Here is a 57,671-nt window from a genome sequence, read left to right as displayed (position 1 = left end):
AAACTAACCTGTGTTCAGCAGTGCGCGAAACACAAGGTAAAGGCCTAATGCCAGATGGCACTACACGCTTTTTTAAAGACGGCCAACCAATTTATCACTACATGGGTACGTCTACTTTTTCTGAGTACACAGTACTTCCAGAAATTTCACTCGCAAAAGTAAACAAAGAAGCGTCGCTTGAAGAAATTTGTTTATTAGGCTGTGGCGTAACCACAGGTATGGGCGCGGTAACAAACACTGCAAACGTAAAACCTGGCGATACCGTGGCTATTTTTGGCTTAGGTGGCATTGGTTTATCGGCTATTATTGGTGCAAAAATGGCAGGCGCGGGTCGCATTATTGGTGTTGATATTAATACCAGCAAATTTGACCTTGCAACAAAACTTGGCGCAACAGATTTAGTAAACCCTAAAGACTTCGACAAGCCTATCCAAGAAGTGATTGTTGATATGACCGATGGCGGTGTTGATTACTCGTTTGAGTGTATTGGTAACGTTGATGTAATGCGCTCAGCACTTGAGTGTTGTCATAAAGGTTGGGGTGAGTCGGTAATTATTGGTGTAGCCGGTGCTGGCCAAGAAATTTCAACCCGTCCTTTCCAACTAGTAACAGGGCGTGTATGGCGTGGTAGCGCATTTGGTGGCGTTAAAGGCCGTTCACAATTACCTGAAATAGTTGAGCGTTACATGGCAGGCGAATTTGCTCTTAACGACTTTATTACGCATACCATGAGCCTTGAAGAAATTAACGATGCGTTTGATTTAATGCACGAAGGTAAAAGTATTCGTACAGTAATTCACTACTAATACGCTATTGGTAACCTATGTATTAAAAAGCCGTAATACTTAATTGTTTGCGGCTTTTAAGGATTTTTATGTTAGAAAATATCTCAAGTACAAAAGTAGCAGGTGGTTGGCACAAACAATATACCCACACTGCAACAAGTACCCATTGCACAATGCGTTTTGCGGTATTTTTACCCCCAGGCGCAAGCGAAACAAATAAAGTGCCAGTGCTTTATTGGCTATCGGGTTTAACCTGTACAGACGAAAACTTTATGCAAAAAGCCGGCGCATTTAAAAAAGCGGCTGAGCTGGGTATTGCAATTGTAGCGCCTGATACAAGCCCTCGTGGTGATAATGTCCCTGATGATGACAGCTACGACTTTGGCCAAGGCGCAGGCTTTTACGTAAACGCAACACAAGCACCGTTCAATACACATTTTAATATGTATGACTATGTAGTTGATGAACTACCTATGCTTATTGAACAACACTTCCCAGTAACCAGTACTAAAGCAATTAGTGGTCACTCTATGGGCGGGCACGGCGCTTTAATGGTGGCACTTAAAAACCCTAAAGCGTTTGTTAGCGCTTCGGCCTTTAGCCCTATTGTTAACCCAATTGACTGCCCATGGGGCGTGAAAGCATTTACGGGTTACTTAGGCACTGACAAAGAGCTCTGGGCTCAATACGATTCGTGCGAGTTGATGAAAAAAGCGCAGCAGACTGATTTTCTCCCTATGCTTGTTACACAGGGCGATGCCGATGGGTTTTTAGAGGAGCAACTTAAGCCACAAAATTTAGCGGCTGTTGCTAAAAATAAAGGCTATCCGCTTAGCATTGAAATGCAAGCTGGCTACGATCATAGTTACTTTTTTATAAGCAGCTTTATTGACCAACACTTATCATTTCATAGTCAGTTTTTAACTGCGTAATCTCATTAGTGTGTAGATCAGACTTATCTACTTCTACACACTCTTTCAATACTTTACTCACTTGCCTACACACTTGTACCGTATTGCCCTCACCTTTTACTAAATTGAACAGCAATGAATCTATTTTTAACCCTATATCGGTAAAACTAAACCCATTTTCGTCTTTCGGTACAGGTTCGAGTGGATTTTTATAAGGCTCAGAGCGAGCTGGGCTATTACTATATTTATTGGCGCGTGCATTTGACTGTGCCTGCCCATCAATTATAACCCCAGCGACTGTGCAGCCACTTAGGTAAATAACACATAAACATAAAGTTAGCGCTCTCATGACTCATCCCGATCAAAAATATTACCTAAATTATAAACATCTTTAAAAATAGTATTGTAAAAATATGTATACCGGTTCTATATACTTAATTTTGAACGGCCTAAGCGTACAATTTAATACAGTGCGTCATCCTTTTATTAATAAAATGGGTTTAAGCCCTAATACTTAAATTCACTTATACACTCTTTTATAAAGCCCACCAGCTGCAAAATAAAAATAACTAAAAACGGTAAAGCGCCAATAATAGCAATGGTTCTGTTTAGTGGCTCATTATTTTGTACCAGTAATATAAAGGCACAAAGCCCAAGCGCGAGTGACCAACCATAAATACTCCATGCTTTTGCCTTTTTGCTATTTGTTAAATCACGTATTACTAATATGGCCGAGTCGGCTGAGGTAACCACAAAAATAAGTAACAGTAACAAGCTTGACCAAATAAGTACGGCGCCTTGCCAGCCTAACTGCTGAAAAAATATAAATAGCCCTTGAGTATAGTCGGCTTTAATGGCATCTAAAATACCGGCATGGTAGGTTTTATCCCATGCGATAGCCGAGCCCGAAAACACGCTAAACCACACAATAGTCACAAGCGTAGGTAGAAAAACTACGCCCAATATATATTGCCACACTGGCCGGCCTTGGCTAATTTTAGCTAAAAACGCGCCAACAAAAGGTCCCCACGCTAACCACCAAAAATAATAATTGTAGGTCCAGCCATTTGCCCACTCGGGGTTATTAAGTTGGCTTTGTAATTGCCATGCCCCTGTAAAAATAAGCCGTAAGTAATCCCTTGTGCCATCAATGGCAATAGCCATTATAGGCTGTATGGGCATTAACAAAAGCAGCCACAATAAAAGTAAAAAAGCTAGCCAAACATTAAACTTACTCAGCGTTTGAATACCTTTTTTAAGCCCAAGCTTGGCCGATATTGTATACAGCAATACAATTAAGCTGATTATGATAAAACCAGATACAAGCGCGGACTCTATCCCTAAGTTTATTTCAATTCCTTTGCGTAGCAATAACGTAGAGTTTGCAATTGTCCCAACCACACCAAAAAAAATGGCGAGCACGGCCACTAATTTAACAATAAAGGTAAGCCTGTTTTGGTATTTTATATTTATTGCGCCTTTTAATGCACTGATTACCGGTGCGCTAATATCACCACTGCAATGACTGTTTTTTGTTAAGCCACCTAACACAAGCCCAAATACAGCATAAAGAGCCCACGCATGCGCCCCCCAGTTAACCAACGTCAGCGCTAAAGCACTACTTACTTTGTCAGGGTAAAGTGTATGTTTTAAAGGAGAGTTGACTACATTCAACGCAGGCTCTGCAACTCCCCAAAAAATTAAACCCGACCCCATCCCTGCGGCAAAAAGCATAGAAAGCCAACCAAATAAGCCAAATTCAATATGGGCATTGTCACCGCCTACTTTTCGCCTACCAAGCGGGCTTATGGCAATAACGATAACTGCAACTAATAAAAAATTTACTAATAAAAAAAATGGCGCCCCTAAAAAACTTAAAGCGTTATTTATAAGCGGTTGCAAATGATTGGTGAGTAATTGAGGCGCCAAAAATGCAATAGCACAAAGAGTAAGGCAAAGTAATAACGCTGTTTTTTCAAGCTTGGTTGTATGTAAAGGCAAGTGAAATACTGTTTATTTATGTTTAATAATAAAATAATACGCACTTTGCATAATTAATTAAACGAATAGGCAGCGTTTATCTGTAAAAGCGTAAATTAACTATGTAAATGTTACCAATTAATTAATGAATGCATCTCACATTTAAATTTAAAACATTGATTTTAAATAATAAAATAAGCTGGCCTGTAGGTTGCTATTAGTTTACACCCTTAACCAATAGAGACCATTATGGAAATTGATTTACAGTGGAACGAAATCATCGATAATTTAGTACACCTTGGCATTGCCTACATACTCGCACTGCCTATGGCTTACGACAGGGAGCGAAGCCACCATGGTGCAGGGTTAAGGACTTTTCCGCTTGTGGCAGTTGCCTCATGTGGCTATGCGGTAATTGCTATGTCAGTGCTAGAAGGTGCAGAAGCGCAATCTAAAATGCTACAAGGAATTATTACCGGCATAGGCTTTATTGGCGGTGGTGCAATTTTAAAAAATAATAAATCTACATCAGGTACCGCAACAGCAGCAAGCATATGGAATATGGGTTTAATTGGTATAGCGGTTGCCTACAGCCGTTACGAAATTGCTATTTTATTAGCTATCATTAATTTTATAACACTGAGGTACATTAAAAAGTTTAAGTAATGCTAAGGTGTACCATTATGTAATTACTAAAAAGAAGATAAATTGTGAGTAACTACTGCAACCTAAATTAATGTAATAAATCAAGGCGCTTAAAAGCGCTCAAGCTCGCATGGCGATACTATATAACATATAATATCGCCAAATTTATACAACGTATTTGAGCTTAATGATGTCGTCTCACTCTACAGCCCCTCGGTTGCATCATATTGATTTATTGCGTGGCATTATCATTATATTTATGGTGATTGACCATGGTATGTATTATTGCCTTAATTACTCAGTAACCGATCCTATGGTGGTTCCGGGTACCAGCCCTGTTACTTTTTTCACCCGCTTTATTTCGCACTTTTGCGCCCCTTTATTTGTTTTTTTAGCAGGCCTTTCAACAGCTGTTACTGAGCATAAATACGCTTCAACTAAGGCATTTTCTTACAATTTAATTGTCCGTGGTTTGGTGCTAATCATTTTTGAATTTACCATTGTTTCCTGGTCATGGAGCTTTAACCCCGCTTTTCCAATGTTATACGCACAGGTCATTTGGGCGATAGGCTGGGGATTTGTCATATTAGGCTTATTACGTTTATTAGGCATTTACGGCGTACTAATAAGTGCTTTATTGTTGGTGTTTGGCCATAACCTATTTGATGGCGTAAGCTTTGAGCCAAATACGCTTGCACATACACTTTGGTCTATTGCACATCAAAAAAATGTACTTGAACTACCTTTGGGCTTAAAAATGAGAACAACTTACCCAGTTGCGCCCATTGTAGGTTTAATGGCTTTAGCCTACTGCGCGGGGGTATATTATAAAAAACACCAGTACAAAGCTCAGGTGATGAATTATGCAGCTATATTAGGTGCAAGCTGCCTTGCTTTATACACTGTGCTGCGCGGTTTTAATTTATACGGCGACACTTCAGTATTTACTATTCATACCAATACTATTAATACTGTTATGTCGTTTTTAAATCCGACTAAATACCCACTCTCATTACAATTTATGTTGCTAACCGTGGGCCTTGGGCTAATTGCGCTTAAACTTTTAAGCCATGTTAAAGCCGACTTTTCTCGCAACTTTTTACAAGTGCTTGGTAAAACCAGTATGTTCTCATACCTTGCACATTTGTATTTATTGCACGCTGTCGCTTGGTTGCTTATTCCTGTTTTAGGGCTTAGTTTTAGCGATATGACTTACGGCGACACATTAGTAGGCCTTCCACCGGGGTACGGTATGAGTTATGGCGCAACTTTGTTATTTATAGCTGTTGTTATAGGCTTAACCACTTTACTTGCAAAACGCTATTTAGACTGGAAGCGCAATAATAAACACACTCTAATTGCTAAATATATATAACAAAAACCCCACATAATAATGTGGGGTTTTTATTTAAGTGTTTATTACCAATAAAATACTTTTTATAAAAAGCTTTCACCAGTTTGTTTTAAAGTAACCGTTTGCGCCTGTGCACTTTTAATTAATAGCCCACAACGAATATCATTTTTTGAAATTAATATTTTATCAATCTCGTTGGTATTATAATCAACGACTTTGTTTTCACAGCGAAGTTGTACTTTAGATAACGGTTTACTCGCACTAAGTTCAACCGTACCTTTAGAAAGTAAAGGTAAAACCGCTTTTTCAGACTCAAGCGTTATTTGCTGATTTATAGCGCCAGAATTTTTATAAATGTCATTCACTTGTGCAAGTAATTGCGCTCTATTTTCCTCGCTAAACGTTATTGATTCAATATCGCCTAATGCATCAATTGCATCGTAAGCACGTACGTAGTCTTGTTTTGAAATAAACCACTGTAAGGCATTTTTAATAACACGTTTTTTTATTTGATCCGGTAAGTTATCTCTAAACAAAAAGGCTTCATAAATAGACTTATCGAAGCTTTTCCAATCTTGCACAAAGTAGCTATGTTGGCTTTTAAGCCAAGCCAGTAAAACTATTTCGACTGTGTTTTTAGTGTGTTCGTTTTCAAGTTCAGTAATATACGTTTTAGCTTCATCGTACTTTTTATCATCAATAAGCTGACTGGCTTTCTCATAATCGTCAAAAAACGCCGGGGATGCCTGATCGTTCGAAAAACTAGCATGTACATTTTGCGAGCTTACCGTAATAGTTTTCGCCGTAGGCACGGCGCTGCCATTTATCTGTGCACTTTTATAATTAAGCTTAGAAACATAATCGAGAACTTCTCGTTGATATTTTTTTTGACCAAGCGAAGCCACAATTTCGATATCACTCACCTGGCCGTTTTCATCAACCACGTAGCTACTTAAATTAATCCCTTCTAACCTTGATGCACGCGGCGAGGTATTAGTAAGTTGGTCGTAATTTTTATTAATAATTTCAGCAGCTACAAAATCATCTGCTGATACTGATAGGTGAGTAAAGGTTGAAGCGAGAGAAAGTGCTAGTAAAAGTTTTTTCATCGATATATCCATCCTAGATTATGTTTCTATTATAAAAACAAAGGTACTCCATAAATGCAAGTTAATCCATAAAAAACACGTCATTTTTTAATCAACTTTATACCAATCCGCTTCATTAAGTGAGCTATTATGAGGCTGGAAAAACGTGTTTGTAGCTAGGAAAAAATTCGCTATTTAATTAATCTAATTGAGAATTTTAACGCTTGTAGCGACATGTTTAGCCGCGCAAAATGATTGAGTATTACGGATTGGTATTATTATGGCTTTTATAATAAAAAATCATAGGCATAAAAAAAGGCGCTTTAAACAGCGCCTTTGGATTCAAGTATGTGTGCTTAAAACATATCTTTTTAGGAGTAGATTCGCTAGATATTTGAAATCATTGAGTTTTTAACAATTTCAATTTTAGTGGGGTCATCAAGGGTCCAAACTGGTTTAGCATCTGGAATGAATTTCCCGTACACCTTACGAATCATTGCGGTATCAGTATGCCCTAAATGGGCTGCCACTGTCGACTCCGGTTCACCAGCTTTTAGCATCCAACTGGCAAAGCTATGTCGAGTTGTGTAAGGCGCAAGATAAGCTAAACCTGCCTTATCAAGTATTCCCTTCCAATGTTTGGTCGTGAACAGTCTTGACGACGTGTAAGGTTTCCCCATGCTCGTCACCCAAGCCCTGTCTGAATCGTGAGTCAGCAATTCTTGTTCTAAGGCCAATCTCGCGGAGGACGGAAGGTATATCTTTCTCGCTCGGCCACTCTTCGGCGATTGTTCTTCGCCGTATTGGGTTAAAGTGCGTTTCACAATTATATAGGGTAGACATATGTCCTCTCTCCTTAATGCTGCTGCCTCCCCTGGCCTCAAACCAGACCAGAAAAGAAATGTAACTAAGCGTTTTCGGCTCTCGCTGGTGCAAGCTTTCACAATTCGCTCTGCTTCTTCAATCGTGAACACCTCATTGGAATCTATACCTTTATGCAGACCTTCAAGCGTTAGCGCTTTTGACTTTGACTCAACGGAATCTAGCATAGGACCAAATCTGTCCTCCTCAAGAACAAGTGCTCTCACGGCACGAGTCACAGCAAAACGTATAAGCCAAAGTCTAAAAGATGCCAACTCTGCCGAGGGTGACTGACTAATAATGCCCTCCCTGAGCTCCATAGCTTCTTTAGGCGTAACGTTAGCCGCATCTATATGGCCATAGTATTCTATGACCCATTCAGCACGAATTGTGTAGGTATTGTGGGTAGAGCCTTTGACCCTACCTTTTTTAGCTTTGATGAAGTGCTCTTGTATAACGGCACCCAGCAATCGCTCATCTTTTTTCAAACTTGGATCATTAGGGAAATACTGCGCCAAATCAAACTGGCCTAAGCTAATATCTCGCCTTATAGCATTTAGCATTTGCTCTGCGGCCTTGATATTTGCCTTGGTCGGTGGTATTCCTAATGATCGTTTCCACTGGTGCTTCTCATTCGGTGGGCGAAAAGCAATACGCAGCTTGTCTCTGTGTATTGTTATACCCTTGGGTAATTCTAAATCACTCATATGGCTATACTCCTGACAGTGATTACCCCCCGCTAATTAGATTAAAGTACGGGGATCTGTGTGTCTACGTTTTTGGCATAAAAAAGCCCCGCCTAGTATTCTAGGCGGGGTTATCATCTTCTTGCGCTACTCGGCTTCTAGCGCTTCTTTGACAATTTTGTGTAGCTTGTCGTCCCACTTAACCTTTGTCTTTTTGACTAGGATTCCTGACAGCGTTAGGAACAGCTTAGTTAGGAACTTGGTGGTTAATAGACGCGCTACGAGAAATGCGAAAAATTTAGGCACTTTCAACCTCACTCGTTTGCTCGACAACAGGCACAGCGTCAATCAATTCGGTTAAGCTCTGTCCTGTAAACCCGACACGCTTTGCGATTGCGCCTAGAACTTCAGACAGCCCACGCTGCTCGTCCTGCGCATCAAGAACACGTGCCTTTAGTTGAATAATCTCAGCTCGCAGTTTTTGTACTTCGTCCATTATTCAACCCCGATCACTTCTGTCTTACAGTGAAGCTCAGCCGCTTCTTCTGCGCTCAGGCCACTGTACTGCTCAGCAGGTAACGAGTAGCTAGCGAAATCCGCATTGTACGTTTCGGTGTCGATAAGGATATACGGCGCTGCACCATTGTTTTTCGATGTTTGCGTCGGCCAGTAGCCAATGCGGTAGTTAAGTGAGAAATTAGCCGTCTCAGCCTCAACGTCACCGCTACCCTCACGAATGTCGTATGCATATGTTTCGCTTTTGTTAGCGGTGAAACCTGAGCGTAGTACTTGAAACACGGCTGCCTCGAACTCAGTACCCTGTGGGTCTGTAAATGCTGCTGTAAACATTTTTAAGCCTCTTATTATTAGTGAGCCACGATTATAACGCGCTACTACTCATTAAAAAAGTAGTATCACTGTTAAAATAAAATATAGCTACGTGCCTACTGCGCGTACCGTAACACTGGCCGTAGTGCTTAGTGTCTTATCTGGGTAGTCCTTGTGCCTAGCGTACATTCTCACTGTGCAAGTCACCCTAAATTCTTCACGTTTTTGTGCTGTAACCGTGACACTCACCGACTTATTCGATGATGACCAAGTGCCTGGGCTGCCAGTATTTGACGATAACTTGGGTTTTACAGCGGGGTTAGTCGTTCCATAGCCACTGCCGAACTGATAGCTCAGTGTGTACCGAAACTCCGCGTTGTCTTTGATGAACTTACTATACCCTAAGTCCCAATCGTCAACTTCACCGCTCCATATGTTCCAGCCTACGCCCACACTTCTTGTGCCATAAGAAGTACTCAGCTGACGGAAAGGTTTCTCGGATGGGTGGAAAGCAATAAAAAACGCTGTAGCCGAGCCCCTAAAGTCTGTGATTCTCAGGGTTCCCGATGTAGGTATGCCAGAATTAGCCGCCATATCAGGGACATTACGCCCCTTCCTGAAATAGTCCCTAAGATTGCTGCCGCCCCCGAAGAAGTTTTTAATATTAAGTAGAGATATATTACCCGATGTGTGTCCAAGGCTTATAGCATGATGGCTAGCAGGAACAAGCTCTCGGTCGGTGCTTAAGCTGACAGAGTAAGTACGACTACCTATTCGAACCGTTACTGTCTTGGTTGCCAAAGCTTCGGTGGGCGCTCTGTATGCAATCTGGAAGTCACGCCGATAAACCGAGTTCATGAACAAATCCGTCACCCAATTACCCTCGAAGTCGCCGTCTATGAGCCTAAAACGCACTTCGGGGTTATCGCTGCGCAAGTGCACCACTGTCCGACCCTCTGTCGCAAGCCTATACGTTTGGCTCACAACGAATTCATTTGCGTTAAGCCCTGAGTAAGAAGTATCTATAGTGCTTGGCGACATCCAATAGGGGTTAGGTTTATCTATTGACGAGACGACCTGTATTGTGAAACTCCGTGTCGACTTGTTCGACGGGTCATACACCTCTAGCTGGTCAGTGCTAATGGGGGCGTTACTTTTGATCTGATACGTCTTAGGCGCACCATTCTCCACTACGGCCGTGGACGTGCTTGTCCAATAGCTGCTAGAAAACCCACGAACATGCAGCGCCGTTAGGGCGCTAATATTCGCAAACCTGACGTAAGTGCCGCGCTCAACGTAGATGGTGTAAGGGACGTCGTTCAGACGCCCTCTATCAATCTCAATTTCAATGGTATCAGCCATTGTTAACCTCCTTTAGATCCTCTATCGCCGTTAAGGCCGTACCGAGCTGCTTTTTGAGCTCCTTTACGGCCTCAACGAGAAGACCAATCACACCATTATGTGCGACCTGCAATCGCCCCTCTGTCTCCGTCACTGCCTCTGGTAGCACTTCCTGCACTTCCTGCGCAATGATACCCGCAGACGGTTTATCTTCTAGGTCATTACGAGTGTACGTGTTACCTGTCAACTTGCAGACTTTCTCTAGGGCGTCAGGGATAACTTTGATGTTGTCCTTAACACGTCTGTCAGAAGTCGCTACGAAGTCAGGTGCATACATCTTACCGCTCGCTGTGCAGTTACCTTTATAATCCATGCGGAAATAGCCATCAGTACCATTGCTAGTCCGCGAATTGGTGTACGAAAAGAAACCGAAATAACGGTTGCCCAACCCGCCTACTGACCATGTATAGCTAGCGTGCCTCTGTCTTATCGCGGCAGCATACGAGTCCGTTTTTACCGCGTCAGAGTTGTAGACAGCCACTTGGGTACTGTCACGCTGAGAGATCCATGAGCTACCGTTGTTATCCCTACGGAATCCTTGGTTGGCATGGACTCCACCTGTGGTGCGGATAGACGATGTGCTGCCATTAGTGATGTACAGCATTTTATTGCCGTATGCGCGTATCCAGTTAGTGTCCGTCATGCGCCAGCCACCACCGTAGGAACTAAAGTAGATACCTTGATCACCTTTAGTGCGCACCCAAGTATCGCTACCATTTAGTATGGTATGGCCGTCCTGTTTCAGCCCTCCTTGGGCGTCCACAGCGCCTGAGAACTTAACAGTTTGACCACTTACGTCCACGTTCACGTAATCAGAACCATCGTACCAAGCATGTTTGAATGCCCTTGTCCCTCCCGATGTAGTTTGGCCGTACCAATGCGCTCTACCTTCGTCCCCCTCGTCCCGTGTGTCTACTCGCTGATTAGCGCCATTGCTAGAAAATATACGTATGATGTTTCTAACGTACATAGACCCAAGGAACACAATAGATGAATTAAAGGTTGTGGTGCTGTACAGGGTTGTTGAACCGTCCTGCTTTGCGCTAAATATACTCTTAGGTGCGCCCTGATTAGTCGACTGTATGAGTAGCGCATTATCGTTTCCGCCCTTAGAGCCTTGGTACACGAAGTAGAACCCGTAGTCACCTATGGAGTTACCTATGTACATGCTAACGTCGGCGCTATTTTGCTTAGTAGAACCGCCAAGCGTAAGAACCGTACCTGTTGCGTCTATTTTTTGCCCTGTGGTGAACACGTTTGCGCTAGACTTTTTAGCAACCGAGCCTGTGTTGCCGTTATGCCAAACACGATTGCCGTTAACGTCCAAGTCCTTATTGAAGTAGAAACTTGGGCGGTCTGTGTAGATATGCGCATACGACTCGTTTGCGGGGCCGAAATCGATATAACCATATTGGTTGATTGAACGTATACCTCCCCACGTGTTAGCCCCTAGCCCAGTATGACCATGATTACTACGCGAGAATGAGGAGGCGTGAAGGCCATCTAGCTTATCAGCATTACTCGCGTTGACTGCGGTAGCCGTCTTACCAAGATATTTAGACGACAATGTTGTACCGCCTTCAGTGATACTAGGCGCAGACACGTTGTGGTTAAACACAGCTTCCCCTGTTCTATTCAGTTGGAAAGCTATAGAACCACCATCATATCTAAACCCTAGTACACCGTTTTGGTGGTCAAACTGCCAGTAGTGATCGCTGTAAGTAGTATCTACAAGATTTAACTGAACATTAGTGTGCCTAATACTCAGCGGCCCCTCAATTGCCCCCCCTTGGTCACTCCGCAGGAACTGACTTGAGTTAAGTCCATCTAGCTTATCAGCATTACTCGCGTTGACTGCTCTAGCGCTCTTACCTAAGTACTTAGATGACAACGCTACGCCATTCTCGTAGAAGTTAACCGAGTGCATTTCTTTGAACTTCCATGCGCTCGTCCCCAGCCTACTATTGCCATTGCTGTAGGGCAGCAATCCACCGCTTGACGTTGGCACTCGCAGCCAAGCATTAGAACTCGCAGGATTGTTCCCAGCCAGCATGCGGGGGTAATCAGAATCGCCCGACGTATCAAGCGCAACAAAACTAGGCTGATCTTTAACCTCAGACCACCGAACATCAGTTATGAAGCCACCGCTAGATACCGTAGGCTCCGAGACAGAGATTGAGAATTTAAGTTTGTCCGCATAGTTATACGTTGACGTACTAGCTGGGCTAAAGCTCATGTTGGTAATGATGAACTCATAGGTGTACTGATTGCCCTTCGTTGGCGCAGGTAGAATAACCTCGTCCTCGAAGTTGAACGATGTTCGATATATTCTAAACCCTTCATCTTCTTCTGAGTACGAAATAGTCGACGCTAGCCTTATCTTGGCCGTGCCCGAGCTAAAGTTGTGCGCCGCGCCGTTTACCTTCATTTCTAGGTCGAATCGCACGTCCTTGCGGTTTGACGCATTCGGACCTACCACGCTAATAGTCATCTTTTGCGCGCTACCACCGGACTTCAACGCAGGCACGGTGATTTTCTTGCCTTGGCCTATACCAGTTGACGACACCGACTTAGTACCGCCCAAGACCTCAGCATCAGGGTTAACTCGAACAATACCGTCTGAAAACGCCGGGTCAATCATATGCTCACGAACCGAACCCGCTGGTAGAGACAGATTATCTGTTAGTAGCGTTAGGCCATCAACAGCTAAGCTACCACTGTCAATCGTTTCCGCTGACAAACGTTGGATAGTCGCTTCGTCCAAGTACATGTAGTTTCTATCTTCTGAGAAGTAGAAAGGGAACTTACGCTTATTAAGCTCCGAGCTACCGTTCCAGTTAGGCGGTACTATCGCTATTTCGTCGGCTTGGAAGTACAGCTTGCCGCCTGCCTCCGCGCCGCTGCCATTGGCTAGAAGGTGGACACCCGAAACCTTACCGTTAGCGTCGGCCTTGATCACACGTTCAGCCTTTAGCTCACCTGTTTGTTGGTCAACATAGGCTTTAGACTCATCAGTGACAGCAGCTAGCGCACCACTATGGCTACTACGACTGTAAACAATGTCGCTAATATATACCGGTGGCATAGTACCGCTACCACCAAGTTGCAAGAACGGAGCTAGACCATTGTAGCCACTGGCTGTATGCGTGTACGTTCCTTCTACGTATACCCACTTACCTGAGCGGTCAGACGTGCGGATAATCGTAGGCCAACTTGACTGCTCCACGCCGTCAAGAACTTGCCTAAAACCAATGTTAAACGAAACATTAGTGTCCGTAGTATATACCCATGCTGATATATACACCTTGTCTCCGACACTTATCGGGAACTTAGCGTTGTAGTCGTAGCAATCACGAGACGTAAGTTTTAGGACGTACGGGCGACCCGACAATGTAGGGATACCAACGGCCTGCGTTGAAACAACACTACCAGAAGTCCAACCACCACGGCTTAGGTTAGAGCCGAACACGCCACGGGTTACAAGGTTCGCACGGCTAAAGCTAACCTCATCGACTTTTGTTGCCATTGTCTCCGTTGTGCTTTCAAGGGTGCTGACACGCGACGTAACCGCAGTAACTTTGCTGTAAGCCGAATCAGCTTTAGCCTGTGCAGCATTTGCTTTGCTCACCCCACTATTCGCGGTGTTTTGCGCGTTGTTAGCCTTAGTAGTTGCAGAGTTCGCCGTAGACTGCGCTACATTTGCTTTATTAACACCGCTACTAGCTGTGGTTTCTACTGTACTTAGGCGTGACGCATGGCCTTCGCTAGTTTCTTCTAGTGTAGAGACACGGTTAGTGACAGACGTGATCTTCGTATTGGCCTCGTTTGCAGACGACTGCGCTGCGTCCGCCTTGCTAACGCCGCTGTTTGCAGTGCTCTGTGCATTATTGGCCTTAGTGACCGCTGACGTCGCTTTAGTTTCAACATTCGTTAAACGTGACGCATGTCCTTCGCTAGTTTCTTCTAAAGTAGAGACACGGTTAGTTACCGCTGTAACCTTTGTATTCGCGCTGTCCGCCGAGTCCTGAGCATTATCCGCCGAAGTTTGCGCAGCATTCGCTTTTGATACACCACTATTTGCTGTACTTTGCGCTGCATCTGCTTTTGATACAGCAGTCGTGGCCTTCGTCTCAACATTATTTAAACGTGACGCATGGCCTTCGCTTGTTTCTTCCAGCGTAGAAACACGGTTAGCTACTTCGCTAACGCTTTCATTCGCCACATCAGCAGACGCTTGGGCGGCGTTAGCTTTATTAACACCCGTTGTAGCTTTGGTTTCAACGTTTGTTAAGCGCGTCGCATGACCTTCGCTCGTCTGCTCTAACGTAGATACCTTAGACTCGGTATCGTCCGCTTTCGTTTCAACGTTCGTAAGCCGAGTAGCGTGAGTTCGCGTCGTCTCCTCAAGAGCAGCCGCACGGTTCTGAGCATTGGTAGACCTCGTTTCTACAGTAGATAGCCTTGAAGCATGGCTTGACGACGTAGACTCAAGTGACGCTATCTTAGAATCCGCTTCTTCACCTCGTGCTTCAAGTGTTCGGATCAAGCTAGCATTCTCAGCATCGGCTTCTTCCAGCGTTTTAATAGAAGCGAACGATTCACCGTCCCAAACACCAAGACTAGACAAGCGTGTAGCCTGTTCGTCCGACGTTGACTCTAACGAAGCTACACGTGAACGAGTGCTGCCATCATTAGTCTCAAGCACAGCGATTTTTTGCGCTTGTTCATCAGTAGTATTTTCAAGCTGCGTGATAGACGAACCTTGCTCACCACTTAGGCTAACTAGATTTAGCAGGTCATTCTCGACCTCGCCAATAGACTCATTTAACGAATCCACTGAGCTTGAGAAGTCTACTTGTGCGGTTTGGAGGGCTTGGCTGAGCGCCACATCAGCAGCTTTTAAGCGAGAATCAGCGTCCGCCAAAGCTTGCTCGACTGTAGACAGGCCATCATTAACATTAAATAACGAACTATTGTACCCGTCCTGTTTCTCTAGTATTTCTGCTAAGACTTCGGGGTCTACGTCTTTACCGTCTGCACCTTTGATTAGAGACCAATCATAAAGCGACGGGTCTGATAGGTCAGGTTCTTCCGTTCGTTGACCTACAGCAAAGCCTATGTATTCTTTGCCTTCTGGGGAAAGGCTAATACCATTGCCGAGTGCATCATCAGCGTATGCCTTCCAGACATGGTAGGCTGGACCTTGAGCCTCAGCAGCTAGGTCTATCAGGTGCCAAGCACCGTCTAACCTCGCATACAACGCGATGTGGTCGTTCCACACCCCGTTTTGTTTTATTTTTATTGACGAGACTCGTTGCCAAGTCCCGTTTATTTTTATAGCCGACATTGCGGTTTTCCATTAGGGGGCTGCGACAATCCAAATGTCACCATCTTTACCCTGCCCCGCGCTAGGGGCTGTAGTAGAGACAGTAACGCGATTACCTAGCTTCTCTAATGTATCACTGACTTGCGCTGCAAGTCGTGTGTTTGTGGTTGCTGAAACACTGCGCATAATACCATATAGCACGTTGCTTTTTGTAGCTAAGTTATATGGTTTATCAATGCGAATTGTCGAGTCATCAATAACCTCCATTACCTCATAAACACGGGTATCAAGGACGAACATATCACCCTCAGAAGGCTTGTTTGCAGCCGACGCCCAATATGTGCCGATACCCTCAATAATATCGCTATCTTTGGTTAGGTTAACAACACCTGTTCTGTACCATTTACTCATAAAATTTTACCTCTAGTAGTGAAGGCCGGACACGTCCTTAAACGTGCTACCCGTCTTAAATACGTCCGCAACAATCGCTGATTGCTGCACTAAAATGTGATCGTTTACGTCTGGCCTAAGCTCCACGGCAAACGTATGCTCCGCAGTGCCTTTAGGGATATGGCAGCCCAATTGCACTGTCACTGAGCCCTCTTCCTCAACATTGTGCGAATGGAACTTCTGGACAACTGAGCCGTCGAGCCGTAGATAAACGTCAAAGTTACTCGTAGAGCCACCGCCGCCTTGGTGGTCTAGCGCTATGCCACTGACAACAAGCACGCGTTCTTCGGTTGCGCCTAAAAGACCTGGGGCGATTGTTCCCTCGATTAAAACAAACACCTCGCTCGGTCCAACTTCAATCTCACGGTCAACAACAATTACCGTACGGTCAACAATGTCGCCCTCGATGTTCTGCGCGTATAGCGTGCCCTCTATCTTGCAAGACTCATCAATACGCACATTTTCAAGGTATCCGCTTTTGGCCGCTAAGTTACCCTCGAAAAACCCGTCGCGTGTTCGCATGATCCCATCTTGGCTAACAGAGAAGTTGTCACCAATCGTCAACGTAGCCCCATCAATCGAACCACCCGTAATGCTGGGCGACGAGAACGAAAGGCCGACCTTTACGCGCTCTGCAACGATGTTTGAAGCAAGAAGGCTGTATATCTCTGCGTCTTGGATGAACGCCTTGTCGATAACCGTCTTGCCATCTTTGACGATGAACGGGAACACGTTTTCATTACCGCCCGTTACCGCAAAGGTCTGCGAATCAACAACAAAACTTGTCTTAGTGCCATCATTGAGGAAGCCCACGCCACCTTGTAGGCCAGCAACATTTGTTTTCACACCCCATTGTGCTTCATAAGCTCCGCTTTGCGACGCTGTAGTGCTCGCCAATTGCTGTAGGCTTACGTTTGTGCCGTTGTAGTCAACAGTGAAGTTTCTAATCGCCTGTGCGATAGCACCCTCCGAGCTACTTAGCACCGTATCGAACTCACTGATTTTTGAGTCGACTATGTTGCCAAGGTCATTCTCCCACTTAGACTCAAGCTCTTGGATACGCAGTACATAAGCCTCGTCAGCGTTTACCGCTGCATGAATGCCGCCCGACAAACGCGCGTAATTCTTTGCGAACTGCTGTTGGATGCTCTCTGTCTGCGTGTGTTTAGACAGCGCCTCGCTCATGGCTTGTTCGGCAAGCATATCGCTAAGTGAAGCGCTCCCGTTGATCAAATCTGCAAGACCTGAATCACCTAAACCACTGCCTTGCAACGTTCGGTTGATCGTGTCCATTATGCTTAGGTCGCTGCGCAGCCACTTGAAGTTATTGCTATCCGCAATCTCTTCACTGAACTTGACCAACACTTGCTCTGGGCTTTCTGACGTACTCGCCCGTGTACCTTCTGGCGAGCTTACGTCACCCGCTTGGTAATCACGGTTTAAGTGCCTAGCCCAATAAACAAAAGACCTAGCAGGCTCAGCCAAATCTGAAAAGAATCCAGTTGCCGACGCGCCAACGTACTCAGCCTCACTGAATACAGGCGTGGCCGTTGGGTCATCCGTTACGTCAACACGGTATATTTCGGTGGCCGCGTACCAATCGGCTTTTGGCCTATCCCACTCAAGACCCACCATATTGAACATACCGAACGCCGCGAAGTTTGTCGGCTTCGTCGGCATAGGGTCATTAAACGCCGTAACAACGCCTGTAGCCGACTTTGTAGCGATAGACGATAAATCATCAGTCCCTATCGACTTTTTTAAGTCTCTGAACGTAACAGCTCGGTCTAGCGCGTTACCACGGCCCATACCCGCTTGCACTTGGACAGTCTCACGCAGCGAGTTAAGGAACTGCGAAACAGAGCGGGATACGTCTTTAGGTACAGGTGGTAAAGCTCGACTCATACAAGCTCCTCCGGTGATTGCGCAAGCTGAATGTCGCGAACCTCTAACTTGGCCGCTTGGCTAATCGGCTCAACGACTGTACGCCAACGAAAAGCACGGCTATTGAACGGCAAGTAGAAGAACGAAGGGCTTTCAACAAGCTTTGTGTAGCCAACCGTTTCACCTGTTGAGGCATGGTCATATTCCACACGAACTTTAACGGGGTAAGTGTTAGCACGCACCTTAGCGATATTGAAGCAAACAGGGTCATTGAACAGATATGTTTTTGACTCCCAGCCTAACTCCATGAACCCGTCCTCTGACGAATCGAAAAGCATCAACTCGCGGGTATCACTGTCAACGTAAGCTAGGTCATTCGTCTCTTCTAACTCAACAAACGACTCAGCTCTTAGGTCAACCGTTCTGATGCCTGCATTTGGGTCTAACGCATCAAACACGAGCGTTTTATCCACCGTAGGGCAACGAACAAAGACTTTATTGTCATAGTTACCAAGTATCATCGTGCTAGGGTCAAGCTTGCGCCACGCATCATTGTCAATGAAACCGGTGCTCACGTTAGCTATTGAATAGCCCTCGATACGGTGTAGCCCCGTTTCGCTGGTGAAGTAGACAGCGCCCGCAACTTCGGTCGACCCCTGCGGACTTGAGCAGGGAACTGGGTCTGCCAGCCTCGCTGCGTCCATCGACTCAGGGTGAACACCTTGCACCACGTAAGGTACGCCAGTTGTCAGCACAACAAGGTTTGAACCCGAAGTCTCAATCGTCACAATGTCCTCTTGGAACACCTTGTAGTATTTGACAGGCCACGCGTAGAACGCATCTGGTTCAGCAAAGCACAAGATTCGTTTGTTGTGGCCTACGAGAATATCTGAACCCATAACAACGACCTTTTGCATCGGTCCATTCGGGTAAAGTTCCGCATTCAAGTCTGGTGCGCCAACCCAATCCTCGTTGATAGGCGAGTCCAACAAGTCACCGCTGTATGTGGTGTCTGTGTATGTGCTCTGCGTCGCTGGTATCTCTGCAACGAACTGGTATACAGCCGTACCCGAGCTAGCTAAGTTGGTTCTGAATACACGGATTTTGGCATCTGTCCCACGCAACGGGTCAGTTAGCAACAGCGTATCTGGCGGTGTTGGGAAAGTAAGCGTAACCGCAGTCGTATTGACGTACTCCCATTCACGGATTTTCACTATATCCGTAGGGTCGGCCAACGCGCTTAAACGCCCCCAAGCATCAACATAGCAGTACGAGTACGCAACTTCTGAGTAGTCATACTCACTGTCCTCTGGGTCTTGGGACGGCTTTAGGCCAACGATGCCGTCACCATCAGTGTCACCCGTTGAGTCTACGCCTTCCTCTTGTGGCTCGTAGTACCAATGTTCCGCGTCACCGGTGATCACAGAATCTATTTTCTCTGGCACAGGCACATTAAGCGGGTACGTTACCGCAGGATAAGGACCGACTCCCTCCTCCGCGTTCAGGTTGTAAACCACTCTAGGCTCGCTATTTGCCGACGCGAACAGTGCGTAATCGTACGCATCATTCTTGAGCGGTGCATTAACCGCGTAGGTGATCTCAGGCCACGTAAACCATTGGTCGCGGTACTTGTGCATAGACTTCGTGTCGCTACGGCCAAAGCTGCCCAACGACGTAGGGAGCGCCCACGGTTCAAGAATGCCTCTTTCTGACTTGGTGTTATTCGACACCACAGAGTAACCATCTGGTAGTTGTTCCTCGTCAAACTTAGGCGCAGTGCCTAGAAAAGCATTAAACAAGATTTTCATTAATGGTACGTCCAACTAACAGGTTCACTCGACACGCGCCAGTCGATATGCAGGAACGAGTTGGCAAAGCCGAAGCCTTTAGCCCCAAGCTTTAGAGCAAGCTCGACAATCTGCATTCGTTTTACGCCCCACGGCACACGAATATCAAAAGCGACACCTTTGAAGTGTTGACCAGGACTCGCCTTTTTTGCCTCTTCTGGGTGTCTTGCGCAACGGTACGCACTACTTAGGCCAAGTGGTCCAACTTCATCACGTATTCTCTGCAACATGCGCAAAGCAAACGGATCACATTCATTTGGCACCTCACCCTTACAAAAGTCACATTTACAGCGTAGCTCCGAAGGCTTGAAGTTTTTTGTTCTTGGTTCTGCCATGAAAAAGCCCCATAAATATTAGTATTACTTATGTGGCATTATAACAGTATTACTGTTTTATTTAATTAAATTCTTGACCGACTCATTGATAGGCTTAGCCATCCAAGGTATCTGGTTTGCCAGCGGGACAACACGACTCGGTTGCATTTCCAGCGTAGCCACATCGACAGCGAACTGTGCAGTCGGACCCAAAGCCGCCACTACGGGGTGATTACCATACGTTGTACCCGCGTAGATAGACTCGGCCATCGTTGCGGGGCCAAGTAAGCCAGTAGCAGCGAGGACACTGCCTCCCCAATCAGCTATATCGCGCTCACCCTGCCACTTAGGGCGACCAAACGGGTATCTGATTTGCTCGCGTGTAAGCTCCGCAACAAGTGCTAATGGGAGCGCAACCGCCGCCGTAACAGCGACCGCTTTCCAAGGGTCGACACTTGAACTCTTGTCCTTGAAGCCTTTAGCCAACGACTTGTGTACGTTGTCGTAGAAGCCGTAGAAGAACTTTTTAAGCGTAGTAACAAGCAAGAAACGCGGGTCGTTCGCCACAAGCGGTAACTGCGTAGAACGTGGGTTAGTCACGGCCTCATTAACGAACTTGTGAACTGCATCACGGTAGCGTTTGCCAGCAGGACTTGTTATGTCCGCATCCGATGCGAACGCTTTAACATCCGCCGCAGTAACACCTAGCTCTTTTAATCGTTTTTCACCGTCTGCCCCGTCCTCTACAGCACGCACAAGGTAGCGCTCAGCAGCCTTAGTCGCTATTGCACGCGTCATTTTGGTTACGTAATTCTGGCCGTTGTATTTGAACACGAACGCTTGCACACTCTGCGACACACGCCCCATTGTTAAGTCGTTCATATTATACATTTCTTGTAGCGAGTGCTCGATTGCATCATCAGTGATAATGTCAAAGTCTCGTGCGACCTTAAACATTTTCTCACGGCCAACGCTAGTCAACACGCTCTTTGCATCGTCCAGCATACCATTAGTATCACCGCGCATACGTGCATAAGTCGCTGCAACCTCTGGCACACTCGCTAGGCCAGTGAACCACAATACCGTAGCCGACTGGAATGCCAACGCCGCAGAGTTTAAGCTACGTAAAACAGGCGACATATTCATACCTAAACGCCCCGTTACGCCTTGGTACAACTTAGCGAACTCCTGACGATTGCCTGAATGCACCTCGCCCTGAATGCGCTCAAATTCAGCATTTGAATCCCACTTGCCATTTTTAGTGCCGCCATGCGTTTGATTCCACGCAGCCCAGCTAGTCGACGAGTTAACAAGGCGCAGTAGGTGTCTAGGCGCATCAGTATCCGCGAACCCCCCTTCCTTCAACTTATGGTAAAGTGGCTCTAGCACCTTGCGGCCTGACCTTGGCGGGTTAGACAGCTCTGGCCTAATGGCGAACTCTGGATAGCCTCGACCATCAAGTATTGAGTCAAGCACCGACTCTGGGTTCTTAACGTCCGCCTCCCGTAGTATCGACAAGAAGCCTTCCCTATTCCGCTCAACAGCATGCAAGTCTAAATGAACCTTAGACGATACCGGTTTAAAGTTTTTGTCGTGTTTCTTAACGTAAGTATTTAGTTTTGAGATAAAAGCTTCGTACTTGTCGCGCTCTGGGCTTTTAACCTTTTTCAGTGAGTCCTCATAGCCCTTTTGGATAGCCTTGTTATTGCCGACCTCTTTGCCAATACGTGAAGCAAAATACTCCGTATCATTTCTCTGAATCGACGTGAAGCTATCCGCCCTCGCTGCGGCCTCTGGGTGAATACGGTTTAGCCTAGTACGCGTCATTTCAAAGAAACGGAACATAGACTTTTTCGCTAGCCCTCGATTACGCTGCACGACTTTTTTCAGCTTGCGGTTAAGTTGGATTTTACGGCCTTTGCTCATATCCGTGCCTTTTCCAACCTCTGTAGCCTTATAACTTTTAAGTGCAATCTCAGCTACTTCCAACTTGCGGCGTGCCTCATCAACTAAAGCTGCGCGAACCTCTGCCTCTCTACCTGAGTCGACAGCACGGGCCTTAATGGCCTTAGCCTCGTTGACTCGCATTTTTGCGTTTTGCAGCGCTGCATACGCGCTTTGAGACTCACCAAAGTCACCCTTATTAACAAACATACGCTTAGACTCACGAACCTCTCGGTCTGCCACAGCCTTTAGCAGCGCAGGGCTTGCGCTATCAATGTCACCGTGCGCGTTACGCATTTCGGCTACAGACACCCCTTTCACGCCACCTTCTTTGATAGCTTGGCGTATGGCATCAAGCGAGCGGCCATTAACAACGAGGGGGCCATTTTTTACAGGCTGTCGCTCGCCCGTATTCTCAGCCTTTTGCTTCGTAGTGCCCTTAGTTGAGGGTTCACCCTTTACGGTAGGCGACTCAAGAAGGCTAAGTAGCTTTTTCTCATCTTCCTTAAGCTGCGCGACTGTAACGCCCTCAATTTCGCCTCTGCGGATAGCGGACACAAGTGTTTTACTCATGCGTTTACGCGCACTATTCAGCTCCGACTGCGCATCAGCAACAAGCTTGTCCATATCGCCTTTAGCCCATTTCTCAGCCCGTTCCAACTGCTCTTTGGCCGTACTAACATCTTGCTCTAGCCCTTTGCGCGTTATAGATTTATTATCGGCCTTCTTGTTGCTTTTGTCCTTACGCTTAGTTTTATGCAAAACACCGCGAGTGCTGCTCACCGTAGACACGTCATCACGGTTAGCCAATTCGTCATCAATGCGCTGGGTTTTGATCGTCAACTCACCACCGTCTTTCGCCGCTTGTTCGTATTCTTTGTCGAACACACGGTTTTTAGCGTCAAGCAACAACTCATCACCGCGCTCCTCAGTGATTTTCCCCTCATTAACTGAGTCGGCAATCAATGAAGCAATATCATCGTAAGACACTTCATCACGGTACACATTGCCTATATCTTCTGGCATCAAGTCAGACAGCGTACGGTTAGCTCTTAGGTTATGCTCTATTGACGAAGTAAGGGCAACCAGCTCTTTAGGCAACAAATCACCGACCGCTACGGCATTCTCAGCCGCTGCAATGATAGAATTGAACTCTGGCTTATCTGATAGCTTAATACCTATTCTACGAAGCGTAGAGCGCTGTTCTCTGTCAACGTGCTTAGGCTGCACAACATCAACTTTCTCGCTGCGTTTTTTCCCCTTGTAGTTTATACCGTTTCGGATAGACCCCATCGTAACCGACGCCAACTTATCGCCATCGACACGGTACACAACAGCGCTATCGCGGATAGTGTCTAGGTTAAAGCTGAACATAGGGCGACCATCGTTAAGGCGTAGCTCGGCCAACGCTGAGATACCACTTAACACCGCAGTTGCAAGCTCCTCGTTCACTTTTGCGTCGCTGTCATTTAAGTCGATTTTATCTTCTCGTAATGCCCAGCGTGTAACTGCGTCTAGGTCGACATTCAACGGTTTGCCCGATTCGTTGTCACGGACTACAAGACCCCGATCACTTCGTTTATCACCCGAACGTGCGCGAGCTGCCCTGTATAGCTTATTGCTGGCGAACGAGTTACGAGCCACCGATGCTAGGCGCTCGCTAGGTGTCATCTTGGCCTCACCAATAGTGGCCTCTTTAGGCATAATACCCGTCTTTTCGAGTAGCTTACCGAACGCCTCAAAATCTTCATTCTCAAGGTGCTCCTTAAGTCGGTTCACCGTGCCTTTCGACAAGTGGCGGGTATCTGGTCGCTTTTCTTGGTCGCCATAGGTAAACAACGGCTTGCTTGTATCGAACTGATCGAACTGGCTGTCCTTCGTCGTTTTTTGGTTATCAATAGGCTTACGCTTACGTGTTCGCTTAGGTAGACGGTCGCCAAGTGCTGCCTCGCGCTCTGTAGGCTTAACCGTTTCACGCATGAACTTAACAAGTGCAGCGTTATTCATGCCCTTGATTTTCTTTAGCTCTTTGTAGACACGCTCGGCCATTTGCGTTCTACGGGTGTAGTTGGCCGCAACTTCTAGGTCGTTATCACCGGTGTCCACAACACTTTGAACGTCACCTACATTTCGCTCATCACCATTTTCATCACGCTCAGCGTAGGCGACTTGCTGGTCTGTTCTTTCGCCTAACTCACGCTGCGACTTAGTTGCTGCGGTTTCGTCATACATAGAGTCAACGGCTTTACGGAATGATTGAATGAACTCAAACTTATCAACACGCGCCTGTAGCTCGTCGATCTGCTTAGTTATCGCTTCATTATCAGCGAACTTCTCACGTTGTTTTAGCGTGTTGAGCGCAGTATCGGACAATTTAGCTGGGTCGACCGCATCACCATCTTTGACGAATTTAACGTACTGCTCATGTGATTCAAGCAGCTTGCCCATATCCCCGTCACTCGCTGTACGTGTACCAAGCTCTCGCTTAAGGTATTCCACCTTGCCCTCAGTGGTAGTGGGCTTCTGCGCCTTTTTCTTAGGCTTAGCCGCATCGGGTTTTGTGCCAGCGATACTGCTATCAACAATCTTGTTAAGTAGCGTGAGCTTGTCGGCCTCAATAGAGCCCGTCGATTCAAAGTCATAGTGCTGGCCTACCTCGGCTAACTGCTTAGCGTTCTTAGCCACCTCGACTGCGAAAATGTCTCGCGCGGCCTGAGTATTTTTGCCCTTGCCCTCTATGACACTTCTGATTCTAACCTTGAGCTTGTCCTTTGCATTATCAAGCATAGACATAGCCTCATCGACTTCCTCTTTACTCGGCTTACGGCCTTCTTTAATCCAATCTGGTGCGCTTTTTACGACACCTTTTGGTTTTTCTTTTGGTGCTTCACCTTTTGGGATCTGAACAGTCGGCGCGTTCTCGATTGATTTCTCAACTTGCGCCTCTTTTTTGATACGTTCACGGTTCTTAACTCGGTCGCGTTTGATTTTGGCGTAGTCACGGAACATAGCGCGACCATCGAACTGATTAGCATTGCGGTACACAATGTTGTTGAACTCTGGGTTAATAGCGCCAAGTGCCGCTCTTAACGCGGTGTCTGTGCTTTCTTCCTCAGCCTCGGTTAAACGGTTACGTTCCTGCTCAGTTAGCTTAAGTTTGCCATCACGAGACAGGCGAACAACCTGTTTGAACACACGAGCAAGCGCCTCATCACCACGCGTTTTATCGTAACCGCCACTTAGCGGTGTACTTGCGCCATAGTGACTATCAGCTGCGTAACGCGCCAATTCTTCGTCAGTAAGTGTCCCATTATCCACAAGCGCACCTATTTCAGCCTCCGATAATGGCTTGCCCTTCGGCTCAAGTATTTCGCGCAATTCGTCGTAACGGTCGCTACTTAGGTTAGGTACATCGCGTGCGGTGAGGGAATCAAATTGGCCTTGGCCTACAACGCTTGGCTCATCATCACCTTCCTTCGCATTGGGCTTACTCTTAGGGCGTTTCTTAGCTGCTCGTTCAACACTCTGCTCAAGTGCATCATCACCTGAGAACGGTACGCCGTCGTCCTCAACTTCTTCCACTGTGTCAGCCTTCCAGCCCTCGGCATCTACTGTTTCACCCTCGGCATCAGCGCCTTTACGTGCTTGGTTGTACTCGCGCATAAAGCCAACGGTATTACCCGCTGTAGACGCGATACCACCCATAGCACCACCGCCGATAACAGCTCGGATACCTGCTTCAACAGCATCACGCGTTTCTAGTCGCCACTCATCATCACCCACTTCCGTAGCAATGATTTCGTCTGTAATCACTTGTGCTGTTTCAGTTACACCCTCAGCCGCAGCACCGATTGCTGTAGTGCCTAGAACGTCTTTAAGGCGCTTAGCGACAGACGGTTTAGCAAGGGCATCCAGAACTGGTTTCGCCGCCTCATCAGATAGGCCAGTAGCTTTTAGCGATTTGCCAAAAACAGCAACAAAAGGCAGTGCATTTAGCGCAGCGCCAGTGACACCTGACAACGTTGAAGCTGCTGAATGTTCACCTTCGCCAGTGCTATCTAAGCGGTTTTCCATAGCACCCGCAGACTGTACGAAACCCGATAACGCAGGGCCAGCGTATAGGCCAGCTTTCGCACCTTTCATGAGCGCCCGACCAGCGGTAGCTCGCATAGCTCCCATTAGCCCGACACCCGCAGCAGCACCTGTACCACCTGTCGCTGCACCGATTGCCACAGTACCCGCAGTAGCTAACGCATCGACTATAAGACCAGGGGCGGCTTCGCCAAGAGTTTCCACCACATAGTCTAAAGCGTCACCAAAACCCTCAACTTGGTCAACAGACTCAAATTTACGCTTGTTTAAGGCCGCATCTACACCATGCCTACGAGCAATTTGTCGGCCTTCCTCGACCCATTCGTCGTTACCCACCATTTCGCCAATGTAGTTAAGCGCACCACCTAGCGCAGCCTTAGTCTCGTCAGTACCACGCTCGAACGCGCGTTCAAACGTTGAGCGACGGTCATACACCTTTGACTCAAGGATAGCGTTTTCCCACGGCTTGAACTCATCGTTGCTCTCACGAACCTTCTGGCCTACTTCATTCATCTTCTCGTCGCTTGACGGAGCATAGCCCAACGCTCGACGGGCGATACCAAGCATTTCAGCCTGCGTACCGTCAACACTTCTGTCTGGCGCTGCTGCACCCGACTCAACCATACGCGACGCGATGTCATGACCATTCTTGTCATACACATACGACAAGGGACGACCGTAAACACCTCGCTTCTCACCTCTTACAACGTAGCCACCTTCATCAAGCACGCCCTGCGTTAAGGCCTGAGCGTCATCTGCGTTCGGGTGCTTGTCGCTACGCCAATCATGCGGTTTTTCAACGGTGTTGAAGCCCTCAAAACGCGCGTCTTTTTGCTCCCCAATACCACCGCTGTCACCATCCCGCAGCTCAACATCATCAATCGCACCCTCTGGTTTGTTCTTGGCAAAGTCACCCCTGCCCTCGCCCCTTCGGATTAACTCATCTAGGAAATTACTCATACTTATAAAAAAATCCCTAACACTCTTTAGTGCTAGGGATTTTAACATTAATACTGTTGGCTTTTTTAGTAGTGTTACTACTTTTTATAAAGATACTCTTCCTTGAACAGCTCGTCGAAATCGCGCTGAGTTTCAGCATTCCACTCACCACCTTTACTCTCGTACTCCATACGATTTTCATTGTATTTGCTGTTGTACGCGTCTCTCACCTCACTAATCCCACGGCCTGAGTACGCGCTAACAGCTTTGATCGTATTAGCCGTTTCTGGCTTATACTTAGCCTCAACCGCCGTTATGTAAGGCGTGACACTCATCACCGTTAAGTCAGCGTTAGGTTCAGCACGAAGGTAAGACTCAATGCCATGCGACCACATTGCAGCAAATTCTGGCGTACTCATAGCCTCAACACTGTAGCGGCCATTAGCCATAAAGCGGTCGGCAAGGATATTAATTTGTGCCTCAAGCCCTTTGATTTGCGCAGGTTTGTAGCCTCGAATGCTACCAATATAACCAGCGACCGACGCGCCAACATCACCGAGGTACTTACGTGTGTCTTTAAGCGCTTTTTGCTGTGACTCTACATTGGTGGTTGTAGCTTTTGCCGCCGCCACTTGAGCGTTAAGTAACTCTTTACGCGCTTTTATCACCTTAGCCTTAGCACTAGCCTGCGCCTCATAAATATCAGCTCTATGCTTTTCAATATCATGCGTGCTAAAACGCATATCACCCGTATCCATGTAGTTACGCATTTGCTTTTCGTTGATATTGCCCGTCAAGTAAAGCTCACCAACAACAGCGGCACGCTTGCGTTTAGCCGCGTACTTGTCCTTAATGGCCTGCATCTTTTGCTCAACGTCCTCAACCTGTGCTATTGGCTCTAGGGCACGATTCACCTTCGGCGGCTCTTCACCTGATTGATCAATCGCAGCCTTAGTCTTGGCTAAGTCATCAGCGCCCTCTGGCGTGCTTACCTTGTTGCTTGGCGTAACCGTTGCAACATCACCCTTGAACGATGATCTAGCAGACTCACCATGGGCCTTTTTACCGAAAGCCTTTTCCAGCGCAGCGACACGACCACTAACACCCGCTAAACGACGAGTGCCCTCTCGCTTAGACTCATTAGCGGCCTCTTGTCCCGCAGCTGAACGGTCAAGGTTCTCTTGCGTAGGCACATCGCTATCAGTCCCAACCTGTTTGCCTCGCATAACATCAAGCAAACCTTGTTTTTTGAGGTTGTTCATGAACTCATTTCCCGAAGCCTCGCGCACGATACCGTTCTCATCAGCTGTAAAACCCGCACGTACATACGCTGCATGATGTTCAGGGTCTACACCGTTTTGCTCCGCTACACGAATACTGTTCGCCGCATGAGCCTGTAGGCGTTCTAAGTCCTCTTCTCTTGCACGAAGGGGCGTACTCGAATTGTCATTCGGGTTCACAGTCAATGGCGCTCGTTGGCCGTCAGACTTGAGTACACCAAATGACACAGTGCCATCCCCATTACTAGCGATTTCAACGTTGCCACCATCACGCGTTAGCGCTCGATTAAACCTACTAAGCTCAGCCTGCTCCTGCTCGTCCACCGAAGATACAACATCATCAACATAGCCCTGTCGCGCGTCCTGTAAACGCTTGCGCTCATCAGCTATTCTTTGGCGCTCAGCATCTTTATAGTCGTACTCGCTCATCTGGCGCTTAAACAAAGCACTACTGCGCTCATCTGCCAAACGCTGGCGGCGCATGTTCTCCGCGTCTAAGCGCTCTTGCCGATCACGTTGGTACTCTCGTTCCTCGCGTCGCTCCGCATATTGCGCGTACTGGCCTATCGCATTGATAATGGCCGAGCCATCACGCATTCCATAACCTGCCATTTTAACCTCCTATCATTCCGCCTGCCGCGCCACCAATTGACGCACCAGCCGCCGCACCCGCTGGGCCACCGAACACACCACCGATAACACCACCGGCCACTGCACCAACTTGTGACATAAAGCCACCTTTAGCCGCCTTGTAAGCCGCGTCGCGCTGCTCTTTAGCTTGGTACGCCTGTGACATTGAAGCTGTACCCGATGACTGTAACTGTTCGCTAATAGACATAAGCTGCGTACGTGCCGCTTGTTGTTTAACACGTTGATCTTCGTAAGCCTGAGTCATAGTAGCCGAACGTGAAGCCGCTACCGTTCTGTTTTGGCTACGTGCCAGCGCGTTCTGCTGCGAGGCCAACTGTCCGCCCATGCTGTACCCTAGTTGACGGCTAGCCACCTCAGACGTTTTAGCGTTAAGGCCAGCGCTTAGTTGCCTAGACCTATCTACAATCGACGTGCTTTCAGACTCGTCCAGCAAGTCATTAATAATCGGGAGAGTGTTCTGCTCATAATCAGTGATTTGGTTCTGGTACATGCGCTCCAACTCCGCCTCATAATCGAGTTCAGAAGAAGCCTGAGCCTTAGCCTTGTTGATCATATTATTGACCACCGAAGCAGTAGACGACTGAGATATGCTGCTCATACTGTTCGCATTCCAAGGCAACTTAGAATACTGGGTATCGTTTGTGCTAGTTTCGCTTGTAGTCGTAGCCATTAGTTAAGCGCTCCTAAAATATCCGCGACACTTGCGTTAGCATCATTTCCTGACGTTTTACCCGTGTCACCTTTACCACTCTCGCCTGAATCTTTGCTATACGCGTATGCGCTCACACCCGCGCCGATCAGGTCAAAGACTGCTTGTTTTTTCTTGTTGTCCTCAACGAAGTCGCTCATTGAACGCTGTTGGCCTTCTGCACCCATGCTGCGAGCCACACGTTCTGTGCTTGACGTATCACGACGAACAATATCGCCCTCCGTATCGTACGAACGGCCACCTTTGCCCGTTGCCGCAATACCAGCCGATTTAACATCGACTCCGCCGTCTACGGTCTTGTATGACCCTTGTCGACGGGACTCTTGCAACCGCTCTTTACTCACTTTCGCGGACTCCGCGCCAACACGAGCCATAAGCTGTGAACGATTGTCGCGTCTGTTCGAGGCCATGAACGAGTCACGCGTTGCCTCTTTTACTTTTGAGCCTTCATCAAACATTTTTGACGCAAGCTCGACCTGTAGTTTTTCACCTTCCGATGTTTTAGGTTTATCAGGACTAGACATTAAAGCTCCTTCACATACGTTACAGATTCAACACTAAAACCAACCTGTTCCGCTACCTTCGACCACCCTTTACGTGGGCTTGTAAAGGTGAACTTCTTACACCCCAGCTTTCTAAGGTAGTCGGACACACTTGCCATTATTTCAGGCCAATTACCAGCGTGGCCGTTCATTGCTGCGGCACACAATACATGCGCCTTGTCGTCAATCCACTGTGCTATAAAAAACGCGTTATCACCGACTAGATGAAGCGTTGCAGCTCGAACAGTAAGAAGGCGTTTAACCTCCTCCACAGGGTATCCGCCAAAACAACGATAGAGCCGTTCGATATACGGCTCTATCACAGGGAACACCATTTCAATATCATCTACTGCAAATGGGTCAGTTACCATGCGAAGCCCTTATTGAACCTAACAGAACGCTTTGGCCTACTGCGGTCGTCTCGCGCCTCACGCTTGGCTTTTGCGATACCTTCGCGGAAGTGCGCTTCATAGGTGGCCGCAGCACGTGGGTTTGACCACTCCTTTTCAGGCATAGACAGCAGACGAGCAACAGCGCCACGTCGGATAACGTCGAACCACTTATCACCTAGCGAGTCAGGTACGCTCTCGATATTACGGTTGGGCTGCACAACAACCGACACCTCAAGCGTACCCTTCTCAAAAGCGTCTAAAAGGATTCTATTGCCACTGTGCGCAAAGCACCCTACGCGTGTTGCGGGTGTTAACCGATGGGGTAGCTCACTCACAAGCTTGTAACGCCCATCTCTGTCCTCTGGCTCGAAGTAGGCATACTTGGTAGCAGCGACATACGTTTTATCAGGCATGTTCTCAAGTGGCGCATTGTCCTCTACAAGCTCGATGCGCTCCGTGTGTAGCCATGCCTCTGATGCCCTGAAAAACTCTTGAATAGCGTACCTAACTTGGCGAGCCACCGTTGTATCTAGTGGCTCAGGCACGTCCATTCTGATGCTATCAACCCATTCTTGAACGTTCGCCATGCTACGCCCCTATTGGGTCACGGGTCTTGGCATTGTCATTCTCCATGCTTGCTTGAGTATCACCAATCTGCGCCATAAATACGTTGTAGTAGTTTTGTGCCCGAGCCTGCATAGACTCCGACTCAGTGAACTTAGCAAACGCACGGTGCAGAATGTAGTTAGCCACACAAGCCGCATACATCGACGGTAGCGGAAACGCGTCGGTTAGTGACTCAACCTCATCTGGCGTAGTACCTGTAACCATCAACAAGCTACCTGTGCCGTCAGCCGGGGGGTAAACGTAGAACGAACGTGGGTCAGTTAAGCTCACACTGTAACGAAATACGGTGTCAGTCTTGCTCCCCGCCATCCAATTAGGGTCTTCGTTATCTAGCGTAGAGCGCTCAACGTGACGAACAGCGCGACCTTCCGCACCATCTTTCATGTTACAAATAACCTCAAGCACACGTGACGCACCTAGCGTTGCCACACTCTGCTTTGAGCCAGCCTGTAGTTGGAATGGGCCTGTAGTGCTACACGCCTCTGGGCGAACTCTTGCGACCTCAGCACATGCCTCGTTGAACCATTGGATCAACTCTGGGTCACGCCACTGTACGCCGCCTTCGTCAATGTCTCGTAGAAGGACACGGACGCGATTTGTTAGTATTGTTCCTACGGTTAACATGACAATATGCCTCTATTACTTACGAGCCGCTTTATTCGCTGCGCGTGTTGCAGCTGCCTTCTTCGCAGCTTCACTAGCTTTCGCCTTACGAGCCGCTTCTTCTAGCGCCGCAGCTTGCTCCTCAGCAGCTTTCGCCTCTTCTTTGGCTTGTGCCTCAGCTTTAGCTTTTTCTTCCGCTAGAATCGCTGCCTCGCGCTCCGATTGCAGCTCAATATCTTCTAATGGAACTAGGCCAGCACGGATAGCCGCATCTTCAAGATGTGCTGGAACATCACGAGTTTCACCTGAACGAACGAGTAATACATGACCCCCGATTGGTGCTGTCACTCGGATTGTTTGGCGTGTAAAATTTCTAACTTTCATTTATAAATCTCTTGCATTTGAAAGGGAGTGGTCGACTCACTCCCTTGGCCTAACTTAGATAGCGAAGTCGATACGTAAAACACCGTAGTCTTGCTTAACGTTGCGGTCTAAAGACTTCTTAGCGTCCTTAAACTGCATTTTCTTCATACCGAAGATTTTGCCGTAAGCAATACCGTAGTTGTTACCGTAGTCGAAGTGATCGCGCTCATCCCAAGACGCAGTGTCTAGGTCAATGAAGCCTAATGCTTGCGCACCACATAACAGACCCATACAACCATCTACGCTGCCGTCAGCACCCCATTTAGAGCCGCTAGCTGCACCTAAAGTAGTCGGTACATGGCGGAACTCATGGATGTGTAGGCCATCAACAATGTATGACTCACCGCCAGCGAATAGCGTGTTGCTATCACCACGAACACCAGCGTGACGCGCGTTCTCTTTGAAGTCTGGGTCTAGCTTCAACGTTGCTAACGCCATTGGGTGTAGGAACAGGTGGTACACTTCTGAACCGCCGTTACCACGGATACCACGAATATAGCGAGTCTTAGCAATTGCTTGCAGGCGCACAATGTGGTCGTAGCCCAGCTTGTCGTCAGCGGTGATCGCAGTCGTATCAGCATCAACAACTTGACCGCCTTTAAGACACATTAAGTGACGCTCAGAAGTCGGTGCTAAACCACCCGCAGTGTTGAACGCTAAGTCTGAAAGGTTGTCGTCATTCGCACCCTGACCAGGACGTACTCGACCATCGTTGGTTTGCGCGAAATCTAGGCCAGCTAATTGTAGGAACGTCATTTGGTCCATACGGTCTGATAGCCAGTAAGCCAGCTGGTCACGAGCTTGTTCACGGAAGTTAACAACTGTTTTTTGGTCGTTTAATTTACCAGTGTTTTTAACCGCGTTACGAAGTTGGTCAACCTCAACCTTATCTTGGTGAGCTGTTAGCGTCGCCTCGTTACCAGTTAATTCGTTGTCACCAACGATACCGTCACCGTGCATATCCGGTACTAATGTCACAATCGCTTCTGTACCGCGCTCTGACTTAGTTAGCTCGGTAATGCGTTGGATCATTGCGTTCTGGCCTGAGCCCATGAACTTCGACACGAACATTTTTTCGCGTGCTTGGTGCCACGTATCACGTGACCATACTTTTTTAGCGTCGTCGTCTAACGCTGAGAAATTAGTCTTTGCCATTTAAAGCATACCCTTCGTTAGTCCCTGAGCCGTTGGCTTTGTCGCGAAACGACTAACAGTGGACTTATTAAATCCAAATGTTTTGAGTCGTCCCGTAACGTGGGTCTATCGAAATGAATGCACGGCATAACTGAGCTGTGGGGCAGGATTGATTGACAAGGCATCACCTTGAATATTAGTGATTATAGCAATTACTAATATACATTGTAAACAGTAACACTGTTAAAACGAGGTACGACTAATGCTTGCACCTGCTAACATGATTTAGGGGAGTGACATTAAATTACAAGGGGGTACTGACAGTGCCACAGGACGAAGGTAAAACAATACCCTCCGACATAGACGCACTTGCTCGCAACTTTAACACCTTAGAGCAATCGAGGGCGAAACGACAAGCGAGAAAAAAGCGTTTGGAGGAGGACAAAAAAGCCGACAATTAAGTCGGCTTTTTTAGTTAGGCCACTAGGCCAATGAAGATGACCACTAAGGACAGAATGAACATCACGACGGCCAAACAGCCCGTGAGTATCCCACCTATAGCGACTCGCTTTACGTAACTATCGACCGATGGGTCTAAATAGCGAACAACCATCGGCGCTACTGCAAATAACCACACGTATATCGGCAGTAGCCACTGATTAAACTCTATCATTACTCTACGTAGTCCCCTCTTGCACGCGCTTTAGCCTCAGCACTAAGACCCGCAAACTCGTCGTCTGACATACGCGAAATATCAATATCAGGTCGGCTATTGCCACCACCTGTACCCGACAACTTGCCACGCTCTTTCTTAGCCGCAGCTAGCTTAGCCTTGGTATTGGTTTTCTTAGTAGGCTTAGCCATATCCGCTTTAGGTTTAGCTGTACGGTCAACTAAATCATTTTCAAGAGCAACTAAGCGAACCGACTTCTTAAGGGCTTCGGCTGGCGTAAGGCCACGCTCAACATACAGGTCACGCATTTCGACCACTTCTTCGATCAGACCTTCGTCAGCCTCGTCACCCGCACTATCAAGCTCTGGGTACTTTTCAGCTAGTGACTGTGCCGCTTGTTGCAGCTCAGACATTGCACGGTCTTGGTTAAGCTCATTGCGCACACGTTCTGACACCTCTTGCTCAGCCTTAGCCTGTACTGCTTGAGTTTGGCTAGCCATCATTTTGCCGAATAGCTCAAAAGCCTTATCCGTCTCGCCGTCAAGCATAGCCTCCTGCATACCCTCGAACTCTTCGCGGGTGAAGCCTACAGGGTCGGTTTGCTGTTCGCCCTTCGGTTCTTGGCTACCAGCCCCTTTCAACGCGTCAATTTCCGTACGTAGGTTTTGCACAACAGTCTCAAGGTTACGACGTTTCTCGATTTCCTTGTTCAGTCGTTCGAGTGGGACACGTCGGCCTTTAGTGCCCTTAGAAGGTTTTTCAGCAGGCTCGTCCCCCTCGCCTTCATCACCACCCACGTCGCCCTCACCCTCAGACTCAGAGTCATCTTCTTCTGACTCGCCCTCGTCTTCTTCGTCTGTTTCTTCGAGTTCATCTGTTTCTTCGTGCTCGTCCTCAAGCTCATCAACAACATCGTCCGCAGGGGGTTCATCGTCCTCCACGAAGTCACCGCGCTCCTCTGGCGTAGGTGGCGTGTAATCATCAAAGATTGCCGATGTTGCGTTAAGTCCATCAAGGTTACGGTTTGCAGCCATTATTAGTCACCTCTGTTATTGTTTTTATTAGCGTTACTGTTATCTTTATTCGACGCATTATACGCCATATCCATAGATTTCATAGCGATTTGGCTAGAAATACGCTTATCATTCATAGCGTTCTGGTTCTGATGGCCTCTAGCCGCCAAAGCGATACGAAGTGATAGCTCTTGCTCTTTAGCCACGCGTTCTTGTTCAAGTCGACGTAGTTCCATTTGAGCCTGATTGAAGCCGCTTAATGAGTCAGCCTTAGCCATTTTCTCTTTAGCAGTCGCAAGTGCCACATCAATGTCTGCATCCACTTTTTCAAGCTCTTTGCGCAGCATGTTGATTTGGTGCTGAACCTGCATTTGTTCAAGCGCCGCTTGTTCTTCGCTAGGCTCACCAAAGCCCTGGCTTTCTTTAAGGAACTCTGCGATTTCACTACGCTTAGTAAGGTTCGAGTGTTGAACGATTACATGGTCTGGGATAGCCACACCAATCTCGCGTAAGCGCAGTGCTTCCTCAAACTCTTGGTCGGCCATAGTACCGCCCGAAGGTCTAAAGCTCACTTCAACGTCATAATCACCAACGGTCACGTCATTGATTATGTTTCCGTCCTCGTCCGGCATATTGATACCGACTTCCTCTGTACGCTCCTCGCCATGAAGAATACTACTACCCGTCACTTTAAAGTAGCGAGTCTCACTGTAGAAGTCTTGAACCAGCTCAAGTATCTTACGGCCAACCATTCGACGAGCACGTTTTAGGTTACTCACGATCACCGACACTTGGATTTGACCGCGACTTACAGCGGCCTCCTGCGCACGGCCTGATTGGTCAGCGCGAGCCGTACCAAGCATTGACGCGTTAACAGACGAAATCTCACGGATAGTCGCAGCGGCCTTCTGCGAAATACGGTCGATACCTGTTGGTATTTGGTTAGGCTGAATCTTATCTGGTTTCTCGTAGCCACGTTTGTACTGTAGCACTAGGCCAGTTTCAGCACCGCGTTCCTCCAAGTCCTCCGCGTCCATATCAACCAGTGAGTCCTCCTGCACTACCCAACCGCTATTAGCTGTTGTGTTAACGATGTGCAACTCTTGCGAGCTGGTCTTGTTAAGCAGGTTCTGCGGGTCGATTAGGTTATCTACTGGACCGAACGGATTACCACGGCGGAAGTACGGGAAGAACGGCACGATAGTAAACGAGCGGTAGATTGACCAATCATCATGCAGCAGAATGTCGTCCGCTGTAACAGTCATTCGCACTCGACGACCTTTGCGTTTGATTAGCTCAAGGCCATACTGCTCTGCGAATGCCTCCATTTCCTCTTTGTCAGTGCCGAAAGGAACTGGGCGCATATTGCCCGTTTTCATATCGACAAAATGGAACTGCTCATCAACTTCAAAGTGCTGGCGCTCGATAACACGAACACGTCGTAGTTGTCGGCTGTCCTTCTCGTCCATCGTTGTCGTGCGGCTTGTGCCACCGAACGTACCTTCAAAGTATTCGAAGTTATCGTCCGTGTTGTAGCTGCTAGTATCAACTAGACGCTCTAAGCCTTCGACTTTCTCCCAGCCGTACGTAGCGCCAATCTCGTCAAGCGTTAGCCAGCGTGAGATAAACACCTCGTTCCACGTAGACGGGTCTGCGCTTTTCGCCTCGCCGTCGGGGACAACATCAATTGGGTCCTCCGACGTGATAGTGACCTCACCCTGTAGGTTCTTCTCGAAGCTCATGCGAACGTCATAGTACCCACGGCCTGTGATTAGGCCGTCAGCAAATACATCTTCTTCGGTGTCGTCAAAGTGCGTTAGCGATAGGATACTGCGGGTAATGGCGTTGAGCGCAAACGCTGTCTCCTCATCACCGTAGTCGCGTGGACGGTAGACAACTTCAACTTTACGCTCAAGCTGCTCACCGATAATAGCGTTCACCGTTGATAAGATCATATTAAGCGTTAAGGCTGGTCGGCCTTCGCGGTCTAGGCGAGCTTTATCTTCTTTATCCCACTGTTCACCCGCGTAAAAGTTGTTATTACGTACGGCGCGTTTGATAAAGTCCTTGTGCTTGGTGTTGTTCGCCTCCTCAAAACGGGTCTGATTATCACGAGCAACAACCTTCGGGTCTCTTTTCTTATTTCTACTCATTCACGGTCCAACCTATCGGTTAGTCGATCAATTGCGTTTGTAAGCGCGGTGAGCGTTGTGTCCAGCTTAGCACTGTCAATCTCAAGAGTGCGGATACTGGTCGCATTCAGCTTTAGCTCCTCTTTGATTGGCAAAATGACTAGCTTATGCCACAACCCAATCACGGCCACAAAGAGCGAGCCTAGCGCGATTATCTGTTTTATAGTTTCAGCGTCCAAGTTCACGACCTGTTGTTATTATTATTTTACTGTTATACAATAATAACAGTAGCACTGTTAATTCTCAATAAACGCTAAGCTGCCATACCACTTTTATGACGGCTCCTAGTGCCTCCGCCAAACTTACGTAATTTATCCTTAAATGACTTCTTAGGTTTAGCCTTCTTCTCGTTACGGATACCGAACAACATAAGCATTTGACCTATCCACGCCAGCGCATCTACTTGGTCATCATTAGCGCCTAGCGGGAATTTTAGTAGCTCATTCTGTAGCGAACTCATCCACGGCGTAGATTCGATGGTAGGGAATATAACCTTGCCCTGCTCCATACGACCTTGAATCGGCCTAGCACGTGTTCCTTTGTCCGCGCCACGTGTTCTAAGCTTTTCGTAGCGTAAACTGATACCACGTTCCTGCTCGGCCTTCTGAATGAATGGCTCAAGCGTCAGCTCAATCTGCCCTGTTTCGATACCAAACAGCTCAGGGTTGTACTTCGTCTGTATCTCAAACATTCGGTCAATGATACCCAACGAGTTCCAACGGCCACGTATCAGGTCGACAATCCAAATATTCTGCTTACGGTCAATACCGACCACCACAAACACACTGTAGTCCGCCGTTTGTTTAGTAGAGATAGCCAAGTCAGCCGCAGCATACAGACGCATATCCTCCAACGGTGGTAGCTCGCCCATCTTGTAATAGCGGAACATATCACGCGTGAAGAAGTCACCGTCCTCAGACACTGGCCTTTGCTGGTAAAGCGCCTCCCAATCTCGCGGTATCATGGCACGTTTTATACGACGTAGCGCAGGTAACGGGTAGCGGTCTTCGTGAAGCGCCTCGCCCTTCTTACGGTACTTTTCGTCCTGTGTCGCAATAGCTGGGTACTCTACTAAGTCCCATTGGTCAACGTCCTCTGGGATAGGTTCGCCCTTCTCCTCAGCCTCTTTTTTAGCTTCCTCGAATACGTTTAGCAGCCAGCCCGCCAAATCATCATCGTGCCATCGAGTCTGAATTATCAGCACACCGCCCCCTGGTGCAAGACGTGTGTAGAATGCCGACGAGTACCAATCTTTTACCTTCTGGCGCGTAACTTCCGACTCTGCCTCTTCGCGGTTCTTAACTGGATCGTCAATGATACCTAAGTGAGCACCACGACCCGTTATCGGACCACCAACACCCGCCGCAGTAAAGCCACCGCCTTCGGTAGTCATCCACTTTTTAACGCTCTTGGTGTCTGGCGATAGGCGTGTTTTGAATGCCGCCTTAAACTTGTCGGTATCCAGTAAGTCACGGCACTTACGGCTAAAGTCCTCCGCCAAGTCGCCTGAGTACGAACAGGTGATTACCTCATGACTAGGGTTACGGCCTAAGTACCAACTAGGGAATGTTTTAGAGCCAATTTCAGACTTACCGTGTCGCGGTGGCATCGTAATCATCAGCCGTGGCGATAGGCCGTTCTCAATGTCCTGCGCAAACTTTTCCAGCCGCATACAAATATCAGCATGAACCCAGCCGGGCATATAAGCGTCATTGTGGCGTTTGATGAATGGCAACAGCCTACGACGAACCAACTCACGCTCAGCAAGCTCTTTCCTCGCCTCAAGTTCTACGTTAAACGCCTCTAATTCCTCCTCTCGCACGCGTTTAAACTCGTGTTCGATTCGTTCCACTGATTCTTTGTTAGATGGCCTTACAAACGTTCCTAGCTGCTTTGCGCAACTTAAGCAGTGTTTTTGGTCATACATTTCAAAATGAGGAACGGTGCGCAAACATTCATGGCAATGCTCAGTCCTCATCACGCGTCACCTTATACTCATCAGGCGACAATTGAATATCTTGCCCCGCCATTTTGAGTAGCTGCTCATCGTCCATCGTTTCCATTTGCGACCGGTTGGTGATATTGACTTCGACTTTCTCAGGTGTTGCTAGGCCATGCAGCTTAACGAGCGAATCCACCGCGCGTATTTCTTCCATCGCTGTAGCCGACTTAGCGTGCGCCTCAAGGTAGAGTGCGGTTGCATCGTCCTTGGTGAACTCGATAGCACCCGCTTGGACAGCAACTTGCCTTTGCATTTCGCGCATGTAAGAGATTGCTAGATTTATGTCCTCACGTTCAGATAACTCAGCCACCGCTCTTGCTGGGTACTTATAGCCAGCCGCCCTTGCCGCCGCAGAAGGGTTAACCCCCTGCGTACGGCGTTGAACATATGTTTCTTCTTGTGCGGTTAGACGGGCAATGCCGAGCGACGCATAACTCCCGCTAAGCGTTGATAGTGAATATTCCCCCGACATTTACTCACTCCAAACTAACGTGTTGTCTCCAACAAGTTCCCATTGAGCAATATCAATATCGAATGGTTCACGTACAAGGATGCGCACTGAGCTGTAGTCAACACCACCCATGCGACACTCACCGACGTACACAACGTTAGGCGGGTTCTTAAGATTTAGCGTATCCACCGCCGTTCCAGCAAACATACCTAGCGGGATAATGAGTTTAAATTCTTGGGGGTTGCTTCGTGGCGTAACCACGTACTTTGTTTCAAGCTCGCTGGCAGTGTTCATAAGCTCTACAGCGGTGTTACGCAACGATTCAACAAGGGCGTTTGTTTTCATTATTATTAGCCTCACTGTTATTTTTTATAATAGTAACACTGTTAGGATTCACCGCAAAAAATTTAGAAAAAATATATAGCAAATCGCCCTGTGTTACCCCCCCCCCGCCCCCTGTTCGTTTTTTGTCCTGCGTCGCTTGCCGCGTTTTCTGTGTCAGTGGTTGGTTATTCATATGTATGTGCTTTCTCTCAGAAGGCGCGGTCGGTTCGGATCGAGTTTGATTCGAGTCATTCATAAATCGGGACGTTGAACCTACTTAGGAGTCCCAACAACATAAAAGGTAAACATTATGAAAAACGTACTTATCTCTAACGCAGACACTAAAGGTTTCACAGCTAACGGCCAAGCAGCGCTAAGCATGTCAACCTCAGAGCTAACGAAACAAGCAGTGCTAGCAATAGACGAGCTGTCAACGGTATACGGCCACCGCACGAACTACGTTGTACGTGGTATTGCATGGGCTATTAAGTCAGAGCTAAACAAGATGGTGCGCCAAGCGGACAACACTATCGCAACGTCAATGGCACTGGCAATCAAGGACGCAGACAGCACGAGAATACACAAGATGAGCAGCGCAGTGAGTGGCGTAGCTGATTGGGCTGAGGAGCTATTCAAACAGTACCAAGGCCATGCTCAAGTGCTTAGTACGCTAGGTGACTACGTGTTCGAGCTTCACCCATTCCAACGCGCTATCGAGGCTACATTCGAGGTCAACAACGACCTTGACGATGGGTTCATGGAAGATGGCGAGCTTAACGACCTTGCAGACCTTGGGTTCTACGAAGAGGACGACGAGGCTGCGCAATGGCTGGCAGACAACGAGCTAGTGCATGATATGCAACAGCACGACCTACGCAAGCAAAAGGTCAACGTAACACAAGCGATGGACAGTGAACGCAAGGTTGTGTACGAGGACGTAACAAAAGAGGAATGGATTGAAGACCGCCTACACAGAACACCTGACGAGTGGACACAAGGCGCTCAATACGGTGCTTGGGCAATCATGAAGCAGCTACGTGGTAAAGCCATTGCGGATAAGAACTACGGGCTTGTGGTTGAACACATCGGTGATATGCCTGAGAAGAGCATCCCATTCGCTACCAAGTGCATGCGCAAGGCCATCGACCTCTCAAACAAAATCGAACGCCTTGAAGGTAGAAAGCAATACGTGCTTGACCAAATCCACAAAATGGATAACACAAGCGAGGAGCTAACAATCGCTGCAATGTCTAACGCAGTTCGCGACGACGAGGTGACAGAGGTTGAAAAGCTACTACGTGAGACACGTATCGTACACGCCTACCTAGAGCACTACGCAACAGAGTTCCGCAAGTTGCTAGACCTTGTAGAGTTAGACACACCAATCCGCGTCTACTCATCATACATGACCTTCGACCCTATCGAGTTCTTAGTGGCTCAGATGGTTAAGAAGGCTGGCTACACAGGGACACGCGTTAGTCCACGCAAGCACGCTGAGTTCCAAGCCGACGCTTACCGACTGCTGGGCAATCCAACAACAATCGAGTCATTCACGACTGACGACGGTGTTGAGTTCTGGGGTGTTCACTTCACACAAGGTAGCGAGGAGAAATTGGCCGAGGCTGCTAAAGAGATAGGCAAAGTACGCGCAATCCAATACCGCCAAGACGAGTTGGCCGCAAGAGCTGCGAAGCTTGAGAAGCTAACGAAGTCAACAGCAATGCGCAATAAAAAGCCTACTAGCCCGTTAGAGCTAGAGGCTATCACAAACAAATTTCTTTTCTAATATAACTTAGCTAAGAAACTACGAGCAGGGTGTTCCAGCACCCTGCTCATTTCTGAAATATAAAAGAGGTAAATAACTATGTCAACCAACACATTATCACTTGATTCATTATTCGACACTGACGACTTATTTGGTAGCGCTGCTGCCTATGAAGCAACACTAAACGCGCTAGACGCACCTGCTGAAACGGAGGAGGAAACGGTAGAGAAAATCCGTATACGCGCATACAGCGAAGAGTATTACCAGTGGATAGGCAAACGTATACCTACACCTGAGAAAAGCCCTGAGATTAACGCTGTGGAGGCGATAATTGAGTCTGTGACAGGCACTCACTGCAAAGCATGTAACGGAACAGGTCTATACCGCATCCATAAGTACAACAAAGACATTCCATGCGCAAAGTGTGCTGGTAAAGGCAAAGTGACAGCTATTGACGAAGCACGTAGCCGTGCATACGCAGCACGTCGTGCTAAAGGTCTAGCAATGAGCGCAAGTCACACTGACTACCTACACTAATCATTAGTGTGACGGTGAGCCCTGGTCTTTAGCCACTAACGCCTGACCTTCTCTTCTGACCCCCTACCGAGTGCCCTGCCCTGACAACACTCAGCCCCAGCGCCACATGGCCTAGAAGTATGCTGTTCTGTTATCCCCTACATAGTGAGAAGTGAGGAAGGTGAAGAGATTAGACCTTTTGTGTGAGTAGTGAGAAGTGAGAAGTGAGAAGTGAGGATGTGAGAAGTGAGGATCGTCAAAGGATAAAGGGCGAGCGTCGAATGGCAGAGGACGAATAGCAGATGTTGGTCATCAATCAGATTCCACGGATAAGACGGCTAGGAGAGTTCGATAGCGCAATGTGGACAGGATTGAATTGCGTTCTGTTTGGAGAATGGGCTGATGTTGGGATTAAGGGAGCTTAGATTTCGTTTACAGACGTTCCACTTAACCTCAACGCTTAGTACGCTAGTACAGCCCGCTACGCTCCTACGCTCGTTCCTCGCTCCGCATGTCCTGCGTCCTGCGTCAAGGTAGATTCCACGACTGACACGAAAGTCCAAGCAATCACCCTTAATCCTGCACATAAGCCGGAGTCGGGTTCCGATGCTGAATTTATTTTTACGGGGGTCTTAGACGACAGAAATTAAGAGGTATCCGAACGACAGAGGCCATTCAACGGGGGGCGCGCGCTACTCATCGACCAACACTCATCGACCGCCCTTTGACGAGCGGCGACTACCACACAACACAAAGCAACCACTACAGACAGGAGAACGAGATGCAACCGATTAACGCACTACACCGACGACTACTGGCGAGCGGCCATTCGATACTGGACGGGATAGCGCTGAGCTGGCATGCGGTTGGCGACTATGAGTTAGCGACCGACCTAGCGCGGGAGTTGGGAGACCTTCGACTTGCGGCACGCCTTAAACAACAGGTGCTGAACATTACATACCAACTGCGAGAGATTGAGCAACACTTGCAGATTAACCTACAACGAGCGGCATAGGAGACAGAGCGATGGGCATGAGTACACAGGATATGAGACAGCGAGCGGGTACGGCACGGCTAGCGGCGGAGCAACAACGGGCGGCATGGCGACGGGCGATGAACGAGGGATTACCGGTGAGGGCTAGGCATCACGCGGAGCAGGCCGTACGATTTGCGAAGGAGTGCAGACAGCTGATGGCGCGGTCGGGTGCTGTATATTGGTAGGCGATGGCAAAAGTTGGAAAACGAGTGGCAGATAGCGCTTAGTTATCAGTGACTTATGACACAAAACTTATGATTATGAGCCTTTAACGACAAATGAGTGGCCTACGGACGGGCGTTCTTTGGCGGTTGTTGGGGGATGGTGGACAGAGGTTGGGTATTGGCAAAAGTGTCCACCTTTTTAGGCCACCTGTCCACCTTTTTTCGGCACTGTCCAAGGGGGTTGGACGCTCGGAAGCACCGTCATTATTGACTCTAGGCCAAAGTGTCCATCTTGTCCAACTTTGTCCATACCTCTTATTATATATTTATTATTAATTAATACTTATTAAAGAGTAATAGCAAAAAACTTTCTCTCAATGCTAGGTATCAAAATGTTGGACAACATGGACAAGGTGGACAGCCCCCTGTCGGGCGACGATGCTATATTCTCACACATTCGTCCTAACGGGGTGTGGGGGTTAATGAGCACTCACTCAAAATTAAAAATAAGTGTCCACCTTTATTTTGAAACTTGGACACCCCTTTTCTAAAGCTGGACACTTTGTACAAAACGTAACCACAGGTCGTACCAGCGATCAACAAATGGCCAGTAACTACTAAATTCTATTCTTTAGCGCCCACTGACGGGCAAACACCATAAAACCATAACTTTAGGAGACCGATATGGAACAAGCACAAACTAACATGCAACGCGTAGAGCACGGCGTAGACTTCACGACACTAAAGACAGCGAACAACGACTATTCGAAAGCGGTGTTCATCGACTGTAACTTTGAGGGCATGGACTTGTCGTTCGCCAACCTCAAAGACTCATCATTCATCAACTGTAACTTTAAGGGGGCTGACTTATCCTTTGCCACAGTGCAGTCGGCCACCTTCCGCCACTCAGACCTGACAGGTGTTAACGTCTTTGCCGCGTGTATGTTCAGCGCGAACCTTGAGTCATCAACATTTGACCCAAGCGATGTGAAGTCTGTCGACCTACGAGCAGCGAGACTGCCTGCCAACTACTATGTGCTAGACCGCGCGCTGCCAAATGGCGAGCCAATCACTGCCCTGTTGACACCGACTACACTGCGAGTGAACGAAGAAATCGCGGTACACAGCGTATGGGAGGAGCTGGTTGACGAGCACCCTGACGAGAGCTATCGCAAGGAAGTGAAAGCCCTGTTGACCTTCGCACGTACATTACGCGCACCCTCTGTCGCAGAGCCTGTAGCGCTTGAGGAGGCAGCATGAGCGCAACGACCTTTCGTCGAACAAGGCAGTACCAGCAGCCCTACTTTGATGTTGGTCAGTACAAGTTCCAAATCCAAGGCGCATCATTGAATGGCGCAGGCGACCCAGCGATTAACATGCAAGTCGTAGAGTCATTCGATGGCCGTCGGGTTGGCGTGTACTACTACCGTAACTTTCACCTTACTGCAGCAACCACCCCTAAGTCGAGAGCCTTGTGGGAGAGAAAATTGGACATGCTACTTGGTGCTTTAGGCATTCGAGACCTGTCTGATTTAGGCGAGCTTGTCGGGCGTACGGTATTAGTAGAGTTTACGAAATCGGGCTTAGAGCCGCTGCCCAACTTCTTACCGCCAGACAGAGCTGTTCCCCTGTTTACCAACGAGTTGCAGGCAGCTTAGACCACTTTATTTTTAACAGTAACACTGTTGACATGCGTTAGCAGTGTTTATATTATGCGGCCACTTTTTTAAGCGGAGACACTATGAAATCAAGGTACCACCGTCGCGACGAGCAACGTCTTACGCGCGCCGTTTTGTCGTGCGCCGCTATAGTAGTAATACTGTTAACCAGCGCGTTAGCATTTGCTACTAAATACTAATAACCACCCTTTAAACACGAGCATAAAAGAAGGATATACCCATGAAATACATGTTAGAGAACCTTGCAGTAATGGCAAAGATTAAGAATGCGATGGAGAAGCACGAGGACGACCCTACGTTGCTTACCAAGATGCCGCTTTATGTACCAATCACCTCGATACTGATGGACGATGCGCACACAATGGACCGCCGAGCGAAAGTGTTAGCAGCGACCGTCACGAGCTTTGTCTCAGAGACTGCACCCGCCTACAAAGACTTCAAGCCAGAGCAAGTAAAAGAGGCTATTTCGGGCGCATTTGACGAAGCAATCAACATTATCAGCCAGCTAAGAGACCGTATTGAAGATGACGAAAGCTTCAAAGCGATTGTGCTGCGCAACTATGAGAACGACTACAAGGACATTGGCGACGAGCCAGAAGATGATGAAGGCGTGACCGTCGAGAAGGTTGACGCGAACCACCCAATACACGCCCTATTCGAGCAACTAGCAACAGAAATTGAAAAAGCAAAGCGCGATACAGACGCTGTTCGCCCTCTGCATTAGAGTACAAAACACGGAGTACCAGTCATGTTTGGAAACAAAGACCAACTAATCAAATTAGAAGAAGCAATCACTGAATTACAAGGCCAAGTGCGAGCGTTAGCGCGTAACACAAACAAGGCGCACAATCGCATCGACCAAGCCAACCTACGCACAGCGAACATTGAGCACTACACCGGTATGCGTTCGCACAGCTTTGAGAAAGGTGGCCGTATGTGGGATTACATGCAAATCCACAAAGACATAGCCAGTGGCACACGTCCTAAGTCATTGTTCGTCACTAAACATCGTATGGCGCAAGCGGCATGACCAAGCACCCTTACGTAGTCAATATCAGAATGACAGTCGACGGCTACGAAAAGCACGTACCTCTTGTCGGTGAGGCATTCAACGCGGACGAGGCAGCTACTGCTGCCTTAGCTGCCGAGGCGCACAATGAGCTAACTGACCACCCGTACAGAGACAACACGTTCATTGACGACTCATTCACCTACGTTGTCCACAGCGCGGAGCGTGTGAGCTATGACGACTATCAAGTATTAAAGCAACATATGGGAGCATTTTAAATGTCACGATTTTCAAATTACACCTTAGAGTCACACGACGTAGAGCGCCTAGAGTTGGCAATCGACCTTTCAAGCATTGTTGAAGGTGCAGTGGAAGATGGCGACGACATTAGAGAAATCTTACGTGATGTGAGCGACGACAACCAAATGGAGTTCGCTGTTGACTTCATCGAAAGCCATGTTGACGACCAAGCTCTTTACCTCATGTTCAACGAGCGCACTCAATCACACGTTGCTCGCCGCTTTGCGACCACCCTATCGAACTGTATCACTGACGATGAGGACGAGTCTGAGCTGGTGCGCCAAGCCAACCGCAAAGCACGTATTGATGGGCTTTCGCTGGGGCTTGAAACGATAACCGAGGAGTTAGCGACTATCCGCGACTCACAAGGCTCAACACATGCCGAGCGCTTAAAGGCACATGACAAGTTAAAGGCCATTCAATCAGCTATTGCTGTTTTAGAATCGCTGTAGATAACAGTAACACTAATAATTTAGCGAGTAGTGCTAAGCGCTACTCACCCTCTAACCAACACAGGTATTTGACCATGAAAAAACTAAAGCTGGGCTTACGCCTTAACGCCTATAACCGTCGCAAGATAGCCCTTGCCGTTGTTAACGCACAGATAGGTGGACGCATCGAGAGCCTTAACCGAGAGCTGGCTGACTTAGGCCGCGACGTATATGCCGCCCTGTTTGATATGTACGGCATAGGCAACTTGTGCGCTGACGGTGAGGACGTATCAACCATTATGGACGGCACACTACCCGTTGCCCCTCACATCACTGTTACAAGCGCTGACAAGGCCGACATTATGAACTTGGACTTTGGTGGCGAGAAACCAATTCCTTACTGCTACCAGATTGGCAACGTGAACGACACGCTGTTTAACGACCTGCCAATGTTTGAGGAGCGCATCATGGGCTTATTCCCTAAGAGCGCCCTTGTTAAGCAGCAAGCGGAAGAGATTGAGCTTAAGATGATCAAATACCTTGAGACCCACAAAACGTTACGAACGGCTGTTGAAGAAACACCAGGGCTCGCTGAGATTATTCCTGAAGAATACTGCGAGGAGCAAAAAGAAGGTAAGTCATTAGACAGCATCCTACAAGGTGAAGTGGCATGAGTTGCTTCACCCAAGACGACAAGCTAGCGTTGAACGTCATTAAAAAGGCGTTCGACCTAGACATAATTGTGTTCCTTGATTGGGAGACCTTCTACAAGTCGAAAGCGAACAATGGTTCTAAGTCATTTAGCTTAAAGTCACTGACATACCCTGAGTACATCTACGACCCACGTTTTCATGAGACGGGCTTAGGCTTAGTTATCGACCTAGACGAGCACATTGATTACGGTCATGGCGGTACGTTCTACAACATGCAGATGCAGAAGTTAAAAGATGCGCGTGCTGATGGTTTACGTATCGGCCTTGTCGCTCACAACACGGTATTCGACGGTGCAATCTGTAACTGGCGCTATGGGCTAGAGTTCGACTTTTACTTCGACACAATGCTGATGCGTAAGTACCTAGCGGCGCATAGACCGAGCAGTCTAAATGCGTGTGCGAAGGACGAATGGCCTGACGACCCTGCCCTTCGTAAAGGTAACGACCTAGCGGACGTTGACGGTATCAAGTATGAGTACATTAGTGAGGAGCAGCACGCGTCACTGGCTAAGTATTGCCGCCAAGACGTTAACCTAATGCGCCGTTTGTTCTTGGCTTACATACCCCGTATCGGTCTGGCGAACAGCACAGAGCTACGCGCCATGCACATCACGTTACGTGGAAACATTGAACCGCAGTTTGATATTCGCCACGACTTGCTTGAGGAGGTTATCAAGGAAGAAAAAATCAAAGATGGCGAGGCGGTTGTTGAAGCCATTGAATACTGTTACGAGCAAGGGTTTGATGATATTACACCGAAAACTTTCAGCTCAAATCAGCAGTACGCGACATTGCTTGCGGGTCTTGAACTTCGCGTTCCTAAGAAAATTTCTAAGTCGACAGGCCTGCTAACCCCTGCCCTTGGTAAAGGCGACCCTGAGTACATTCGCCTACAGATAGACAACCCTGAGCATGCGGTGCTGTACAAAGCACGTGAGCGTATGAAGTCGACTATCGCCAAGAGCCGTGCAGAGCGAATGATTAGCGTGTCATCAACTTTCCGCAAGCATGGTTTTACTGACGCATGTATGCCGTTTTTCCTTAATTACTACGGTGCGGGACAGACAGGTCGCTGGTCGGGTGGGCAGAAGCTAAACCAGCAAAATAATACTCGTGGTGGTAAGCACCGCATGTCGATGCTAGCGCCTGATGGGTACCAAATTGGCGTGTGTGACTTATCGAACATTGAGCTGCGCGTGAACTTATGGTTCTGCGGCCAAGAGGACTTGTTGGAGAACTTCCGCAACGACCCGAACTTCGACCTATACAGCGACATTGCGACGGACATATTTGGCTACAAGGTAGCTAAGAAAACACACCCTGACGAGCGTCAAATGGGTAAGGCCGCAGCACTTGGCCTTGGCTTCTCAATGGGTTGGTTTGGCTTCCAGCAGTACCTAGCCAGTGGTCCGCTGGGCATGGAGCCGATGTTCAAAGACGATGAGTTTTGTCGCAACGTAAAGAATGCGTATGACGTTAAGCACTACGCAATTAAGGCGATGTGGCACTTCTTAGCGAACACAGTCATGCCGGTGATTGTGAACGGTGGTGAGCTTCGCTTTGGGCCAAACGACTCGTACCTTGCACGTAAAGACCAAGTGGTTCTGCCGTCCGGTCGCGTTCTGCAGTATAGCAATGCACGTTATAAGGGCGAAGAAACGCAGTCAGGTGTTTCGATGAAGGTAGTGTTTGACTCTGACAAGTACGACCGCTGGGGCAAGCCTGTTCCTAAATACTTATGGCACGGCCTGCTTATCGAGAACATTGCACAAGCAACAGCGCGTGACATTCTGGCCGAGCAGCTTGTGAACGTAGACCGAGAGCTAGATGAGAAGTATCTGGGCTGGGTAATGGGTAGCGTTCACGATGAGCTACTTGCCGCTTTGAAGGAAGGCAACGAGGACGAAGCGTTTTCAATAATGGAGCGCAACATGTCAAAAGCCCCTGAATGGGCTATCGGGCTACCGCTAGCGAATGAAGGCGGTTACGCCAAAGAATATTCTAAGTAACGAACGTTCAAAAGCAAAGGGGACGGGTTTTGATATTTTACTGCCCCCTTTTTTCACAAACAGATAACAGAGAGACAGAAAATGACAGTACAAGCCATAGCAGACAGCGCAACTAAGATACTTGAGGACATCGTAGCTGTTGCAGAAGCACACAACAAAACTGTGGACGAATTTAACGAAGCGGTTGACCACATTGAAGCTCTACAGGCACAGGTAGAGGACATGCAGGCTGTCATTAACGAAAAGAATCGACTGCTGAACAAGCAGAGTGAAGTGATCGACAAAGCTATCGAGCACAAAGAGAAGGACCGAGCTGAGATACAACAATTACGCGCTGAGCTTAAGCTGTTGCAACGCCTTGATCCTAAGCGTCTTGAAAAGGTTAACAAGACCCAGAAAGCGAAAATTGCAGAGCTTAAAGCGGACGTTGAAGCGGCTAGAAAGCAGAAGGTTGAGGCTATGAAGAAAGCCACCGACCTTGCGCGTACGATGAAAGCTGAGGGCTTCACCCCATTCTATCAAGACCCTGAAACGGGCAATAGCATTCGCGTCATTCCACACATGTACGTGAGCAAAGACAACGAATACAACGGTGTGCCTGATACCCCTGTCCTTGAGTTCCACCATAGAGCGCGGGGGATCACACGACAAGGCGTACTGCTAAAAACAGGTGAAATTAATTGGGCAATGGCTCAAAACTCATCACCTACCGAGATAGATTCACAAATAGCGAAAGACCACATTATGGACTACTGCAAACGCAATAAAGTGGCAACGAAATTCATCAAAGACATTAAGAAGGCGGCGTAACGATGGCTAAACCAAATAACTTTGCAACGACTAAACCTACGGTAGTGCTACTAGTGCTACCTGACGATGAGCCTAAAGTACTTAAAGACGAAAAAAACGAAGTCATGGTGTTCCCTAACTTACGTAAAGCGCAGAAGCACGTAGCGAACAAGGTAGAGCCTGAGTTCCACCCTTTCATTGAGTACGCCAACGAAAAACCTATGATGGGCGCTGGCGACCGCGAGGAGACGAACAATCGCCGTTGTTTGAAGTGCAACGAGTTCCTGCGTCCTAGCTACCGTCAAACTAAGTCGGTGTTGCCAGATGGCTCAGAGCTGGCCGTTACAGAGCTAGATTGCCCGAAATGCGACTTAGGTGAGTAGCTATGAACAACCATCAAGAGTTTACGAGCGTAACGGCTGACGGCCTGTCATTCATAGGTGTGACGAACCCGACGCTTTACGAGGGCTTTGACCCTAAGCTAACGCCCTCTGACCTTGTTGAGTACGCTGGCCTTATCCCGCAGATACTATGCAACGGTGACGAAGGTAATACGTTTAAGCAGAACGTGGACAACAACTACGTTTATGGTCACAGATGGGGAGACCGAGCAACGGTTGACGATGAGGGTATGTACCACTACCCAGAAGATGAGCCTCTAGCGCCTATTCTAATGATACTTAACCCCCGCACACAACAGCGGGCCTTTGTCTACCCATATGCATTAGTTGCCATTCAAGACGAAGGAAAATGGATTACGACCCGACTGGATTAAATATCAAACTGTAGCAGAGCGAATTTTAACAGTGATACTACTAAAATCAGTTTTATACCGCTGAATTTAATTAGTAGCACTGTTAAAATACACGACCTGTTTACTAATAATTTAATTTAACGAGATGCCCGATTACATAGACAAATCAGTTGAGCAGCAGGAGTTAATGCTTGCTGTTCAGCTCGCAAATGCGAAGGTTAAGACCCCTCGCCTAACACCTAAAGAAGCCTGTTACAACTGTGATGAACCCCTAGTGCATGAGCCAGGCAGGTTGTTCTGTGACAAAGATTGTGCAGACGATTTCGAAAAATACCCAAGGGAGGCATAAAGACGATGAAACTACACTTTGTTTCCGCGCACAGCAAGATAGGTCCGATGCGTAAAACGATTGGCCTAGCTGATGGTAGCTCACGCTCGTACCCGCTTGCTGCAAAATTAACGTCGTACGAAGCAGAGTTGAACGTAGAGGAAGAAGGCTTAGCAGGCTACCGAGAGTTGCTATTGGAGAATGCCCGATACGGTCGTGCGCTATACAAAGGTTTGTTCATTCGCCCTTTAGCACATGAATCGCGTCGGAACATGACCGACCAAGACGCTCGCACCGAGTTTATGGTGCTGGACGTTGACGGTTTGAAGTTAGAAGGTGAACTGAAAGAGCGCTACCGCTCGTCAGATGTTAAGCAAGTTGCCGAGTCGGTGATTGAAATGTTACCTACCGCGCTGCATGACGTTTCGTACGTAGCTATGGCCTCAAGCTCATTTGGCCTGAACCAAGATGAAGTGTCGGTACACATACACTTTTTGCTTGAAAACTCAGTGTCGCCTCGTGCGTTGAAAGAGTGGCTAACGTCGCTGAACTACTCGCAGTCTGACATTTACAACAGGTTGAAGCTGACAAAGACAAAGACACGTTTAAAGAGTGTTATTGACCCCTGTCTAGCGGAGCCTGCCCGTCTAATTTATATCGCCCCACCTAGTTTTGGTCCTAAGCGCAGTAATCCGTTTATCAACGATGACGAGCGTTTTGTGCTGGTTAAAAAAGGTAAAGAGTTGCTTAACCTTGACCCTTTACTTGAGGCCGTTCACGACAAGATGGATGCGATCAACCAGATACGTGATACCAAGATTAAGGAGTTGCAACAAGAAGCGGGGATCGTACGACACAAACCGAAGTTTACGCGCATAAACGTCGATGGTCGTCCAATGAATGTTATGGCTAACCCGCCGACTGTTCGTATGGAGTTTGCGTACGAGGACGACGAGTTTGTTCGTTATAACGTAGGTGGTAGTAAGAACAACGCATATTGGGTAGCTCGCTCTAACCCAGAGGTTGTGCGTTGTTTCATACCTGACGAGCCAGCTTTCTTGTTTAAAAGCGCCGACGCAGAGGCATACGCCAAACATATTGAGAGATATGGTGAAGCGTACGAGGAAGTGAAGGACGATGAAGGTATCGTTCGCAAGGTTCAACGTTCGATGTTTATTGACCAAACATCTGACATGTATATGACGATGGAGTACGACAAAGAGAACGACGAAGTAGTTGAACTCAAAGAGCGTAAGAACGCGCAAATTGCTGCGGAGTGGCTAAAGCATTACGGCCAACTTGTTCCTGACCCTGTTCCAGCTATTCATGTGACCTTGGACCCGAACCGAGGTGAGACACGTTACGCGATAGGTGACAAGGACTACATAAACCGTTTCAAGCCATCGGTTTACATGCGTGACAAAACGACGCATGACTACCCTGAGACGCTAACATATGGCAACGCTTGGATGCTGCACTACGACTGCCCAGTCATTAGTGAAATCATCTTAAATATGTTGGGTGATGATATGGACTGCTTCGAGCATTTCATTAACTGGCTCGCGTTCATCATGCAGAAACGAGACAAGACACAGACCGCTTGGCTTGTGCATGGTACAGAGGGTACGGGTAAAGGCTTACTGTTTAAGTCAGTTTTACGCCCATTAATCGGCCAGCAGTACGTGGCACAGAACACGCTGCAAGGGATAGCCGACGACCAGTTTAACGGCTGGATGGAAGATTTAATGTTGTTGATGGTTGACGAGTTCAACATGCGCGGGGCGGCGAGCTTAACAAAAGCAGCGTCACTGTTAAAAACGCGCATTACTGAGCCAACCATGATGCTTCGTAAGATGCAGCAGCAACAGCGAGAGGTTGTTCAACGTCTGAACTTCATCTTCGCGACAAACGACTTGGACGCAATGCCTGTAACCGACAAACGACGCTACAACATTGCACCGAGGCAGCAGAGAAACCTTGAAGCGCGACTTGAGTATATCAAATCGCATCGTGAGCATACGGACGAGTTAATTAAGGGCGAGCTACACGCCTTTGCGACTTACCTACGTTCATTCAAGGTAGACACTCACCAATCAGGTTCAATCATCATGAACCAAGCACGCATCGACACGCAGAAAGCGGGTATGAGCGCATCGGACAGCTTCTTTACTGCGCTACGTGACGGTGATTTTGGTGCGTTCATTGGCATTCTTGATAAGTCGACAGCGAACCTTGAGCCTAAAGAGTTTGCACAGTTGACGCGTGTTAAGACGTTCCTGACGGCCAACCTAGAGCACATAAATACGGGTAAAGCATGTTACTTGCTGCCTGACGATTTACGCATGCTTTACAGCTATTTGGCGGGTAAGGAAATATCTGAAAACGCCCTGTCACGAATGTTATCAACGCACGATGTTGAGAAGAAACGTAAATCACGTCCTGTAGGTGCAAGAGCGCCCCTACCATCACGCCCACGATGTGTAGAAGTGTTCTGGAACTACAACGACGAGGAAGTGCTAGAGGCTATCAAAGATGCTAACAGCACCCTGCCGAGCAACGTTTCGTCAATCGACCCAGAAAAAAGAACCAGCGAGGACTTCGAGCGGGCTATGGCTGAGGCCAGAGCTGAGCTAGAACAATCCGTTGAACCCGAAATATATTCAAATAATGGATACGACCTATGAAAAATCCAATCTTATACACAACCCGAGGATGTAAATTTTGCCCTGACGTTAAATCATACGCTGAGTTAGCTGGCTTAGAACTTGATATTGTTCGCCTTTCGGAAAGTAATCCACATGGCCTTCGTTCAGCGCCAGCGATTGAGCATAATGGTGAGATTTACATAGGGATAGACGATTGTGCGGCGTTCATTCGCCGCTTTGCGAAGGAGGCCGCGTAATGGATTTTGCTGCCAAGCTTAAGGCCAAGGCCGCTGAGTCTGGTCAACAAACAATTCAAGGCAAGAGCAGTACGCCCAAGCCTTCGGACGCTGTGAAAGCTGATAGCAAGGAGGGTCTAGCAGCAATGCTAGGCGCTCGTGCTAAAGAAACAAAACAAAAAGCAGTTATCACGCAAGCACCAAAAAGTAACACAGTTAAAAAAGCGGGAGATTTGAATGCTCTATCGAATGCACTTAAACAAGCAAAGCAAACGCGAGAAGATGAACGCGGCGCAATGGTCGTCGACTTCCCAACAGCAGCCGTTAGAGCATGGTCGTTCTCAACGCTCAAGAAATTCGAAAACTGTCAATGGGCAGTCAAACTAGGCAAAGTAGACAAAATACCTGTTGAGTCTGGTGAGGCTGCGCAACGTGGTACGGTTATTCACGATGGCTGCGAGGCATGGGTTCGTGGTGACATAGAAGAATTGCCAGCGGATAACCGAACCAAGTTTGACCAATTCTCTGCGGACTTCTCTAGCCTGCGTGATGACTACCGTGAAGGTAAAATCACAATGGAAGAAAACTGGGGTATCCGCAAAGATTGGTCGCCGTGCGATTGGGATGACGACGAGCTTTGGGGCCGTGCGAAACTTGACGTGTTTATCCGTGAGGATGAAAACTCATGCCGCATCATTGACTATAAAACAGGTCAGAAGTTTGGCAACGAAATGAAGCACGCAGACCAAGGGCTGAGCTACGCGCTGCACACGATGCACCGATTCCCTGAGATTGACGTGTTTAAGGTCGAGTTTTGGTATTTAGACGACGGCACCAAGATGGTTCGCACGTTCAACCGTCGTCAGCTGGGCATGTTGTTACTTCGCTACCATAACCGTGCCAAGAAACTAACAACGTCCAAAGACTTCATACCTACAGCTAACGCGCATACTTGTCGTTTCTGTGAGTACGGCTGCAACACTAACCGTGATGGTAAAGCATACGGTAACGGCGCATGTGGTTTTGACCACTATCGAGGTTTAGATGTTGCATAAAAAAGAGAAACCGACATTTAAGCCGTTCGCCCACCAAGAGGCATTTGCCAACCTGTGGGGCGATAAAGAGCGCGTGTTGAACTTTGATGGATGTGGGACGGGCAAAACGCTCGCCTGCATTCATGCAGTAAAAACGTACTGGCCTGATGCGCGTGTTCTTGTACTCGCGCCACTTTCCATTTTAACGCCAGCGTGGGCTAAAGACCTGTGTTTCGGCTGGCCCGAAGCGACCTATGCTATTGCTGCGGGTACTGCTGCCAAAAAACGTAAAGCCTTCGAAGGTAACGCCCAATGGGTAATCACGAACCATGATACGGTTAAGATGATCGACAACGAAGGCTACGCGCCTAAATTCGATGTCCTCATTGTTGACGAGGGCGATGCCTTCCGAAACAGAACGTCTATGCGTTCCAAGTCAATTAACCGTATTGCGGGTGACATTGAGAAAATGGCACTTATGACGGGTACACCCTCCCCTAATACCATTCTCGACATTTGGCACTTAGCGTTCCTCATAGACCGAGGTGAGCGCCTTGGCAAAAACTTCTTTGGCTTTCGTCAACAAGTATGTGACCCACAAGTCATTGCAGGTGCGCCAATTGGAGCAACGAAATGGGTTGATAAAGCCGGTGCCGCAGACCACGTGACACTTATGTTATCTGACATTACTTCCCGCGTTGCGCTTGATGACGTTCAAGAGCTACCAGAGACCATTTACCGAGAGGTAACGGTTGAGCTACCTAAGAAGATACGCCGTGACTACGAGTTCCTAAAACGTGAGTCAGTTTTAGCGTTGGAGAGTGGCGAAATGCTGAATGCCATCCACGCGGGTTCACGCATGCAGAAGCTACTGCAAACGCTGTCGGGTGGCGTGTACAACGAAGACGGATCAGTCATTAACGTACACAAAGAGCGCTACGAGCTGGTGCTTGATTTGGTTGAGGAGACAGACCACGCGCTTGTTGCGTTCAACTGGACGCATCAACGTGATGGCCTGATAGCTGAGGCCAAAAAACGAAAGATTTCTTACGCGGTAATAGATGGCGACACACCGTCATTGGAGCGTAACCGAATCGTTCACCAATTTCAGCAGGGCAACATACATGTGATTTTCGCTCACCCGCAATCAGCGGGTCACGGTTTGACATTGACTATGGCGAACCGTGTTATTTGGGCGAGCCCTACTTATCGTGCCGACCTCTACGAGCAGTTTAACCACCGTATCGTACGAACAGGCCAAGAACGTAAGACCGAGATTATTCATATTGCGGCTGAGGAGACGGTAGAAGAAGAAGTCTACCAGAAGATGCTCGACAAGCAGATGAACATGATTGGACTACTAAACACTATCGCAGGACTGTCGCAAGCAGCCTAACCACAACTTTTACATTATAGAGAGAACCATTATGAGCAACTTACCTTTAAACAAATTCCAAATCACAGCAGCAGACTTTGACCTTGAAGCGTTCAACGAGGCCGTTAAAGACGTTCGCCACACGCGCAAGCAAGTTGTTGAGTTCGGTAGCGACTTCGAAGAAACACGTGAGAAGTTAGTCGAAGCCGAAGAAGGTTTAAAAAGCGCTATGGCCGACTTGAACCTTGACGAGATAACGAAGCTAACCGCCGAGTGCAAACGCCTGAAAGCCAAGTTGCAAACTACACCAGTAACAAAAGTACAAGCGTTCGACGAAGCAATGGACAAACTATACGCATTCTTCGACGCGGGTTGCCGTGCCCCAAAGGAATTAACTGAAAACACAGAACAAGAGGCAGCATAAAATGTCAGCAGCAGAGAAATTAAATGAAGAATTTGACCTATCAGATGTACCAGCTAGCGAGTTACCAGACCGCAAGGCTGTAGTCACAGAGTTATTTCGCGTTCGTCGCGAGA

Annotated in this window: 49 protein-coding genes (2 of these 49 running past the window's edge); 23 read left to right on the top strand and 26 right to left on the bottom strand. The window is 47.8% G+C overall.

Annotated elements, in window-relative coordinates; translation table 11 throughout:
* On the top strand, positions 1-806 hold the 3' portion of the coding sequence (locus tag EJ103_RS07640) for an S-(hydroxymethyl)glutathione dehydrogenase/class III alcohol dehydrogenase (protein WP_004587830.1). The gene continues 316 nt to the left of window position 1, outside the view; the window shows 806 of its 1,122 coding nt (coding positions 317-1,122); its start codon lies beyond the left edge, outside the window; it ends in the stop codon at positions 804-806.
* Positions 807-874: 68 nt separating this feature from the next.
* Entirely contained in the window at positions 875-1,717 is an 843-nt protein-coding gene (gene fghA / locus EJ103_RS07635; RefSeq protein WP_126006906.1) for an S-formylglutathione hydrolase, read from the top strand.
* On the opposite strand, the gene EJ103_RS07630 is transcribed toward fghA, so the two are convergent.
* A complete protein-coding gene (locus EJ103_RS07630; RefSeq protein ID WP_126006904.1) occupies positions 1,671-2,045 on the bottom strand; it encodes a hypothetical protein in 375 nt (124 codons plus the stop codon). The two genes, fghA and EJ103_RS07630, sit on opposite strands and share 47 nt — an antisense overlap.
* 158 nt (positions 2,046-2,203) lie before the next feature.
* Positions 2,204-3,697 (bottom strand): BCCT family transporter, encoded by a 1,494-nt coding sequence (locus EJ103_RS07625; protein WP_126006902.1) that lies wholly within the window; start codon positions 3,695-3,697, stop codon positions 2,204-2,206.
* 228 nt (positions 3,698-3,925) lie between these two features.
* On the opposite strand from EJ103_RS07625, the gene EJ103_RS07620 reads away from it, so the two are divergent.
* Positions 3,926-4,342 (top strand): MgtC/SapB family protein, encoded by a 417-nt coding sequence (locus EJ103_RS07620; protein ID WP_004587826.1) that lies wholly within the window; start codon positions 3,926-3,928, stop codon positions 4,340-4,342.
* Between the two features lie 169 nt (positions 4,343-4,511).
* Positions 4,512-5,696, top strand: coding sequence for a heparan-alpha-glucosaminide N-acetyltransferase domain-containing protein (locus EJ103_RS07615; RefSeq protein ID WP_126008741.1), 1,185 nt, complete (start codon positions 4,512-4,514; stop codon positions 5,694-5,696).
* A 62-nt stretch (positions 5,697-5,758) separates the two neighbouring features.
* Here the strand turns inward: EJ103_RS07615 and EJ103_RS07610 are convergent, their stop codons facing one another.
* From EJ103_RS07610 to EJ103_RS07495, 24 genes are all read right to left on the bottom strand, one after another.
* Positions 5,759-6,784, bottom strand: a complete 1,026-nt coding sequence (locus EJ103_RS07610) for an energy transducer TonB (protein ID WP_064385484.1) — start codon at positions 6,782-6,784, stop codon at positions 5,759-5,761.
* Between the two features lie 365 nt (positions 6,785-7,149).
* Positions 7,150-8,331 carry a tyrosine-type recombinase/integrase gene (locus tag EJ103_RS07605; protein ID WP_126006900.1) on the bottom strand — a complete coding sequence of 394 codons (1,182 nt, stop codon included), beginning with the start codon at positions 8,329-8,331 and terminating at the stop codon, positions 7,150-7,152.
* 277 nt (positions 8,332-8,608) lie between these two features.
* Positions 8,609-8,806: a hypothetical protein gene (locus EJ103_RS07600; protein ID WP_126006898.1), complete on the bottom strand. Its 198-nt coding sequence runs from the start codon at positions 8,804-8,806 to the stop codon at positions 8,609-8,611.
* On the bottom strand, positions 8,806-9,159 hold the full coding sequence (locus tag EJ103_RS07595) for a hypothetical protein (protein WP_126006896.1): 354 nt from the start codon (positions 9,157-9,159) through the stop codon (positions 8,806-8,808). The genes EJ103_RS07600 and EJ103_RS07595 overlap by 1 nt, the downstream gene beginning before the upstream one ends.
* An 87-nt stretch (positions 9,160-9,246) precedes the next feature.
* Positions 9,247-9,732 carry a hypothetical protein gene (locus tag EJ103_RS07590; RefSeq protein WP_126006894.1) on the bottom strand — a complete coding sequence of 162 codons (486 nt, stop codon included), beginning with the start codon at positions 9,730-9,732 and terminating at the stop codon, positions 9,247-9,249.
* 760 nt (positions 9,733-10,492) lie between these two features.
* Complete coding sequence (locus tag EJ103_RS07585; RefSeq protein ID WP_126006892.1) at positions 10,493-15,886, bottom strand: alanine-zipper protein; 5,394 nt, start codon at positions 15,884-15,886, stop codon at positions 10,493-10,495.
* 12 nt (positions 15,887-15,898) lie between these two features.
* Positions 15,899-16,276 (bottom strand): hypothetical protein, encoded by a 378-nt coding sequence (locus tag EJ103_RS07580; RefSeq protein WP_089347539.1) that lies wholly within the window; start codon positions 16,274-16,276, stop codon positions 15,899-15,901.
* 12 nt (positions 16,277-16,288) lie between these two features.
* Entirely contained in the window at positions 16,289-18,220 is a 1,932-nt protein-coding gene (locus EJ103_RS07575; RefSeq protein WP_126006890.1) for a hypothetical protein, read from the bottom strand.
* Entirely contained in the window at positions 18,217-20,007 is a 1,791-nt protein-coding gene (locus tag EJ103_RS07570; protein WP_126006888.1) for a hypothetical protein, read from the bottom strand. The genes EJ103_RS07575 and EJ103_RS07570 overlap by 4 nt, the downstream gene beginning before the upstream one ends.
* The gene (locus EJ103_RS07565) at positions 20,007-20,381 is read right to left on the bottom strand and encodes a D-Ala-D-Ala carboxypeptidase family metallohydrolase (RefSeq protein WP_126006886.1); all 375 of its coding nucleotides are present in this window, start codon (positions 20,379-20,381) and stop codon (positions 20,007-20,009) included. Before EJ103_RS07565 ends, EJ103_RS07570 begins: the two co-directional genes overlap by 1 nt.
* 57 nt (positions 20,382-20,438) lie before the next feature.
* Positions 20,439-26,909 (bottom strand): hypothetical protein, encoded by a 6,471-nt coding sequence (locus EJ103_RS07560; protein WP_126006884.1) that lies wholly within the window; start codon positions 26,907-26,909, stop codon positions 20,439-20,441.
* A gap of 524 nt (positions 26,910-27,433) precedes the next feature.
* Positions 27,434-29,098 carry a hypothetical protein gene (locus tag EJ103_RS07555; protein ID WP_126006882.1) on the bottom strand — a complete coding sequence of 555 codons (1,665 nt, stop codon included), beginning with the start codon at positions 29,096-29,098 and terminating at the stop codon, positions 27,434-27,436.
* Positions 29,099-29,228: 130 nt separating this feature from the next.
* A complete protein-coding gene (locus EJ103_RS07550) occupies positions 29,229-29,936 on the bottom strand; it encodes a hypothetical protein (protein WP_126006880.1) in 708 nt (235 codons plus the stop codon).
* Positions 29,936-30,499 (bottom strand): hypothetical protein, encoded by a 564-nt coding sequence (locus EJ103_RS07545; protein ID WP_126006878.1) that lies wholly within the window; start codon positions 30,497-30,499, stop codon positions 29,936-29,938. Before EJ103_RS07545 ends, EJ103_RS07550 begins: the two co-directional genes overlap by 1 nt.
* The gene (locus EJ103_RS07540; protein WP_126006876.1) at positions 30,499-30,888 is read right to left on the bottom strand and encodes a hypothetical protein; all 390 of its coding nucleotides are present in this window, start codon (positions 30,886-30,888) and stop codon (positions 30,499-30,501) included. The genes EJ103_RS07545 and EJ103_RS07540 overlap by 1 nt, the downstream gene beginning before the upstream one ends.
* Positions 30,882-31,496, bottom strand: a complete 615-nt coding sequence (locus EJ103_RS07535; RefSeq protein WP_089347530.1) for a hypothetical protein — start codon at positions 31,494-31,496, stop codon at positions 30,882-30,884. The genes EJ103_RS07540 and EJ103_RS07535 overlap by 7 nt, the downstream gene beginning before the upstream one ends.
* Position 31,497: 1 nt before the next feature.
* The gene (locus EJ103_RS07530; protein WP_126006874.1) at positions 31,498-32,160 is read right to left on the bottom strand and encodes a DUF6682 family protein; all 663 of its coding nucleotides are present in this window, start codon (positions 32,158-32,160) and stop codon (positions 31,498-31,500) included.
* A 15-nt stretch (positions 32,161-32,175) separates the two neighbouring features.
* The gene (locus tag EJ103_RS07525; protein ID WP_126006872.1) at positions 32,176-32,487 is read right to left on the bottom strand and encodes a hypothetical protein; all 312 of its coding nucleotides are present in this window, start codon (positions 32,485-32,487) and stop codon (positions 32,176-32,178) included.
* Positions 32,488-32,577: 90 nt separating this feature from the next.
* Complete coding sequence (locus EJ103_RS07520; RefSeq protein WP_126006870.1) at positions 32,578-33,717, bottom strand: N4-gp56 family major capsid protein; 1,140 nt, start codon at positions 33,715-33,717, stop codon at positions 32,578-32,580.
* A gap of 651 nt (positions 33,718-34,368) precedes the next feature.
* On the bottom strand, positions 34,369-35,403 hold the full coding sequence (locus EJ103_RS07515) for a hypothetical protein (RefSeq protein WP_126006868.1): 1,035 nt from the start codon (positions 35,401-35,403) through the stop codon (positions 34,369-34,371).
* Positions 35,404-35,405: 2 nt separating this feature from the next.
* Complete coding sequence (locus EJ103_RS07510; RefSeq protein ID WP_126006866.1) at positions 35,406-37,535, bottom strand: hypothetical protein; 2,130 nt, start codon at positions 37,533-37,535, stop codon at positions 35,406-35,408.
* Between the two features lie 292 nt (positions 37,536-37,827).
* Positions 37,828-39,426: a phage terminase large subunit gene (gene terL / locus EJ103_RS07505; protein ID WP_164521617.1), complete on the bottom strand. Its 1,599-nt coding sequence runs from the start codon at positions 39,424-39,426 to the stop codon at positions 37,828-37,830.
* Positions 39,427-39,541: 115 nt separating this feature from the next.
* Positions 39,542-40,048 (bottom strand): hypothetical protein, encoded by a 507-nt coding sequence (locus EJ103_RS07500; RefSeq protein WP_089347522.1) that lies wholly within the window; start codon positions 40,046-40,048, stop codon positions 39,542-39,544.
* Positions 40,049-40,372, bottom strand: a complete 324-nt coding sequence (locus tag EJ103_RS07495) for a hypothetical protein (RefSeq protein ID WP_126006862.1) — start codon at positions 40,370-40,372, stop codon at positions 40,049-40,051. It lies immediately after the preceding gene.
* A 289-nt stretch (positions 40,373-40,661) separates the two neighbouring features.
* Between EJ103_RS07495 and EJ103_RS07490 the strand changes: the two genes are divergently transcribed.
* From EJ103_RS07490 to EJ103_RS07400, 19 genes are all read left to right on the top strand, one after another.
* Positions 40,662-42,137, top strand: coding sequence for a hypothetical protein (locus EJ103_RS07490; protein ID WP_126006861.1), 1,476 nt, complete (start codon positions 40,662-40,664; stop codon positions 42,135-42,137).
* A gap of 78 nt (positions 42,138-42,215) precedes the next feature.
* Positions 42,216-42,653 (top strand): hypothetical protein, encoded by a 438-nt coding sequence (locus EJ103_RS07485; RefSeq protein WP_126006859.1) that lies wholly within the window; start codon positions 42,216-42,218, stop codon positions 42,651-42,653.
* A 1,863-nt stretch (positions 42,654-44,516) separates the two neighbouring features.
* The gene (locus EJ103_RS07480; RefSeq protein WP_126006857.1) at positions 44,517-45,092 is read left to right on the top strand and encodes a pentapeptide repeat-containing protein; all 576 of its coding nucleotides are present in this window, start codon (positions 44,517-44,519) and stop codon (positions 45,090-45,092) included.
* An 86-nt stretch (positions 45,093-45,178) separates the two neighbouring features.
* Positions 45,179-45,490 carry a hypothetical protein gene (locus tag EJ103_RS07475; protein WP_126006855.1) on the top strand — a complete coding sequence of 104 codons (312 nt, stop codon included), beginning with the start codon at positions 45,179-45,181 and terminating at the stop codon, positions 45,488-45,490.
* A 241-nt stretch (positions 45,491-45,731) separates the two neighbouring features.
* Positions 45,732-46,235, top strand: a complete 504-nt coding sequence (locus EJ103_RS07470) for a DUF1611 domain-containing protein (RefSeq protein ID WP_126006853.1) — start codon at positions 45,732-45,734, stop codon at positions 46,233-46,235.
* A gap of 24 nt (positions 46,236-46,259) precedes the next feature.
* On the top strand, positions 46,260-46,541 hold the full coding sequence (locus tag EJ103_RS07465) for a hypothetical protein (RefSeq protein ID WP_126006851.1): 282 nt from the start codon (positions 46,260-46,262) through the stop codon (positions 46,539-46,541).
* On the top strand, positions 46,538-46,798 hold the full coding sequence (locus tag EJ103_RS07460; RefSeq protein WP_126006849.1) for a hypothetical protein: 261 nt from the start codon (positions 46,538-46,540) through the stop codon (positions 46,796-46,798). Before EJ103_RS07465 ends, EJ103_RS07460 begins: the two co-directional genes overlap by 4 nt.
* Positions 46,799-47,272 carry a hypothetical protein gene (locus EJ103_RS07455; protein WP_126006847.1) on the top strand — a complete coding sequence of 158 codons (474 nt, stop codon included), beginning with the start codon at positions 46,799-46,801 and terminating at the stop codon, positions 47,270-47,272. It begins immediately after the preceding gene.
* A 74-nt stretch (positions 47,273-47,346) separates the two neighbouring features.
* Entirely contained in the window at positions 47,347-47,925 is a 579-nt protein-coding gene (locus tag EJ103_RS07450) for a hypothetical protein (RefSeq protein ID WP_126006845.1), read from the top strand.
* Positions 47,922-49,973: a DNA polymerase gene (locus EJ103_RS07445; RefSeq protein WP_126006843.1), complete on the top strand. Its 2,052-nt coding sequence runs from the start codon at positions 47,922-47,924 to the stop codon at positions 49,971-49,973. The genes EJ103_RS07450 and EJ103_RS07445 overlap by 4 nt, the downstream gene beginning before the upstream one ends.
* Positions 49,974-50,054: 81 nt before the next feature.
* A complete protein-coding gene (locus tag EJ103_RS07440; protein ID WP_126006841.1) occupies positions 50,055-50,783 on the top strand; it encodes a hypothetical protein in 729 nt (242 codons plus the stop codon).
* Positions 50,784-50,785: 2 nt separating this feature from the next.
* Positions 50,786-51,145 (top strand): hypothetical protein, encoded by a 360-nt coding sequence (locus EJ103_RS07435; RefSeq protein WP_126006839.1) that lies wholly within the window; start codon positions 50,786-50,788, stop codon positions 51,143-51,145.
* 2 nt (positions 51,146-51,147) lie between these two features.
* Positions 51,148-51,537, top strand: a complete 390-nt coding sequence (locus EJ103_RS07430) for a hypothetical protein (RefSeq protein WP_126006837.1) — start codon at positions 51,148-51,150, stop codon at positions 51,535-51,537.
* A 333-nt stretch (positions 51,538-51,870) separates the two neighbouring features.
* Positions 51,871-54,528: a primase-helicase family protein gene (locus tag EJ103_RS07425; RefSeq protein WP_126006835.1), complete on the top strand. Its 2,658-nt coding sequence runs from the start codon at positions 51,871-51,873 to the stop codon at positions 54,526-54,528.
* A complete protein-coding gene (locus EJ103_RS07420) occupies positions 54,525-54,746 on the top strand; it encodes a hypothetical protein (RefSeq protein WP_126006833.1) in 222 nt (73 codons plus the stop codon). The genes EJ103_RS07425 and EJ103_RS07420 overlap by 4 nt, the downstream gene beginning before the upstream one ends.
* A complete protein-coding gene (locus EJ103_RS07415) occupies positions 54,746-55,780 on the top strand; it encodes a PD-(D/E)XK nuclease family protein (RefSeq protein WP_126006831.1) in 1,035 nt (344 codons plus the stop codon). The genes EJ103_RS07420 and EJ103_RS07415 overlap by 1 nt, the downstream gene beginning before the upstream one ends.
* The gene (locus EJ103_RS07410) at positions 55,770-57,155 is read left to right on the top strand and encodes a DEAD/DEAH box helicase (RefSeq protein WP_126006829.1); all 1,386 of its coding nucleotides are present in this window, start codon (positions 55,770-55,772) and stop codon (positions 57,153-57,155) included. Before EJ103_RS07415 ends, EJ103_RS07410 begins: the two co-directional genes overlap by 11 nt.
* 31 nt (positions 57,156-57,186) lie before the next feature.
* The gene (locus EJ103_RS07405; protein WP_126006827.1) at positions 57,187-57,558 is read left to right on the top strand and encodes a hypothetical protein; all 372 of its coding nucleotides are present in this window, start codon (positions 57,187-57,189) and stop codon (positions 57,556-57,558) included.
* Position 57,559: 1 nt separating this feature from the next.
* On the top strand, positions 57,560-57,671 hold the 5' portion of the coding sequence (locus EJ103_RS07400; RefSeq protein WP_126006825.1) for a hypothetical protein. Its footprint extends 317 nt past the window's final position; 112 of the gene's 429 nt are visible here — the first part of the coding sequence; its start codon is at positions 57,560-57,562; its stop codon lies off the right edge, out of view.

It is taken from the genome of Pseudoalteromonas sp. Xi13, assembly GCF_003952205.1.
Classification (GTDB): Bacteria; Pseudomonadota; Gammaproteobacteria; order Enterobacterales; family Alteromonadaceae; genus Pseudoalteromonas; species Pseudoalteromonas atlantica.
The sequence above is the reverse complement of the archived record's forward strand: the minus strand, read 5'-3'. Positions and strand labels throughout refer to the sequence as shown.

What these genes read in the sequence shown, in the direction of transcription:
- EJ103_RS07575 (WP_126006890.1), bottom strand. Translation starts at nt 18,220, where the DNA reads ATGAGTCGAGCTTTACCACCTGTACCTAAAGACGTATCCCGCTCTGTT.
- EJ103_RS07630 (WP_126006904.1), bottom strand. Translation starts at nt 2,045, where the DNA reads ATGAGAGCGCTAACTTTATGTTTATGTGTTATTTACCTAAGTGGCTGC.
- EJ103_RS07455 (WP_126006847.1), top strand. Translation starts at nt 46,799, where the DNA reads ATGTCACGATTTTCAAATTACACCTTAGAGTCACACGACGTAGAGCGC.
- EJ103_RS07530 (WP_126006874.1), bottom strand. Translation starts at nt 32,160, where the DNA reads ATGTTAACCGTAGGAACAATACTAACAAATCGCGTCCGTGTCCTTCTA.
- EJ103_RS07565 (WP_126006886.1), bottom strand. Translation starts at nt 20,381, where the DNA reads ATGGCAGAACCAAGAACAAAAAACTTCAAGCCTTCGGAGCTACGCTGT.
- EJ103_RS07585 (WP_126006892.1), bottom strand. Translation starts at nt 15,886, where the DNA reads ATGTCGGCTATAAAAATAAACGGGACTTGGCAACGAGTCTCGTCAATA.
- EJ103_RS07495 (WP_126006862.1), bottom strand. Translation starts at nt 40,372, where the DNA reads ATGAAAACAAACGCCCTTGTTGAATCGTTGCGTAACACCGCTGTAGAG.
- EJ103_RS07560 (WP_126006884.1), bottom strand. Translation starts at nt 26,909, where the DNA reads ATGAATGAAGTAGGCCAGAAGGTTCGTGAGAGCAACGATGAGTTCAAG.
- EJ103_RS07470 (WP_126006853.1), top strand. Translation starts at nt 45,732, where the DNA reads ATGAAATACATGTTAGAGAACCTTGCAGTAATGGCAAAGATTAAGAAT.
- EJ103_RS07490 (WP_126006861.1), top strand. Translation starts at nt 40,662, where the DNA reads ATGAAAAACGTACTTATCTCTAACGCAGACACTAAAGGTTTCACAGCT.
- EJ103_RS07500 (WP_089347522.1), bottom strand. Translation starts at nt 40,048, where the DNA reads ATGTCGGGGGAATATTCACTATCAACGCTTAGCGGGAGTTATGCGTCG.
- EJ103_RS07425 (WP_126006835.1), top strand. Translation starts at nt 51,871, where the DNA reads ATGAAACTACACTTTGTTTCCGCGCACAGCAAGATAGGTCCGATGCGT.
- EJ103_RS07515 (WP_126006868.1), bottom strand. Translation starts at nt 35,403, where the DNA reads ATGGCTGCAAACCGTAACCTTGATGGACTTAACGCAACATCGGCAATC.
- EJ103_RS07590 (WP_126006894.1), bottom strand. Translation starts at nt 9,732, where the DNA reads ATGGCGGCTAATTCTGGCATACCTACATCGGGAACCCTGAGAATCACA.
- EJ103_RS07605 (WP_126006900.1), bottom strand. Translation starts at nt 8,331, where the DNA reads ATGAGTGATTTAGAATTACCCAAGGGTATAACAATACACAGAGACAAG.
- EJ103_RS07615 (WP_126008741.1), top strand. Translation starts at nt 4,512, where the DNA reads ATGTCGTCTCACTCTACAGCCCCTCGGTTGCATCATATTGATTTATTG.
- EJ103_RS07485 (WP_126006859.1), top strand. Translation starts at nt 42,216, where the DNA reads ATGTCAACCAACACATTATCACTTGATTCATTATTCGACACTGACGAC.
- EJ103_RS07600 (WP_126006898.1), bottom strand. Translation starts at nt 8,806, where the DNA reads ATGGACGAAGTACAAAAACTGCGAGCTGAGATTATTCAACTAAAGGCA.
- EJ103_RS07420 (WP_126006833.1), top strand. Translation starts at nt 54,525, where the DNA reads ATGAAAAATCCAATCTTATACACAACCCGAGGATGTAAATTTTGCCCT.
- EJ103_RS07415 (WP_126006831.1), top strand. Translation starts at nt 54,746, where the DNA reads ATGGATTTTGCTGCCAAGCTTAAGGCCAAGGCCGCTGAGTCTGGTCAA.
- EJ103_RS07620 (WP_004587826.1), top strand. Translation starts at nt 3,926, where the DNA reads ATGGAAATTGATTTACAGTGGAACGAAATCATCGATAATTTAGTACAC.
- EJ103_RS07405 (WP_126006827.1), top strand. Translation starts at nt 57,187, where the DNA reads ATGAGCAACTTACCTTTAAACAAATTCCAAATCACAGCAGCAGACTTT.
- EJ103_RS07520 (WP_126006870.1), bottom strand. Translation starts at nt 33,717, where the DNA reads ATGGCAAAGACTAATTTCTCAGCGTTAGACGACGACGCTAAAAAAGTA.
- fghA (WP_126006906.1), top strand. Translation starts at nt 875, where the DNA reads ATGTTAGAAAATATCTCAAGTACAAAAGTAGCAGGTGGTTGGCACAAA.
- EJ103_RS07545 (WP_126006878.1), bottom strand. Translation starts at nt 30,499, where the DNA reads ATGTCTAGTCCTGATAAACCTAAAACATCGGAAGGTGAAAAACTACAG.
- EJ103_RS07460 (WP_126006849.1), top strand. Translation starts at nt 46,538, where the DNA reads ATGACCAAGCACCCTTACGTAGTCAATATCAGAATGACAGTCGACGGC.
- EJ103_RS07435 (WP_126006839.1), top strand. Translation starts at nt 50,786, where the DNA reads ATGGCTAAACCAAATAACTTTGCAACGACTAAACCTACGGTAGTGCTA.
- EJ103_RS07580 (WP_089347539.1), bottom strand. Translation starts at nt 16,276, where the DNA reads ATGAGTAAATGGTACAGAACAGGTGTTGTTAACCTAACCAAAGATAGC.
- EJ103_RS07595 (WP_126006896.1), bottom strand. Translation starts at nt 9,159, where the DNA reads ATGTTTACAGCAGCATTTACAGACCCACAGGGTACTGAGTTCGAGGCA.
- EJ103_RS07570 (WP_126006888.1), bottom strand. Translation starts at nt 20,007, where the DNA reads ATGAAAATCTTGTTTAATGCTTTTCTAGGCACTGCGCCTAAGTTTGAC.
- EJ103_RS07410 (WP_126006829.1), top strand. Translation starts at nt 55,770, where the DNA reads ATGTTGCATAAAAAAGAGAAACCGACATTTAAGCCGTTCGCCCACCAA.
- EJ103_RS07450 (WP_126006845.1), top strand. Translation starts at nt 47,347, where the DNA reads ATGAAAAAACTAAAGCTGGGCTTACGCCTTAACGCCTATAACCGTCGC.
- EJ103_RS07535 (WP_089347530.1), bottom strand. Translation starts at nt 31,496, where the DNA reads ATGGCGAACGTTCAAGAATGGGTTGATAGCATCAGAATGGACGTGCCT.
- EJ103_RS07610 (WP_064385484.1), bottom strand. Translation starts at nt 6,784, where the DNA reads ATGAAAAAACTTTTACTAGCACTTTCTCTCGCTTCAACCTTTACTCAC.
- EJ103_RS07445 (WP_126006843.1), top strand. Translation starts at nt 47,922, where the DNA reads ATGAGTTGCTTCACCCAAGACGACAAGCTAGCGTTGAACGTCATTAAA.
- EJ103_RS07480 (WP_126006857.1), top strand. Translation starts at nt 44,517, where the DNA reads ATGGAACAAGCACAAACTAACATGCAACGCGTAGAGCACGGCGTAGAC.
- EJ103_RS07440 (WP_126006841.1), top strand. Translation starts at nt 50,055, where the DNA reads ATGACAGTACAAGCCATAGCAGACAGCGCAACTAAGATACTTGAGGAC.
- EJ103_RS07555 (WP_126006882.1), bottom strand. Translation starts at nt 29,098, where the DNA reads ATGCGCCGCCAGCGTTTGGCAGATGAGCGCAGTAGTGCTTTGTTTAAG.
- EJ103_RS07550 (WP_126006880.1), bottom strand. Translation starts at nt 29,936, where the DNA reads ATGGCTACGACTACAAGCGAAACTAGCACAAACGATACCCAGTATTCT.
- EJ103_RS07465 (WP_126006851.1), top strand. Translation starts at nt 46,260, where the DNA reads ATGTTTGGAAACAAAGACCAACTAATCAAATTAGAAGAAGCAATCACT.
- EJ103_RS07510 (WP_126006866.1), bottom strand. Translation starts at nt 37,535, where the DNA reads ATGAGTAGAAATAAGAAAAGAGACCCGAAGGTTGTTGCTCGTGATAAT.
- EJ103_RS07430 (WP_126006837.1), top strand. Translation starts at nt 51,148, where the DNA reads ATGAACAACCATCAAGAGTTTACGAGCGTAACGGCTGACGGCCTGTCA.
- EJ103_RS07540 (WP_126006876.1), bottom strand. Translation starts at nt 30,888, where the DNA reads ATGGTAACTGACCCATTTGCAGTAGATGATATTGAAATGGTGTTCCCT.